The 57671-nt window shown below is 27.8% G+C and carries 54 protein-coding genes and 1 pseudogene (2 of these 55 running past the window's edge); 6 read left to right on the top strand and 49 right to left on the bottom strand.

Going from position 1 to position 57671, the window contains the following annotated elements; genetic code table 11:
- The 4 genes from Q0G30_RS02270 to dapF form a co-directional block, all read right to left on the bottom strand.
- Window positions 1-116: the beginning of a type II secretion system F family protein gene (locus tag Q0G30_RS02270; protein ID WP_294385945.1), read on the bottom strand. It extends 919 nt beyond the left edge of the window; 116 of the gene's 1035 nt are visible here — the first part of the coding sequence; its start codon is at window positions 114-116; its stop codon lies beyond the left edge, outside the window.
- Window positions 91-1473 (bottom strand): GspE/PulE family protein, encoded by a 1383-nt coding sequence (locus tag Q0G30_RS02265; RefSeq protein ID WP_294385941.1) that lies wholly within the window; start codon window positions 1471-1473, stop codon window positions 91-93. Before Q0G30_RS02265 ends, Q0G30_RS02270 begins: the two co-directional genes overlap by 26 nt.
- Before the next feature lie 138 nt (window positions 1474-1611).
- Window positions 1612-2607 (bottom strand): hypothetical protein, encoded by a 996-nt coding sequence (locus Q0G30_RS02260; RefSeq protein ID WP_294385938.1) that lies wholly within the window; start codon window positions 2605-2607, stop codon window positions 1612-1614.
- A 16-nt stretch (window positions 2608-2623) separates the two neighbouring features.
- Complete coding sequence (gene dapF / locus Q0G30_RS02255; RefSeq protein WP_294385935.1) at window positions 2624-3445, bottom strand: diaminopimelate epimerase; 822 nt, start codon at window positions 3443-3445, stop codon at window positions 2624-2626.
- An 89-nt stretch (window positions 3446-3534) separates the two neighbouring features.
- Here dapF and Q0G30_RS02250 point away from each other — a divergent pair, with 89 nt between their 5' ends.
- Window positions 3535-5274 carry an NFACT RNA binding domain-containing protein gene (locus Q0G30_RS02250; RefSeq protein ID WP_294385932.1) on the top strand — a complete coding sequence of 580 codons (1740 nt, stop codon included), beginning with the start codon at window positions 3535-3537 and terminating at the stop codon, window positions 5272-5274.
- A 53-nt stretch (window positions 5275-5327) separates the two neighbouring features.
- Here the strand turns inward: Q0G30_RS02250 and Q0G30_RS02245 are convergent, their stop codons facing one another.
- The 24 genes and pseudogenes from Q0G30_RS02245 to Q0G30_RS02130 form a co-directional block, all read right to left on the bottom strand.
- Entirely contained in the window at window positions 5328-6485 is a 1158-nt protein-coding gene (locus Q0G30_RS02245) for a class I SAM-dependent RNA methyltransferase (RefSeq protein ID WP_195468045.1), read from the bottom strand.
- A 16-nt stretch (window positions 6486-6501) separates the two neighbouring features.
- Window positions 6502-7038 carry a bifunctional pyr operon transcriptional regulator/uracil phosphoribosyltransferase PyrR gene (gene pyrR, locus Q0G30_RS02240; RefSeq protein WP_294385929.1) on the bottom strand — a complete coding sequence of 179 codons (537 nt, stop codon included), beginning with the start codon at window positions 7036-7038 and terminating at the stop codon, window positions 6502-6504.
- A gap of 12 nt (window positions 7039-7050) precedes the next feature.
- On the bottom strand, window positions 7051-7965 hold the full coding sequence (locus Q0G30_RS02235) for an RluA family pseudouridine synthase (protein ID WP_294385928.1): 915 nt from the start codon (window positions 7963-7965) through the stop codon (window positions 7051-7053).
- 248 nt (window positions 7966-8213) lie between these two features.
- On the bottom strand, window positions 8214-8816 hold the full coding sequence (locus tag Q0G30_RS02230; protein ID WP_294385927.1) for a DivIVA domain-containing protein: 603 nt from the start codon (window positions 8814-8816) through the stop codon (window positions 8214-8216).
- Window positions 8817-8830: 14 nt separating this feature from the next.
- Entirely contained in the window at window positions 8831-9598 is a 768-nt protein-coding gene (locus Q0G30_RS02225; RefSeq protein ID WP_294385924.1) for a YlmH/Sll1252 family protein, read from the bottom strand.
- A 1-nt stretch (window position 9599) separates the two neighbouring features.
- Window positions 9600-9860 (bottom strand): YggT family protein, encoded by a 261-nt coding sequence (locus Q0G30_RS02220; protein WP_294385922.1) that lies wholly within the window; start codon window positions 9858-9860, stop codon window positions 9600-9602.
- A gap of 3 nt (window positions 9861-9863) precedes the next feature.
- The gene (gene sepF / locus Q0G30_RS02215; RefSeq protein WP_294385920.1) at window positions 9864-10316 is read right to left on the bottom strand and encodes a cell division protein SepF; all 453 of its coding nucleotides are present in this window, start codon (window positions 10314-10316) and stop codon (window positions 9864-9866) included.
- Window positions 10317-10329: 13 nt separating this feature from the next.
- Complete coding sequence (locus Q0G30_RS02210; protein ID WP_294385917.1) at window positions 10330-10965, bottom strand: YggS family pyridoxal phosphate-dependent enzyme; 636 nt, start codon at window positions 10963-10965, stop codon at window positions 10330-10332.
- A 149-nt stretch (window positions 10966-11114) separates the two neighbouring features.
- Complete coding sequence (locus Q0G30_RS02205; protein WP_294385914.1) at window positions 11115-11852, bottom strand: DUF881 domain-containing protein; 738 nt, start codon at window positions 11850-11852, stop codon at window positions 11115-11117.
- Window positions 11853-12203 (bottom strand): small basic family protein, encoded by a 351-nt coding sequence (locus Q0G30_RS02200; protein ID WP_294385911.1) that lies wholly within the window; start codon window positions 12201-12203, stop codon window positions 11853-11855. It lies immediately after the preceding gene.
- A gap of 13 nt (window positions 12204-12216) precedes the next feature.
- Entirely contained in the window at window positions 12217-12936 is a 720-nt protein-coding gene (locus tag Q0G30_RS02195; RefSeq protein ID WP_294385910.1) for a DUF881 domain-containing protein, read from the bottom strand.
- A 10-nt stretch (window positions 12937-12946) separates the two neighbouring features.
- Complete coding sequence (locus Q0G30_RS02190; protein ID WP_294385907.1) at window positions 12947-13813, bottom strand: FtsQ-type POTRA domain-containing protein; 867 nt, start codon at window positions 13811-13813, stop codon at window positions 12947-12949.
- A gap of 143 nt (window positions 13814-13956) precedes the next feature.
- The gene (gene spoVE / locus Q0G30_RS02185; RefSeq protein ID WP_294385904.1) at window positions 13957-15081 is read right to left on the bottom strand and encodes a stage V sporulation protein E; all 1125 of its coding nucleotides are present in this window, start codon (window positions 15079-15081) and stop codon (window positions 13957-13959) included.
- Window positions 15082-15103: 22 nt separating this feature from the next.
- Window positions 15104-16090 carry a phospho-N-acetylmuramoyl-pentapeptide-transferase gene (gene mraY, locus Q0G30_RS02180; protein WP_294385901.1) on the bottom strand — a complete coding sequence of 329 codons (987 nt, stop codon included), beginning with the start codon at window positions 16088-16090 and terminating at the stop codon, window positions 15104-15106.
- A gap of 41 nt (window positions 16091-16131) precedes the next feature.
- A complete protein-coding gene (gene murF, locus Q0G30_RS02175; RefSeq protein ID WP_294385897.1) occupies window positions 16132-17490 on the bottom strand; it encodes a UDP-N-acetylmuramoyl-tripeptide--D-alanyl-D-alanine ligase in 1359 nt (452 codons plus the stop codon).
- Window positions 17491-17651: 161 nt separating this feature from the next.
- Window positions 17652-19847: a stage V sporulation protein D gene (locus Q0G30_RS02170; protein ID WP_294385893.1), complete on the bottom strand. Its 2196-nt coding sequence runs from the start codon at window positions 19845-19847 to the stop codon at window positions 17652-17654.
- A gap of 99 nt (window positions 19848-19946) precedes the next feature.
- Complete coding sequence (locus Q0G30_RS02165) at window positions 19947-20423, bottom strand: hypothetical protein (protein WP_294385890.1); 477 nt, start codon at window positions 20421-20423, stop codon at window positions 19947-19949.
- 39 nt (window positions 20424-20462) lie between these two features.
- Complete coding sequence (gene rsmH, locus Q0G30_RS02160; protein ID WP_294385889.1) at window positions 20463-21395, bottom strand: 16S rRNA (cytosine(1402)-N(4))-methyltransferase RsmH; 933 nt, start codon at window positions 21393-21395, stop codon at window positions 20463-20465.
- 84 nt (window positions 21396-21479) lie between these two features.
- Window positions 21480-21791, bottom strand: a pseudogene (locus Q0G30_RS02155) (cell division/cell wall cluster transcriptional repressor MraZ); the annotation flags it as partial.
- A gap of 342 nt (window positions 21792-22133) precedes the next feature.
- Complete coding sequence (gene ychF / locus Q0G30_RS02150) at window positions 22134-23231, bottom strand: redox-regulated ATPase YchF (protein WP_294385887.1); 1098 nt, start codon at window positions 23229-23231, stop codon at window positions 22134-22136.
- 161 nt (window positions 23232-23392) lie between these two features.
- Window positions 23393-23920, bottom strand: coding sequence for a GNAT family N-acetyltransferase (locus tag Q0G30_RS02145; RefSeq protein WP_294385884.1), 528 nt, complete (start codon window positions 23918-23920; stop codon window positions 23393-23395).
- A 39-nt stretch (window positions 23921-23959) separates the two neighbouring features.
- On the bottom strand, window positions 23960-25141 hold the full coding sequence (locus Q0G30_RS02140; RefSeq protein WP_294385882.1) for a GNAT family N-acetyltransferase: 1182 nt from the start codon (window positions 25139-25141) through the stop codon (window positions 23960-23962).
- A 98-nt stretch (window positions 25142-25239) separates the two neighbouring features.
- Window positions 25240-26991 carry an ABC transporter ATP-binding protein gene (locus Q0G30_RS02135; RefSeq protein ID WP_366013353.1) on the bottom strand — a complete coding sequence of 584 codons (1752 nt, stop codon included), beginning with the start codon at window positions 26989-26991 and terminating at the stop codon, window positions 25240-25242.
- A gap of 34 nt (window positions 26992-27025) precedes the next feature.
- The gene (locus Q0G30_RS02130; RefSeq protein ID WP_294385877.1) at window positions 27026-28756 is read right to left on the bottom strand and encodes an ABC transporter ATP-binding protein; all 1731 of its coding nucleotides are present in this window, start codon (window positions 28754-28756) and stop codon (window positions 27026-27028) included.
- Between the two features lie 488 nt (window positions 28757-29244).
- Here Q0G30_RS02130 and pdaA point away from each other — a divergent pair, with 488 nt between their 5' ends.
- Entirely contained in the window at window positions 29245-30045 is an 801-nt protein-coding gene (gene pdaA / locus Q0G30_RS02125) for a delta-lactam-biosynthetic de-N-acetylase (protein WP_294385874.1), read from the top strand.
- A gap of 91 nt (window positions 30046-30136) precedes the next feature.
- On the opposite strand, the gene Q0G30_RS02120 is transcribed toward pdaA, so the two are convergent.
- The 8 genes from Q0G30_RS02120 to Q0G30_RS02085 form a co-directional block, all read right to left on the bottom strand.
- On the bottom strand, window positions 30137-30769 hold the full coding sequence (locus Q0G30_RS02120) for a cyclodeaminase/cyclohydrolase family protein (RefSeq protein ID WP_294385871.1): 633 nt from the start codon (window positions 30767-30769) through the stop codon (window positions 30137-30139).
- A 12-nt stretch (window positions 30770-30781) separates the two neighbouring features.
- A complete protein-coding gene (locus Q0G30_RS02115; RefSeq protein ID WP_294385869.1) occupies window positions 30782-31927 on the bottom strand; it encodes a glycosyltransferase in 1146 nt (381 codons plus the stop codon).
- 5 nt (window positions 31928-31932) lie between these two features.
- Entirely contained in the window at window positions 31933-33213 is a 1281-nt protein-coding gene (locus Q0G30_RS02110; RefSeq protein ID WP_294385867.1) for a glycosyltransferase, read from the bottom strand.
- Between the two features lie 9 nt (window positions 33214-33222).
- Complete coding sequence (gene murJ / locus Q0G30_RS02105) at window positions 33223-34758, bottom strand: murein biosynthesis integral membrane protein MurJ (protein WP_294385864.1); 1536 nt, start codon at window positions 34756-34758, stop codon at window positions 33223-33225.
- Complete coding sequence (locus Q0G30_RS02100) at window positions 34758-35495, bottom strand: WecB/TagA/CpsF family glycosyltransferase (RefSeq protein WP_294385860.1); 738 nt, start codon at window positions 35493-35495, stop codon at window positions 34758-34760. Before Q0G30_RS02100 ends, murJ begins: the two co-directional genes overlap by 1 nt.
- A 15-nt stretch (window positions 35496-35510) precedes the next feature.
- Window positions 35511-36602, bottom strand: coding sequence for a hypothetical protein (locus Q0G30_RS02095; RefSeq protein WP_294385857.1), 1092 nt, complete (start codon window positions 36600-36602; stop codon window positions 35511-35513).
- Window positions 36603-36720: 118 nt separating this feature from the next.
- Window positions 36721-38448 carry a phospho-sugar mutase gene (locus Q0G30_RS02090; RefSeq protein ID WP_294385855.1) on the bottom strand — a complete coding sequence of 576 codons (1728 nt, stop codon included), beginning with the start codon at window positions 38446-38448 and terminating at the stop codon, window positions 36721-36723.
- Window positions 38449-38578: 130 nt separating this feature from the next.
- Complete coding sequence (locus tag Q0G30_RS02085; RefSeq protein ID WP_294385853.1) at window positions 38579-39184, bottom strand: 50S ribosomal protein L25; 606 nt, start codon at window positions 39182-39184, stop codon at window positions 38579-38581.
- Window positions 39185-40038: 854 nt separating this feature from the next.
- On the opposite strand from Q0G30_RS02085, the gene glmS reads away from it, so the two are divergent.
- On the top strand, window positions 40039-41862 hold the full coding sequence (gene glmS / locus Q0G30_RS02080; protein ID WP_294385850.1) for a glutamine--fructose-6-phosphate transaminase (isomerizing): 1824 nt from the start codon (window positions 40039-40041) through the stop codon (window positions 41860-41862).
- Window positions 41863-41903: 41 nt separating this feature from the next.
- Here the strand turns inward: glmS and Q0G30_RS02075 are convergent, their stop codons facing one another.
- Entirely contained in the window at window positions 41904-45146 is a 3243-nt protein-coding gene (locus Q0G30_RS02075; protein WP_294385848.1) for an SNF2 helicase associated domain-containing protein, read from the bottom strand.
- 190 nt (window positions 45147-45336) lie between these two features.
- Entirely contained in the window at window positions 45337-45690 is a 354-nt protein-coding gene (locus Q0G30_RS02070; RefSeq protein WP_294385846.1) for a Spx/MgsR family RNA polymerase-binding regulatory protein, read from the bottom strand.
- Window positions 45691-45875: 185 nt separating this feature from the next.
- On the opposite strand from Q0G30_RS02070, the gene Q0G30_RS02065 reads away from it, so the two are divergent.
- The 3 genes from Q0G30_RS02065 (at window position 45876) to Q0G30_RS02055 (ending at window position 48174) form a co-directional block, all read left to right on the top strand.
- Window positions 45876-46304 carry a molecular chaperone DnaJ gene (locus Q0G30_RS02065; protein ID WP_294385844.1) on the top strand — a complete coding sequence of 143 codons (429 nt, stop codon included), beginning with the start codon at window positions 45876-45878 and terminating at the stop codon, window positions 46302-46304.
- 92 nt (window positions 46305-46396) lie between these two features.
- A complete protein-coding gene (locus Q0G30_RS02060; RefSeq protein WP_294385841.1) occupies window positions 46397-47224 on the top strand; it encodes a J domain-containing protein in 828 nt (275 codons plus the stop codon).
- A gap of 41 nt (window positions 47225-47265) precedes the next feature.
- Window positions 47266-48174: a DUF5685 family protein gene (locus tag Q0G30_RS02055; RefSeq protein WP_294385839.1), complete on the top strand. Its 909-nt coding sequence runs from the start codon at window positions 47266-47268 to the stop codon at window positions 48172-48174.
- Between the two features lie 19 nt (window positions 48175-48193).
- Here Q0G30_RS02055 and Q0G30_RS02050 read toward each other — a convergent pair whose 3' ends face one another.
- The 11 genes from Q0G30_RS02050 to Q0G30_RS02000 form a co-directional block, all read right to left on the bottom strand.
- Window positions 48194-48985, bottom strand: coding sequence for a hypothetical protein (locus Q0G30_RS02050; RefSeq protein WP_294385837.1), 792 nt, complete (start codon window positions 48983-48985; stop codon window positions 48194-48196).
- A gap of 61 nt (window positions 48986-49046) precedes the next feature.
- Window positions 49047-49496: a DUF2383 domain-containing protein gene (locus Q0G30_RS02045; protein WP_294385832.1), complete on the bottom strand. Its 450-nt coding sequence runs from the start codon at window positions 49494-49496 to the stop codon at window positions 49047-49049.
- 100 nt (window positions 49497-49596) lie between these two features.
- Window positions 49597-49872, bottom strand: a complete 276-nt coding sequence (locus tag Q0G30_RS02040) for a hypothetical protein (protein ID WP_294385829.1) — start codon at window positions 49870-49872, stop codon at window positions 49597-49599.
- Window positions 49873-50014: 142 nt separating this feature from the next.
- A complete protein-coding gene (gene dapG, locus Q0G30_RS02035) occupies window positions 50015-51217 on the bottom strand; it encodes an aspartate kinase (protein ID WP_294385826.1) in 1203 nt (400 codons plus the stop codon).
- Between the two features lie 21 nt (window positions 51218-51238).
- Complete coding sequence (locus tag Q0G30_RS02030) at window positions 51239-51544, bottom strand: YlmC/YmxH family sporulation protein (protein ID WP_294385824.1); 306 nt, start codon at window positions 51542-51544, stop codon at window positions 51239-51241.
- A 125-nt stretch (window positions 51545-51669) separates the two neighbouring features.
- Entirely contained in the window at window positions 51670-52974 is a 1305-nt protein-coding gene (locus Q0G30_RS02025) for a pitrilysin family protein (protein WP_294385823.1), read from the bottom strand.
- Window positions 52975-53083: 109 nt separating this feature from the next.
- Window positions 53084-55183 (bottom strand): polyribonucleotide nucleotidyltransferase, encoded by a 2100-nt coding sequence (locus tag Q0G30_RS02020; protein WP_294385821.1) that lies wholly within the window; start codon window positions 55181-55183, stop codon window positions 53084-53086.
- An 84-nt stretch (window positions 55184-55267) separates the two neighbouring features.
- Entirely contained in the window at window positions 55268-55531 is a 264-nt protein-coding gene (rpsO, locus tag Q0G30_RS02015) for a 30S ribosomal protein S15 (protein WP_133014141.1), read from the bottom strand.
- A 165-nt stretch (window positions 55532-55696) separates the two neighbouring features.
- Window positions 55697-56635, bottom strand: a complete 939-nt coding sequence (locus Q0G30_RS02010) for a bifunctional riboflavin kinase/FAD synthetase (protein ID WP_294385818.1) — start codon at window positions 56633-56635, stop codon at window positions 55697-55699.
- Window positions 56636-56646: 11 nt separating this feature from the next.
- Entirely contained in the window at window positions 56647-57525 is an 879-nt protein-coding gene (truB, locus tag Q0G30_RS02005; protein ID WP_294385815.1) for a tRNA pseudouridine(55) synthase TruB, read from the bottom strand.
- A gap of 3 nt (window positions 57526-57528) precedes the next feature.
- Window positions 57529-57671 carry the 3' end of a bifunctional oligoribonuclease/PAP phosphatase NrnA gene (locus tag Q0G30_RS02000; protein ID WP_294385814.1) on the bottom strand. 829 nt of this gene lie beyond the right edge of the window, so only the last 143 of its 972 coding nucleotides appear in the window; its start codon lies beyond the right edge, outside the window; its stop codon occupies window positions 57529-57531.

The raw sequence follows: 57671 nt of genomic DNA, 5'->3' as shown, positions 1-57671 counted from the left end.
TCATCAATTAAACTTAATATATTTAACAAAGAAACTCCTTCATCATATAATTTGCCTATATTGCCTGCAATAATAGCTAAGTCGCTATAACTAGCTTTCCTCTTTGTAGATAGCATTAATTCCCTCCATTTCTATAAAATTTTCATAATCTTCTATAGATATATCTCCCTTTTTTAATAAATTATTTAAATTTTCCATCATTTCAATATTTGATAATATATCTGTATCGTTATAAATATTTTTAATTTTATTTTTCATCTTCTTATCAATTACATGTATAGCTGCTACTAAGGCTCTTCCAGAATATCCTGTATAATTACATTCTATACATCCACATCTTTTGAAAACATTTACCTTTTCCTTCTTTATAACCTTTTCTCCTATTTTATTTTTACATTTATTACACAACAATCTAATAAGTCTCTGAGATATTATTCCAACAAGAGAATCTCTTATTAAATATTTTTCTACTCCCATATCCTCTAATCTAAAATATACTTCTCTTGGATCACGAGTGTGAATAGTAGAGTAAACCTTGTGTCCCGTCAATGCTGCTCTTACTGACATCTCCGCCGTTTCTTCATCTCTAATTTCACCTAACATAACTATATCAGGATCTTGTCTTAGTAGACTTCTAAGTCCTTCTGCAAAACCAATATTAAGTGTCTTATTTAAGTTCATCTGATTTATTCCTGGAATTACTGCTTCAATTGGATCCTCCAAACTAGATATATTTACTTCATCTTTATTTAGCTCTTGTAACATACAATAAAGAGTTGTAGATTTACCTGATCCTGTTGGTCCATTTACTATTGTTAATCCAGTATTAACCTTCATAATATACTTCAATTTCTTTTTTTGGTTATCGGTTAAATCCAATTTATCTATAGAATAGTTAAATACATTTCCATATAGAATTCTTATAACAGCCTTTTCTCCATATACAATTGGTATTATAGATATCCGTAAATCATAATCTTTTTCCCCATATCTAAATGTCATTTTTCCATCCTGTGGTTTTCTTTTTTCAGTTATATCTAAATTTGAACTTATTTTCATTTTTGATAAAATAGATGTATACTCTTTATTATCAAATATAGACATACTTCTTAATAATCCATCAATTCTAAATCTAACTAATATGGAATCTTTATACGGTTCAAAATGTATATCAGAAGCTTTTAAATTTATAGCTTCTTTGAACACTTCATAATCAGCGTCTTTCCTATTTCCTAGATATACAATTTTAAGTAAGTATTCAAATTCCTCTTCAGTTACTGTTATTACTTCAACTTTTTTTCTAAATATAAACTCAAATTCATCTATCATAGATTGCTTATTACTACTTGTATAAATATAGATTTCTGTCTTATTTTCTTTAAAAGGAAAGGCTCTTATCTTCTTTGCTTTTTGTTCATTTATTTTTCTTACTACCGAAATATCTATACTCTTAATTAATTCACTTTTTACCATTTATAAATCACCCTTAATAAAACTGTCCATTCTCGTTTCTTTTATTCCTTTTTTTGTAAAATATATTATTTTTGTAACTTTTCCCAATTCAAAATTTATTTATAAAAAAAAGAATTTAGAAATTCTTCTAAATTCTTTTTAATTAATATTTATAAAGTTACAGTTTGTTATATCATTACTAACTAAAACTACACTTCCATCTGAATATTTATATACATTCTCTGACTGTCCACTAGAAGTGCTTCCTACAAATAATATCTCTCCTGCTTCATTAACTGATAATCCCTTTTCTGCATAAAGTATACTTGGAAAATCAAATAGTAATCTTTTTACTATACCATTATCAAGTTCATAAATTGAATAACTATTATTTTTTACTCGCCCTAATAAGTATAGTTTATTATTAATAGATTCTATATCATTAATATCTATAACCTCTCTTGAAATCTCAGTTACTTCACCATTTATATTAATGATATTAAGAACAGTATCTTCTTCATAGTGTTCTTCTACCAGAGCCAAGCCATTATCTATATGTTTTAAAAATTTTACATATCCATTACTTATTTTATAAAGATTTTCTTCCTTTTTTGTTTTTATATCATAAGTAAAAATTCCAGTAAATTTCTCTTCAGAATCAACTCCATAATAAGCTAGCTTAGTATCTGTTATCCAATCAATAAATTGCCCTGATATCACAGCATTATTTTCTAAAAGTATTTCTTTTTCACTTTTTAAATCCATAACTGCTGGCTCTAAATATTGATCATTTATAAAATAAAAGATATAATTTCCTTCTGGTGAAATCTTTAAATTTGCTATTTTATTATGCTCTATCTTTATATCTTTATTGTTGTAATTTACATAAAAACTATTATCTTTATAAAATGTGTATGTATTAGACTTCTCATTAAAGTTAGTTATTACTCTATCTCCTGTATCTATTTCTTCATATGTATTTTCTAAATTTAAATTAAAAGTTTCATAACTGGTGCTTTCATCTACAAAAGCACCTTTATTTAAGTTTATTTTACTTACTTCTTCTAAGGTTTCATTTTTACACCCTAAAAAAAATACAGTAGTAATCATAAGCTGAATCACAATAATTAATTTTTTTAATTTTATTTTTACCATTTACTTTTTCCTCTTTTTAATACGCCTTACCACTACAAATAAACTCTGCATCTCCAATCATATAAATAGAAGTCCCCTCTAACTCTATTCTTAATTGACCACCTGGAACTCTAACATTGACTTTATCTTTAGTTAAATTTAATTTATTACATATTACAACAGATGCTGAACATCCTGTTCCACATGAATAAGTGGCACCAGCGCCTCTTTCCCATGTTCTAACTAAAATATTTTCATCATCAATCACTTTAACAAAATTAACATTTGTACCTTCTTCAAAAAGCTCGTATTTTTCTATATATTTACCTTCTGTAACATCATAGTTGTCATCTTCTACAAAAATAACTGTGTGAGGAACACCTACTAATATAGAAGAAGCTTTGTATTTTTTACCATTAACAACTATATCTTCATCTATTAATTTATTTTTATTTTTTAATGGTATTAATGAACCATCAAAAGTTATTTCTCCCATATATACTTTTACAGTTTCAACTTTTTTATCACTATTTATCTTTAATTTTAATTCTTTTACCCCATCTCCAGTTTCAACAGTAATTATATCTTTGTTTATAATGTTATTTTCAAAAACATATTTTCCAAAGCATCTAATTGCATTTCCACACATATTTGCAGCTGAACCATCACTATTTACTATTACCATTTTTATATCTGCTATTTCTGATTTTCTAACTAAAACTAGGCCATCTGCTCCAATTCCAAATCTTCTATGACAAAGCTTTTTAGCTAATTCACTCTCTTGTCCAATGTATTTATTATCTAAATCTAATAAAAAAATAAAATCATTTCCTGTACCATGCATTTTTATAAATTCCATAATTTTCTCCTCCATTTTACAACCGTTTTACTAATACATAAATTAATGATATACTTACTTTAATTAATACTAAAGAAAGGATGACATTTATGGCAATAGACGGTATCTACTTATATAGTTTAGTGCAAGATTTAAAAAAATCAATATTAAATTCTAAAATTGATAAAATAAATCAACCTGAAAAGGATGAAATAATAATAACCTTAAGAAAAGAACGAAAAAACTTAAAACTTTTAATATCTGCATCACCAAAGTATCCTAGATTTAACTTAACTACAGTTGTTAAATCTAATCCACTTCAAGCACCAATGTTTACTATGGTTCTTAGAAAATATTTAATTGGTGGTAAAATTATAGATATTGTTCAACAGGAGGGTGATAGAATAGTTAAATTCTTAATTGAAGCTTCTGATGAACTAGGTTTCAATAGTATTTATACTTTAATTGTTGAAGTAATGGGAAGACATAGTAATATTACTCTTGTTAGAGAAAGAGATAATAAAATAATGGAATGTATAAAACATATAGCTCCTTCTATGAATAGTTATAGAGTTTTATATCCTGGGATAACTTATAAATATCCTCCTAAATCAACAAAAATTAATCCGTTCTCTTTTAATGATACCACTTTACAGGACTTTGTGGATAAAAATTCAATAATTTTTAACAAAAATTTCTTTGTTTCTTGTTTTACTGGTATAAGTAAACCATTATCTGAGCATTTATTCATTGAATACACTAAGAAATATACAGATTTCTCTGAAAAAAATATTTCTACTTTTATTAATAAATTTTTAGATACTCTTTTAGATAATGAAACATTCAAAATTTATAAAGATACAAATGGGGATTATGTAGACTTTTATGTCACACCACTAGTTCAATTAGAAGAAGAATTTTCTTCTGAAGTATTAGAAAGCATTCATGAGCTAATGGATAAATATTATTTAGAAAAAGATAAACAAGAACGTATTAAGGGCCGTTCTGTAAACCTACAAAAGCTTGTCACAACAAATATAGATAGATGTATAAAAAAAGAAACTAAATTAAATGATCTTCTAAAAAAATGTGAAGACAAAGATGACTTTAAAATCAAGGGTGATTTATTAACATCATATATATATAGTATAAAAAAAGGTGATAAAGATTTCACTACAATTAACTTTTTTAGTGAGAAAGGTGAGGAAATCACAATTCCTTTAGATGAAAATAAAACACCATCTGAAAATGTTCAAAGCTATTACAAAAAATATAACAAACTAAAAAAGTCTGAAGAATCGGCGATAGAACAACTTGAAAAAAATAATGAAGAATTACAATATCTATATTCTGTATTAACTAATATAGAAAATTGTGAAAGTTATACTGAAATTGATGATATAAAAGAAGAATTGATTTCTACTGGATATGTAAGAAAAAGAAAATCTAATGGAAAGAATTCAAAAAAATCTAAAGCTTCTAAGCCATTACATTATATTTCATCAGATGGCATAGATATTTTTGTTGGTAAAAATAATATTCAAAATGATTATCTTTCCTTAAAGTTTGCAAATAAAAACTTTATGTGGCTTCATACAAAAAATATTCCTGGTTCACATGTTATTATTTGTTCAAATGATGTTCCAGATAATACATTAGTAGAAGGTGCCACTTTAGCAGCATATTATAGTAAAGCTAAAGACTCTTCAAAAGTTCCAGTTGATTATACTTTAGTCAAAAATCTAAAAAAGCCAAACGGAGCAAATCCAGGAATGGTTATTTACCATACTAATTATACAATGTATGTAGAACCTTCTGACCTTAAAAATTTAAATATTGAAAAGAAATAGTTTTAAAATAAAGATGGTGAAATTTCTTAAGAATTTCACCATCTTTATTTATATTATATGTGGTTAACAACCATATCTCCATGATTCTTTATTTTTTCATTATCAAAATATTGATAATAATAACATTTTAACTTACCATTATATAATTTTCTGTTTTTAGTAGCTTTTCTTCCAAACGGTGTTTCAAACCCTTCATATGAAGTTAAAATATTGAAGTCCCAAGTATCTAATTTTCTCTTATTCATTCCTAAATACTTGTAAAGTTCTTCAACTTCTTTCTTTTCTCCTAATCTTTCTCCATATGGAGGATTAGTTATAATAAATGCATTTTTCTCACTGCTTGAAAATTGCTTAAAGTCTCTCTTTTGGAATTCAATATATTTAGCAACTCCAGCTTTTTGAGAATTACTTCTTGCAATTTTAAGCATTCTTCCATCTATATCATAACCTATAAGCTTTATATCTTTATTCTTTATTGATCTTTCTGCCCCTTCTTTAACTTGTTCATAAATATCTGAACCTATAGTTGGCCATGTTTCTGATACAAAGTTTCTAAAAAGTCCTGGAGCTATATTTTGCATTATCATAGCAGCTTCTATTAATATAGTTCCTGATCCGCAGAAAGGATCAACTAAAGTATAGTCTTCTTTCCATCTAGAAATTAAAACTAAAGCTGCTGCTAAAGTTTCTTTTAATGGTGCTATTCCAGCCTCTTCTCTATAGCCCCTTTTATGTAACCCTACACCACTAGTATCAATAGATAATGTTACTACATCCTTTAATATTGACACTTCTATTTTATAAACGGGACCATCTTCACTAAAGTGAGTTACTCCATAATCTTCGCTCATACTTGTTACTATTGCTTTTTTAACAATTGATTGACAATCTGGTACACTAAAAAGAGTTGATTTAACAGACTTACCTACCACATGCATAACTCCATCTTGTGGAATAATTTCACTCCATTTAACCTTTTTAGTACCTTGGAAAAGTTCTTCAAAGCTTCTTGCTTCAAACTCTGCCATTTTTATAAATACTCTATCTGCTGTTCTTAAATGTACATTTGCAATGGCAATATCCATTTCATCACCCTCAAAATGTACTTTTCCATTTTCAACTTTTAGATCTTCATATCCTAATGCTTTAAGCTCTTTTGCTGTAATTCCTTCTAATCCAAAAGTAGTTGTTGCTACTAAATTATATTCCATTGTTTATTGTCTCCTTTTATGATTCGTATATCTTAACTGAATCATTTCCGTCTATTTCATTTATTTCTACTGCTACTATTTCTGTCTTTGATGTTGGTATATTTTTACCTACGTAGTCAGCTCTAATTGGTAGTTCCTTATGTCCTCTATCAATAAGAACTGCAAGTTGAATTGATAACGGTCTTCCACTATCTATAATAGCTTCAATGGCTGCTCTAACTGTTCTACAAGTAAATAATACATCATCTACTAATATAACTTTTTTACCTTTTACTTCAACTCCTAAGTCAACAGAATTTAATTTAGGACTTTCCTTAATTTCTGTAATGTCATCTCTATAAAGGCTTATATCAACGTATCCAACCTCAACAGAAACACCTTCTATTTTCTCAATATTTTCAGCTATTCTTTTTGCTAATGGATAACCCCTTCTCTTTATTCCTATTAATACTATATCTTCTACACCTTTATTTTTTTCAATAATTTCATGAGAAATTCTAATTAAACTTCTTCTAATAGCATTATCATCTAATAAGTTAGCTTTTAACTTCATAAATATAACTCCTTACATTTTTCTTAATTTTTCTAGTAATTCTTTAAAGTAATTAGGTAATTCAGATGTAAACTCCATATACTCCTTAGTTCTAGGATGTATAAACCCTAAAGTTTTAGCATGCAGCGCTTGCCCTTCTATATTAAACTTTTGTCTTTTATATCCATACACTAAATCACCAACTAAAGGATGCCCGATAGAAGCCATATGAACTCTAATTTGGTGAGTCCTTCCAGTCTCTAAAGTACATTTAACAAGTGATACACCCTTATTGTACTGTTCTAATACCTCATAATGTGTTACTGCTCTTTTTCCATCAGAATTAATTGCCATTTTTATTCTTTCTTTTTTATCTCTACTAATAGGTTTATCAACAGTACCACTTACTTTGCTAAATTTTCCTTCTACTAATGCATAATATTCTCTCTTGATTGAATGCTCTTTAAATTGTGCTGCTAAATCATTATGTGCTTCATCATTCTTTGCAATTACAAGAATTCCAGAAGTATCTTTATCTATTCTATGTACAATTCCTGGTCTTATAACACCATTAATTCCTGATAAATCACTACAATGATGTAATATACCATTCACTAAAGTTCCAGTATAATTTCCTGGAGCAGGATGAACTACTATACCTTTTTCTTTATTAACAACTAATACATCTTCATCTTCATAAACAATATCTAAATTCATTTCTTCTGCAGAGACATTAAGCTCGATAGGTTCTGGAACTTCAACTTCAATAAAGTCACCCTTTTTAAGTTTATAATTACTCTTAATTACTTTATTATTAGCTTTAACCTTTTTTTCATCTATTAATCCTTGAACAAATGATCTTGATTTTCCTTCTATCATTATTGATAAATATTTATCTATTCTTTGTCCTTCTTCATCGCTATTAATATTAAAATTCAAATTTTCCATATATTTTACTCCATTTATTTATATTCTTTATAAGTTATATTGTAAACTTTCATTTATTTAATCAAAATTTTCTGAAGCTCCAAACTTCAGTTATAATTATAGTTTCTTTTCTATAATCATATATATTCTATAAGTATAAGTTTCTTTTGACATTATAATATATAAATAAATCATTCTCAATAGTAGCATTGATCATAAACTCAAATAAATTAACTAAAGGAGACCAAACTATCGGTCTCCTATATGTATTAGTTATTTGAATAGAATTTTTTTACAGCATCTATATCATCGTTTAGGTCTTCAATCTTAAACTCTTCTTTTTCTCCTGCATTATAAATTTCTGCTTCTTTTTCATGTAATTCATATTGGTCAACTGGTTGTGCCACATTGTAATTTTTCGTTAAATCCTTTTCTAATTCATCAAAAGTCTGAAGCTGAGTATTCATAAAGCCTCTAAACTTAGCTCTAAATTTTATAAACTCTTCCTTCACTCTCTCATATTCATCATTTATAGCTACAACATCACCGTGGGCCTTATCTAATATTCTTTGAGCAGTTTCATTAGCATTACCAATAATTAATTCTGCTTGCTTTTCTGAACTCTCTTTAGCTTGATCAGCAGCATTTTGTGCTAATAATAAGGTGTTTTGTATAGTTGCTTCTAATTTTTCATAATGCTCAAGCTTTTCATTTACTCTACTTAAACTTTCTTTTAATCTACTATTCTCTTTATAAACCTCTTCATAGCTTTCAACTACTTCATCTAGGAATTCATCTACTTCTTCAACAGAATATCCTCTTATTCCTCTTTTAAATTCCTTATTATTTATATCTGTAGGAGTTAATTTCATTCCATCCACCTCTTCTATATAAATTTGTTTATTTTAACTTTATATCTTCCACTTTTTGTATTCCCAACAATTTCCCCTATTATAAATTTTCCTACCCCAGAAATCGTTATTCTTTGGCCATCATTTATTTCTTTACTTTTATCTATAGATTTAGAATAATCTATAAGTACTTTGCCACTATTAATCATATCAACAGCTTTTCCCCTAGATATATTAGCTAATTTAGCAACTATATTATCTAATCTAAGTGAGGGAACTATTATTATTCCTTCTAAAAAATTAATCTTTGGTAAATTATCTTCTAACACTTCTTCTGTTGATACAGGTGCTCTACCTACACTATTTAGTTCATATAAAATATAGTCTGCTACCTCTTCATATATAGGAACTATTGCATAATCATCAATTACTCGTAAATCTCCAAGCTTTTCTCTTTCTATTCCTAAAGCCATAATAGCACCTAAGTAATCCTTATGCGAAAGATTACTAAATTTTGATTTATTAGTAATTTTAATAATTTTATATGGAAAAGGTGTAGAATAAATATTGTTAAATGCCAATATTCTTCTATCGCATTCTTCAAAAGCACCCTTTGCCTCTACTAAAAAATTATTAGCATTAAAATTCTTAATAAAATACATCCAAATATTAGGCTTGCAAAAAAACTTAGTGAATGTTGGTATACCTTTATTATAAGCTAATCTCATACATTGATAAACTTTTATAACATCTTCAGTATCTTCTTTTAAAAAATTTTTTAAAATATCTTCTTTTGATAACATTTTATAATAATATACCACTAATAAGATTTAATACTATGATAGCTAATAGTGGTGCAAAATCTATCATCATATTTCCAAATAATTTTTCTTGTAACATTCTAAATGGTGTTAAAATTGGATTGTTAAAAGATACTAAAATTTTATAAAAACTACTTTCTCTAATATTAGGTACGTAAGAAAGTATAACTTCTGCTAAAATACTTATGTCTAATAAAGTAAATAATAAATATAAAAAACCACTTATGATTCCTATTGGAACCACCTCCTATTTATTCCAGTTAAATAGTGCCTTTGAACTTATCTCACTTCTTAATTCATTACTAACTTCCACATTAGATGGTGAAAGTAAATAAACTCTTTGCTCAACTTCTTGAAGCTGTGCTCCTAACACACAACATGCTCCACTAATAAAGTCTACTAATCTTTGAGCTATTTTTGTTTCCATTGCAGTTGTATTAACTAGAACTATTTTTCTATTTTTTATAGCATCTGCAATTTCTCTTGCTTCATCATATGATCCTGGCTTAACAACCATAATCTTCGCACATGCTGAATTATGAATATTAACTACTTTATTACCTCTTTGTTTTGAAATTATAGGTTCCACTTCTTCAACCTCTTCTTCCTCTTCTTCAACCTCTTCTAAGTCCTCGAAATCTTCATCATCATATTCTCCAAGTCCTATTATTTCTTTAAACTTACCAAACATATTGCTCATTTATTACATCCTCCTATTTTTCCCTTAATCCAAATATACCGGAACCAATTCTAACTAAATTAGCTCCTTCTTGAATTGCAATTTTATAATCATTTGTCATTCCCATAGATAAAATCTCCATAGATATATTTTTAAATTTTCTTTCTTTTAATCTATCAAAGATTTGTTTTGTTTTACTAAAATAATATCTATTTTCTTCTTCATTACCTTTAGGTATTATAACCATAATTCCTTTAGCTTTTACATGCTTACATTTTTCAATAGCAGAAAGCATATCCTCTAATTCTTCTTCATATATTCCACTTTTGCTTTCTTCTCTACCTATATTTATTTGAATAAGTACATTAGCACATAAATTATTCTTACCAAATTCATTCTCTATCTTATCTAGTAATTTTATACTAGATAAAGAATGTATTAAGTATACATTATTCACCAAATACTTAACTTTATTAGTTTGAAGTTTACCTATAAAATGCCACCTTATATCATTTGGCAACATTTCTTTTTTAGAGATTAACTCTTGAACCTTATTCTCTCCAAAGTCTCTTTGTCCAATATTGTATGACTCAATTATCATTTCTACTGGCTTAGTCTTAGATACGGCTACTAAAGTAACATCATTAGGTATATCCTTTAAAATTTCCATTGTTTTTTCTGCAATACTAATATTGATCCCTCCTTTGAAAGAGTTAATTGTCTACATAAGATTATTATTCTTCAAAAGTATAAAATTCCCTTCTAAATCTCTTTTTAATTATAACATTTTTCTAGAAAATTTTTAATACTTTTTTTAATTTAATTATCTGCCCTCTCCATAAATTTTGGTTCTATTGATTTTTTTGCTTCTGGTAATATAATTTCATCGAATTTTTCTATAGTTATATTTAACTTTCTAATTATTAATCTATTTATATGGCTTCCCTCTGTTAATAATGAAGCTTCTAACTGATCTGGATCTCCTATGACATAAAATTTAAATGGACTACCTTCCATTTCATTTCCATTTTCCTCAAATCTTATAAATGCCCAGGCACATACAAGACCTGTAGTATTTAAAATTCTATAACTATTAATAGCTATAGCTTCTGCCCCTGCAGTTTTTAAATCATTAAGAACCATTGCCGCATCTACCGAATGTAAAGTTCTTCTATCAACCTCTAATTGATCATCTTTATTTATATCATATTCACCATCATAAATAGTTAAAATTATACCAGGCCCTCTTATTTCAGTTGTTCCAGAAAGATCTGAATAAGTAGATAATTGACTCTTCATATGCTCAATTACCCTTTCATTATTATCTTCATCATTAATGTCAAGACTTGAAATTTTTTTAGATAATTCATAATTATCATCACTTAATACGGTTATCTCCTCGTATAACTTATTTCTCTCTTCTATAGCCTCTCTGTATTCAACTGAATTTAAATTAAGAAAACCATTATTTTCATTTATCCCTATATTAGTTACAATTAAAAACCCAAGCAATATTGTAGCAATTAAAATAAAAAACTTATTTCTATAGTTTTTCACCTAATCACCTCTTTGCCTATTTTTATATTTTTCTAATAATATTCTTCTAATTGAACCAAAATTATCAAATATTCTTCCACCAAATACAATTACAGCCGCAATATATATAGGAATTCCTAATTTATCACCTAAATAAGCAAGAGCAGCTGCAAGTAATGCATTTCCAAAAAAACCTGATATAAATATATCTGATTTGAAATTTTTATTAAGCGTTGCCCTAAAGGCACCAAATACAGAATCCAAACATGCCAGTATTGCCACAGACATATAAGGAGAAAATTTTTCTGGTATATTTATATCAAATATTAACCCTAAAAGAACTCCTAATAATAAACCGATAAATGCTATCACACTTCTTCCTCCTTTATTGAACTGGCTTTATATATTCATATCTTAATGATTGTGTTGTTTTAACTATTGTTATATCATCCATTTGCTTAACATCGCTGCTATAACTTTTTAAAGCACCATAATCTAATACTCCTGGAAAGTTTACTGCAAGATTTAATTTATTTTTATCTCCTATAGCCTTTATAACAATTTCACTATTAGGGTCTACTCTTCCTGCTGAACCAATAGAAATTGAACTTCCTGCCATTTTTATTCCTGTTTGAGGCGTAATTCTCATATCATTTATTGATATTGCTTCTGCTCCAGCATACCATAAAGAGTTTATTAAATTTATAATTTCTTCTTCACTTACAGTATTTAAAGTTTGAGTACCATTTGTACCAAAAACTGAATTTTTAAGTGATAACGTTATTACAACACCAGGCCCCTTAACATCTAAAAGACCTATTTGCATTCTTGCATTATCAAGTTGCTTTTTTACTTCTCCTTCAATTTCCCCTTCTTTTGCCGCTGCATCTTCAAGTTTTTTCAATTCTTCAGATAATATTTCATTATTTTTTTGAAGGTCTTCTTTTTCTTTTTTTAAGTTTTCTATTTCTGATAATATATCAGTACTATCATAATCTATATCCCCACTATTTGCTACATTTAATTGTTTGAACTGATATGTTAATAAAAACCCTAAAAATGCACATACTAGTGCTACAACTAATTGAGATAATATTTTTTTCATATTTGACCTCCTATTCCATTGGTTCTATATCTACATCCATATCAGATTCCAGGGCATCTTCACTTGTAATATCATCTCCTATTACTTCTTCTATTATGCCTTCTTCTTCATTAGATTCTTCTTTTACTTCTTCAATCTTTACTACAGGAGAACCATTAAAACTAACATTTATATATCCTTTCCCAATATTTACATTATCAGCTAACATAATTCTATAGACATTTTCCATTTTATTATACAAATCACTATCATCGCCAAATAATATTTCTACATTTCCAATATAGCCAATAATATTAACTATATTGCTTATGTCTAAACTTGAAAGATATATAGATTCTCTATTTTTAGAAATAAAGGGATAAAAATTTGATAAAATACTTTTATAAGAGTTAAATTCATCAATTCTATTTTCATCATCTTTTGCACTAAGATCAATTCCTTTAACTTCAACTAAATTTCTTCCCTGGATATTATCTACTTCTTCTAACACTTCTAAATCATTATTGATAATTAATAGTTCAATCCCATTATCAATATAGTATACAGGTGCTTCCTCTGTAATATTAATTTCTAAGGTATTTATACCTTTTCTTTTAATATCAACAGTACTTACATATCTATTTTTTAAAACCTCCTCTTTTATCTGTCTTTGATTCACTGTAAATATATTTAATCCTATTCTATCGCTTACTTCACTTAAAATAACTTCATCTGCAATTGTAACATTTCCCTTTAAAGCAATAGATTTAATATTAAAAATTGGAGCTCTTGTAATAAAAATAAATCCTCCAACAACAATAACAATTGTCATTAATATCATTTTTTTTATTAACTTTTTTCTTTTTTTTGCTTTTATAAATTTTTTTATCTCTTTCATTAGTTACCTTATTCCTTTTTAATTTCTATCTTTTACTATAATTTTACCATAAAACTTGTAATTTTTTATAATTATTTTACATTATTCTTTTTATATTATACACAAAAACTAAGAGCCTCTTATATAAGAAGCTCTTAAAATTTTTAAATTATTTTCTTTTCAACTTGTCTTGATATATTTAATAATATTCCCATAGCCGTTAGATTTATTACAAGTGAGGTTCCACCATAACTAATAAAAGGCATTGGCACTCCTGTAACTGGCATAGATCCAGTAACAACAGCTATATTAATAATAGCTTGAACTGCTATTATAGATGTAATACCCATAGCTAAAAGTTTGCCATAAGTATCCTTAGCATTCATAGCAACTCTAACACCTCTCCATATAAATATTAAAAATAGAGTTATAATAACCAAACATCCAATTAACCCCACTTCTTCTCCTATTATAGAAAAAATAAAGTCATTATGAGGTTCGGGCATATATAAAGTCTTTTGCCTTGATTGACCAAGTCCCAATCCTGTAAGTCCACCGGACCCTAATGCTAAGAAGGATTGTATTAATTGATACCCAGCATCAGCTGCATCCTTCCATGGATCTATAAAGTTTAACATTCTTTCCCTTCTATAGTCAGAACTAAAAATAAAGAATATTGCTAATGTTAGCATAGCAGGCATAATTATTCCAAACAAGTGCTTAATTTTACCTCCTGCTACAAAAAGCATTATAAAAGTAACTATCATAATAATAGAAGCTATACTCATATTATGTTCTGCTAAAATAAGAGCTGCAAAAAAACCTGCCACACACAAATATGGTACTAATCCATGCCAAAAATCTTTAATCTTATCTCCCTTAATATCTATACTAAGTGCTAAAAACATTACAACTGCGTACTTTGTTAATTCTGACGGTTGAAAAGATAATGGACCTAATGAAATCCATCTTTTAGCACCATTAATTGCCGGAAAGAAAAATACAGCAATCAACAGTGGTATTGTTAATAAAAGTAACTTTGGTGTTATCTTCTTCAACTTATGATAATCTACAGACATCATTACAGTCATTGATATTACACCTATTATTGCCCAAATTAGTTGTCTTTTAAAGAAATACATACTATCGTTATTATGAAACATAGCATAAAAAGAACTTGTTGAATATACCATAACAACTCCTATTGATAATAGTATACATAAGGTATAAAATATACCATAATCAATTTGCCCCATTTCTTTTTTTTCTTTGGGCTTATAAAAACTCATAGACATTCCTCCAATTTAATTACTAAATTGCAAAAAACCCTATTATACATAAAATTACTGTTATTATTGAAAATACTGTAACTACTTTCACTTCATTCCATCCGCACTGTTCAAAGTGATGATGAATTGGAGCCATTTTAAATACTCTTTTTCCAGTTAATTTAAAAGAAGTAACTTGTATTATTACTGATAAAGCTTCTAAAACATAAATTCCTCCAACTATTACTATTAATAGAGGATAACCACTTATTATTGCTATTGTAGTAATAGCTCCACCAATGGCTAATGATCCAGTATCTCCCATAAACACTTTTGCAGGATATGCATTAAATTTTAAGAAACCAATTAATCCCGCTATTAACGCTACTGAAAATATAGTTAGTGAGTAATCTTTAATTAAAAATGTTAAGACTCCAAAAAATGTTAAAACTAAGACTGATACTGTTGATGCTAATCCATCTAATCCATCTGTTAAGTTAACAGCATTTGTCATAGCTGCATAAACAAATATAACAAATGGAACATATAACATACCTAAAGGAAGCTTAAAGCTAGTAAATGGTATTACAATATCATGTGGTAAATTAACATAGCTATAATAGCCAAAGGCTCCTGAAATAATTAATAATAGAAGCATTTTTTGCCACGCTGTTAATCCTTCACTTTGCTTTTTTAATATTTTTAAAAGGTCATCTAAAAATCCAATAAATCCAAATGCAATAAGCGAGTATAGCGCTACCATTCCTTTTTCAGTAAAACTATCGCTCATAATAAACATTACTATTGTTGTTGAAAGAATAAACATTACTCCTCCCATTGTAGGCGTACCTGCTTTCTTTAAATGACTCTTAGGACCTTCCTCTCTAATGTTTTGACCAAACTTTAATCTTCTTAAAAGTGGTATTGTAATCGGGCCAAGTATTAAAGCTATAATAACCCCTATTACAAAAGTTAATATTAATATTTTTGTTATCTCTCCTGGTAATATGTTCATAGTACTATCCCCCATCTTTATACTGCTATAATTAGCAGTTCACCTCCTTCGTTGAATTACATCTCTTCTAATTTTTTAACAACATCTTCTAGCTTAACACCTCTAGATGCCTTAATTAATACTACGTCATCTAGCTTTACAATATTTTTCAATTCTTTTATGCATTCCTCTTTAGTGTTATACATGATTATATTATCATTATTAAATCCATCTTTAAAGTTTTTAATGTATCTACCTATAACTATTAAGATATCAACTTTATCTTTTGCATATTCTCCTACTTCAAAGTGAGCTCTTTCTGATTCATCTCCTAACTCATACATATCACCTAAGATTGCAATTCTTCTACAATTTTTATAAGCTGAAAGTACATCTAAAGAAGATCTCATAGAATCAGGACTTGCATTATAGCAATCATTTATTATTGTAAGCCCTTCTTTTTTTATAACTTGTAATCTCATTGAAGTAGCTTCTAAATTTTCAAGTCCTTTAAGCATTTGTTTAAAAGAAACATTTAAACATTTTGCAACTTCAATTGCAAGCATTGTATTTAATACATTATGCTTACCTGCCATTGGTAGATTAAATACAGCTTCCTCACCAAAAGCATGAGCTAAAAACTCTGTTTCCTCTTCTCTTAATATAATATTAGATGCATAAACATCATATTCATGATTATAACCAATTTTTTTAACTTTAAATACATTTGATGAAATATTTTGTAATAGTTTATCTTCAGCATTAATAATTAATGTATTTTCCTTATTAAAGAAAGTGCAAATTTCCATTTTTGCTTTTAAGATATTTTCTTGTGTCTTTAAGTTTTCTATATGTGATAATCCAATATTAGTTATAACAGCTATATTAGGTCTAGCAACACTTGCAAGTAATTCTATCTCTCCTAGAGAACTCATTCCCATTTCTAGTACAGCTACATCAAATTCTGAAGTTAGCTCTAATATCATAAGTGGTAGTCCTATGTCATTATTGAAATTTCCTTTTGTTTTAAACACTTTATACTTGTCACTTAGAAGAGCTGCTATTAAATCCTTAGTTGATGTTTTCCCTGTTGAACCAGTAACTCCAACAACCTTAAGACCTAATTTTTCTCTATAAAATTTAGCTAAATTTAATAATGCTTCTCTTGTATCTCTTACTTTTATTACAGTCCCTTTATTTTCAACTTCCTTTAAGTTAAACTTAACTTCATCTATTATTACAATAGACGCTCCCTGTTCTAAAGCCTTTACTGCAAAATCATTTCCATTGAAATTAGATCCTTTAATTGCTAAAAAGACATTATTTTTTTCTATTTTTCTTGTATCTATACACAACTTATTAAAATTAATCTCTTCTTTTTTTACAATAACTTCTCCGTCTATCGCATTTAGCATTTCTTTAAAAGTCATTTCCATAATAATCACTCTACCTTCATCTTTCAAATATTATTTTCTATTTGCTAAATATGCTTCTTTTAATTATAGACACTCTCATATCTTCTCATACACAAAGAAAATATTTTATCTATACATAAATTTAGCATGTGAATCTACCACATGCTAAAAAAATAAAAACTTTAATCTCCATACTCAGCACTTAATGTTAACTTTACAGTAGTACCTTCTGAAATTAGTTCCCCACTAGGAATATTTTGATTTATTACTACTCCATCTCCTTGAAGTATATATTTTATTCCTAAACTATCTAAAAGCTCTATAGCTGATTCTTTTGAGTAACCTCTTACATCTGGCATAGCAACATCTTTATTATAAGTTGCATTTTCATCTGTGTAAAGATTTATTGTAGAACCTTCCTTTATAGTATATCCTGGATAAGGTTGCATATTTGTTATTGTTTCTCCATCACCTTCTACAGTACACTCTAAATTATATTCTTTTAGTAACTTTTTGGCTTCTGAAATTGATAATCCTCTTAATTCTGGAATAACTATATCCTTTGATATCAAATTTTCATCTTTTGAAAAATCACTATCTAAATAATTAAATATATCTTCTAATAATACTTTGCCCAAAGGAGCTGTTACTACACCAGCATAGTATGCACCATTACTTGGTTCATCTATACTTAAAAATACAGTTATTTGAGGATTTTCCACTGTTGCAAATCCTGCCATAGATGATATATACTTTCCTGATTCATAAGAACCTGTTAAAGGATTAACTTTTTGAGCAGTACCTGTTTTTGCTCCAATATGATATCCTTCTATATAAACCTTATTAGATCCACCTTGATTTACCGTTCTTTCAAGATAATCTCTTAAAGTAGCAGCTGTCTCTTCTGAAATTACATTTTCTGTAGTCTTTGGTTCAAAAACTTCATCAACCACTGTATTTCCAGTACTATCTACATGACTAATATATTTCATAACATGAGGTTGTATTAATGTTCCACCATTAACTATTGCATTATATGCTGTCATATATTGAACAGCATTAACTGTATTTGTTTGACCAAATGATATTGTTGCAAGATCCGCATCGTTCATATTCTCTGCTGATTTTATTATTCCTCTTGCTTCCCCTGGTAAATCTACTCCTGAAACTTGTCCGAATCCAAACTTTTTAATATATTCAACAAGCTTTTCTGCCCCAATTTTTTCTCCCAGCTTCATAAAACCAACGTTACATGAATTTTGAAGAATCTCTGGCAATATTTGAGTTCCATGTCCTGATCTTTTCCAGCAGTGGATAGTATGCGGACCTACTTGTAAACTACCTCCACACTCAAATGTATCAGATTCCGAAACTAACCCTTCTTCTATAGCTGTTGACATAGTAATTACCTTAAATATTGATCCTGGTTCAAAAGTATCATTGACTAAACTATTTCTCCACATCTTTTGAAGTTTTTCAGCATCAGTTTCACCTATAAAGTCTTCATATCCTTCAAATGGATTATTAGGATCAAAATCTGGTTTATTAACCATAGCTAATATTTCTCCATTTTGTGGATTCATTATAAGTATAGAAACTCTTTTTGCTTTATTCTCAACAAGCCCCTTTTCAGCTACTTTTTGCGCTATAGCTTGTAAGTTTTTATCTATAGTTAATGTTACATCCTTACCGTCAATAGGTGCAGTAAAGTTTGATATTGTGTAATCTAATGATTCACTATTTCTATCTAATTCAGTAACTCTTATTCCTGGAACCCCGGAAAGATACTCATTATATTGAAGTTCTACACCTGTTAATCCTTGTCCATCACTATTTGTACTTCCTAATACATGTGATAAGAATTGTCCTTCAGGGTAATATCTTTGGGTATCTGGTGATACTATAACCCCTTGAATATTTAACTCATTAACTTTATCAGCTACATCCTTATCTATTCTTCTTACTAAAGTAGCTGAACCTGCATCACTACCATTAGCAAGCTTGGTTTCAAGTTTGTCTTTAACCGTACTAGTATCCATATCTACTGCTTCTGCAATTAAAGGTGCAATATCATCAGTATTCTTTTCATTTTTCTTTAGATATTGTCTAATAGAATTTAAATCAAAATCCACTCTATAAACATTAGCTGACACAGCTAATTCATTTCCATTCCTATCTAAAATTCTCCCTCTTCTTGCATCTATTCTAACTTCACTTGTCCATTGTTCTTCAGCTCTACTAGAATAATCATCTCTTTTAACAAGCATAATATAAGATAACCTAATAATTAGTAAGACAAACACAGCAGTAATAAACCATAGAGCCAATACCATCCTTTTACGCATGACTGCCCTATCTTTAAACCCTTTCTTATTCATACTAAATTCCTCCAAAGGAACACTTAATTAATGAATAATTAGAGCTTAAAATACTACTACTGAGATATATCTTGCCTATAAATTTCTACAAATTATCCATTAATTAAATGCTGCTATAATTTTTTGTAGTAACCCACTCTTCTTGCTTTCCTCATTTTTTAAATGTGAAAAGTATTCTTTTGACATATCAATACTTATAGTACTTTGAGAACTTGGATAAACCATTCCTAATTCATTTTCTGCTGTGCTTTTTATTTTATCGAATGATGCAAACTTTAGCATCTCTACATTAATTGCTGCATTTACATCCTCTTCTTCTCTCATATTTCCTTCTAAAATTAATAATTGTTTTTGAAGATCATGTATCTTTCCATCTAAATATAAAGTTGTGACACCTAATGTAAACATAACTGTAGCAATTGTTAGACCACTAACTAAAATATTTTTTCTCTTTTGATAAGCTTGTCGTTGTTTTTCTTTTCTGTGTATATCTCTTTTTTTATCTTGTTCCTTAACTTTTCTCTCTGGTGCTAAAGCTGTATTTCCTCTTATATAATCATATTCCCTAACTCCCATTTTATTCACATCCCTGTCAATTTTCATAATATTTATATCTTATATCTTTTCTACTACTCTTAATTTTGCACTTCTACTTCTTGGATTTGCTTCAACTTCTTCTTTTGAAGGATCTATTGCTTTCCTTGTTATAACTTTTACTTTTGCTTTTTCTCCACATACGCAAATTGGAAATTCTTTTGGACATCTACACGATACGGCTAAATCTCTAAATTTATTTTTCACTATTCTATCCTCTAAGGAATGGAAAGTAATTATAGCCATTCTTCCACCTTTATTTAGTTTATTAACACCATCTTCTATTGCTTTATTTAGGATTGATAATTCACTATTCACTTCAATTCTAATAGCTTGAAAAGTTCTTTTTGCTGGGTGAGGTCCTTCTCTTCTTGCCTTTGCCGGAATTGCATCTTTTATTATGTCAACTAACTCTAGTGTAGTTTCTATATTTTTTTCACTTCTTCTAGTTACAATAAAATTAGCGATTCTCTTAGCAAATTTTTCTTCACCATAATCTCTTATGATTCTATATAGCTCTTCTTCACTATAGTTATTAACTACTTCATAGGCAGAAAAACTATTTTCTCTATTCATTCTCATATCCAAAGGGGCATCTTTCATATAACTAAAGCCTCTTTCACCCTCATCTAATTGATAAGAAGAAACTCCTAAATCCATTAGAATACCATCTACTTTTTCAATTCCAAGCTCATCTAAGATTGCTCCTATATTATGAAAATTGTTATGTACAAAAGTAACATTTGAATAATTCTCTAACCTTTTACCTGCTGCTTTTAATGCATCTTTATCTTGGTCTATACCTATAAGTCTTCCTTCAGTTGATAATCTTTTTAAAATCTCAGAAGAATGACCTGCTCCTCCTAATGTACCGTCAACATAAATTCCATTTTCTTTAATATTAAGTGCTTCTAAACATTCATTCAGTAAAACTGATACGTGATTAAATTCCATTTTTCTAACTCCTTATATTCCTAAATCGCCTGTTTTTTAGCAATTGAATTAAAAGTTAATATTTAATTCATTATACTCTTGCTATTTTTCATTACTCCATATCTCTACTCTAGTTAAGGCTTCTATACTTACTATATCCTTTTCTATCCCTGCATATTCTTTTAGGTTTAATGGAATTAATCCTCTTCTTTGTCTATCGGTTTCCACTTTACATGCAACTGAAAAGATAAATCTTACAGACACTTATTCATCTTTATAGTAAGTGGTAACTTTTTAAGTTTCTCTTAAAGCATTTTCCATTTGTTTCCAGATAAGTGTAAAGGTATCTGTCAAGTTCGTTAGTAATTACGAACCTTTCTACTAGTTCATTTCTTAATTTTACATTGGCATAATCATTCTATTGTTGCATCCAAACTATGTGAGCATTAATTCCTAAGCATCTTGCTCATCTATTAAGTAATGTTAAATACTCTAACCACTTTACACCACTATATATATATTCTATAAAATTATTCTATTTCCTTCAAGATATATTTACTTAAAATAGTATTTTTTTCTTATGTAAAACATAAAAAATCAATACTTTTTCTTACATTTAAAATATAAGTAATAGTATTTTTATCTTTATTACATTTTATAGTAAAAACTTAGCGATATTAGTATTTTCCTTTTTATTCTTTATATATTTTTTCATAAAAATAGGAACTGTCAAAACAGTTCCTATTCTATAAATATTTATTATACATTAAATCTGAAGTTTACTACATCTCCATCTTTCATTACGTATTCTTTACCTTCAAGTCTGTATAATCCCTTTTCTTTAGCTGCTGCTTCTGAACCACATTCAACTAAATCATCATAAGCTACAACTTCCGCTCTTATAAATCCTCTTTCTATGTCAGAGTGAATTTTGCCTGCTGCTGCTGGAGCCTTAGTTCCTTGTTTTATAGTCCAAGCTCTAACCTCTTGAACACCAGCTGTTAAATAACTTATTAATCCTAATAACTTATAAGATTCTCTTATTAACTTATCTAACCCTGATTCTTCTATTCCATACTCTTCTAGCATTTCAGCTTTTTCTTCTTCATCTAACCCTGATAACTCTTCTTCAAGTTTAGCACATACAACAACTACTCCTGAATTCTCATTTGCTGCATATTCTTTAACCATCTTAACATATTTATTTTCAAGATTTCCACTCATCATATCATCTTCTGATATATTACAAGAATATAATACTGGCTTAGAAGTAATCATAAATAAAGACTTAACAAAAGCTTCTTCATCTTCATTTAATTCTAATGTTCTAATTGGCTTATTAGCTTCTAAATGAGCTTTAACCTTTTCCATTATTTCATATTCAGCTTTAGCCTTTTTATCACCAGATCTAGCAAGTTTCACTCCTTTTTCCATTCTTCTTTCTAAAACTTCTAAATCTGCAAATATAAGTTCTAAGTTTATAGTTTCTATATCTCTAATTGGATCTACTGAACCTTCAACGTGAACTACATTTTCATCTTCAAAACATCTAACTGCATGTACTATGGCTTCAACTTCTCTGATATGTGATAAGAACTTATTTCCTAATCCTTCACCTTTTGAAGCTCCTTTAACTAATCCAGCTATATCATAGAATTCTACAGCAGTATAAACTTTTCTCTTTGTACCATACATTTTTTCTAATACGTCTAATCTCTTATCTGGTACACTAACAACACCTACGTTTGGTTCTATTGTACAGAATGGGTAGTTTGCTGATTCTGCTCCTGCCTTTGTTATAGCATTAAACAATGTACTTTTCCCTACGTTTGGTAGTCCTACAATCCCTAATCTCATCTATATAACATCCTTTCGACCTTACTAATACTTCTAAGATTATACTCTAGAACTAATTTAATTTCAACGATAAAATATTCTTTTATTCTCCACACTTTTCAAATTCACTTGGAAATATTTAAACACAATTCTTTTAATCTCTATATATTTTTTCATTTTTCTTAAACTTTGCATTCCAATTGACAATCAAAAGGTTCTCTATCTATGTGCTTTTGGCTATATTCCTCAGCTTCAACACATCCCATTGCTTTATAAAAGGCTTGAGTCTCTACTGATGAATGTGCTGATATATATAATTTCTTTGCACCATGTTCTTTTGCCCATTTTTTTGATAATCTAAAAAGTTCTTTTCCAATTCCATTTCCTCGCATATCTAAGGAAACATGTATACTAGACAAATCTAAGTACTCTTTATTCTCTCCAAACAACCCGGCTTCAACAGATACAAATCCCTTTAAAATTCCATCTGAAAAAGCTCCCATTACCATTCCACCTGTTTCCACTGTATTTTTCAAGCATGATGATAATATCTTATACTCCTCAATTCCCCACTCTTCTGTAAAAGCAATATCTTTTATAACCCATTGTCCTTCAATTTTTCTCCAGCATTTTGTTACCTTTTGATATCTTTTAAAGTTTGAAAACAATTCTACCTTTATATTATCAGCCTCAATATTTATAAACTCCATATCAATCTCCTTAATTTATAACTTTTTAAATTTATTCTATTAATTCCACTGCCCCGGAAATCTTAATTTACTCATAAGAGGAAATTTCTTATTATACTCTTCTACCTCTTCTTGTGGTAAATTTTCAAAGACCTTTGATTCATAAAACTTTCCTTTTATATCTCTCATACTATCTTTATCTAGTTCATAGCACATAAACGCATCAAAGTTTTTACCATCTGCAGTTGTAATATTAAAATTGTCACAAGTTTTAAATCCTATCCTAGGGTAATAATCTGGCTCACCAAATATTACAATTCCTTTATATCCTTCATTTTTAGCAATTTCTATAGTTTCAGTTAAAAGAATTTCACCAACTCCACATCTTTGCCATTCCGGCTTAACACAAAGTGGTCCAAAAGTAATAATCTCATGTATATTTTCTCCATCTTTTATCTGAGATTTTGAATACATTATACTTCCTATTATTTCTCCATCTTTTACTGCTATTCTACTTAACTCTGGAAGGTAATCTTTATCTTCACGTAGCTTATGAACAAGATAATGCTCACAACATCCTACACCATGTCTATTCCAAAAAGCCCTTTGAGTTATTAATTCAACATCATAATAATCTTCTGCTTTTTCTTTTCTTATAACTAAATCTTCTCTTTTTAACTTTTTATGTTTCTTTGGAAACCAACCGAACTCAAGTCTAACTTCTTTTCTTTCTAGATCATTATTTTTATAACAACATGAATCAAATCCTATTAAAGTAAAACCTTCGTGCTGATAAAAGTCTATTGCGTTAACATTAGAAGATTGTGTTTCCAATATAATAGCACGACGACCTTCTAATAATGCTTGTTCCTTTGCTACTTCTATTAATGCATGACCTATACCTTTTTTCTGATAATCTTTAGCTACCCAAAGTTCAGTAATTCTTAACCGATTAGACCATACTTCCACATTAGTTTCAATAGCCGCAACTAGATTGTCATTATCTAAAATACCCCAAGCATAAGCATTTTCCCAATACTCTTCATATAATTTATCTTGAAAATTACATTCTTCTGGCGTATGAGTTACAGCTTCTACAAAATCTTTCTTTTCTATATTAACACTAAACCCATTTTCTTTTTTATCCACAACAACATCATAGTATTGTTTTGTTGTATATTTTATTGGAATAATATGTCCCTTCCATTTTTCTTTAGCTAAATGTACTATTTCATATTCCATAATTAATTTTCTCCTCTTCTATTAATTACATTATCTTATCAACTTTAAATCCCATACCCTCATATACATGTAAGAATAATTATTAACTCTTAACTTGCCTAAGCTCCTTCACTTAAGAAGTTATATTGTGCCATATAAAGCTCATAATAACTTCCTTTTTTCTTTAGAAGTTCTTCATGATTTCCAACCTCTTCAATTTCACCATCATTTATAACCATAATCTTATCACAATCCCTAATAGTAGAAAGTCTATGGGCTACTACAAATGAAGTTCTTCCATGGAGAATCTTTTCTATTCCTTCCTGAACTAGCTTTTCTGTTTGAGTATCAATATTAGAAGTTGCTTCATCTAAAATTAATATTCTTGGATTTGCAAGAAGTGCCCTTGCAAAAGATATCAGTTGCCTTTGTCCTAAAGAAAGCCTTGAACCTCTTTCATTAACTTCAGTATCGTACCCCTTTTCTAATTCCATGATAAATTTATGAGCATTTACAGCTTTAGCTGCATTAATAACCTCTTCATCAGTGGCATCAAGTCTTCCATACCTGATATTTTCCATAATTGATTCTGAAAATAAAAATGTATCCTGAAGCATAATTCCCATTTGACTCCTCAAACTTTCTAAGTCCACATTTTTAATATCTTTTCCATCCACCAAAATTTTCCCCTTAGTTGGATCATAAAATCTACTTAATAATGAAACTATTGTGCTTTTACCAGCACCTGTCGCTCCTACTAAAGCAATCTTTTCCCCCTTTGAAACTTTAAAGCTTACATTTTTCAATACTTCAGTTTCATCATCATAAGAAAAAGTAACATTTTTAAATTCTACATTTCCTTTAATTATTCCAATTGGTTTTGCATTTAAAGAATTTTTTATAACAGGCTCTATATCTAAAATATCGAAAATCCTATCTGCTGCTGAAAAGTTTGTAATTAGAGTATTATAAAAACTTGAAAGATTCATAATAGGTCTCCAAAACATACCAACATACATTGAAAATGCTATTAAAGTACCTATTTCTATCTCATCATTTTTTATTAAAAAATATCCTACAGCAAAAACTACAAGAGTTCCTACACCCCAAGATAATTCTACTAATGGCCAAAAGCAATCATTTAGTTTTACAGCGTTTATAAAAGAATCACTTAATTCTCCCACCATATTTTTAAAGTTATTTTCTGTTCCTTTTTCTTTAGCAAACCCTTGTACAACTTTTATTCCTGAAAAATCTTCGTGGGTAAATCCATTTAAATTTGAACGCTTATTTCTATAAGTTTCCCATCTTCTTCTTGAATAAATCTCTATCCAAAACATTGCAAATCCTAACAAAGGAAGCAATGCTATTGATGCTAAAGCTAATTTAATATTAAGCATAAACATTATTATCGCAACACAAAACAAATTAATTATTTGTGGAATAAAAGACTGTATTGCTTGAGAAAATAAATTTTTCAAAGCATTAACATCTCCAACAACTCTTGCAAGTATTTTACCTACTGGTCTACTATCAAAAAAGTCAAAGGATAAATATTGAATATGACTATATAACTCATGTCTTATATTAACTAAAATACTATTAGTTATACTAGTTATCATATTCCATCTTATTTTTGACAATCCCCAAGCTAATAAATTTAATGATAATAACGAAACTCCTATTACTATTAAACCATTAACATTTTTACTACCTACATAGTCATCTATAGCAATCTTTAATAATAATGGATTTACTATTTCGCATACCATTACAAATATCATCAATAATACAACAAAAAAAGATTTTAATTTATACGGCTTAAGATACGTTAATAACTTCATAGTTATTTCGCTTTTGCTACGTGTCATAATTTCTTCATCTTTATTTATATTATTTTGCATATTATATAACCTCCTTTTCTAAAAGATTAAAATCCTTAAATTGCTCATAGTAAATATCGTAGTAAGCACCTTTTAATTTTAATAATTCTTCATGAGTTCCCTTTTCTTTTATTTCACCATTTTCTAAATAAACTATTAGATCTGCATTTTTAACAGCTGAAATTCTATGTGCAACTATAAAAGTTGTACTTTGCTTTTCCATTTGTGATAAATTTCTCAATAGCTGTTGCTCTGTTTCCATATCTAAAGCTGAAGTTGAATCATCTAAAATCAAAATAGAAGAATTCCTTATTAAAGCTCTAGAGATAGATATTCTTTGCTTTTGCCCCCCAGAAAGTCCTATCCCTCTTTCTCCTATTTCAGTATTAAATCCTTCATCTAAAGCTTCTATAAAATCTAAAGAACATGCTAATTTAGAATATTTTTTCACATCATCTATATCTGCATTTTCATTACTAAACTTTATATTATTTAAAATTGAATCAGAAAATAAAAAGGTATCTTGTGGCACAATTGCCATACTACTTCTTAAAACTTCTAAGTCATAATTTTTAACATCTACATTATCAACCTTTATACTACCTTCTTTTACATCATAGTATCTTCCTATAAGATTTAATAAAGTTGATTTTCCTGAACCTGTAGTTCCCATTATAGCTACTGTACTTCCTGCCTTAATATCTAAATTAATATTTTTTAATACTAGTTCATCATTATATCTAAAACTAACATTTTCAAATTTAATATCACCCTTAATCTTTTTATTATTTAATAAACCACTTTTTATTTCAGGTTCTCTTTCTATAATTGCAAATATCTTTTTAGCCGAAGCTAAATTCCTTGAAATTAAATCTGTAAGCTCTCCAAGCATTCTCATGGGCCATATAATATTCCATATATATCCGCTAAAAGCTACTAAAACTCCAATAGTCATCTCTTCATTCATAACTAAATATCCACCTAAAACTATCATTATTACTAATGAAATGTTAGTTAAGAACTCTATTTTAGGAAAGTAATTTCCTATTACTTTTGCTTGATTCATATTTAAGTCATAGTAAGACTTATTTAATTTTAAAAATTTGTTTATCTCATACTTTTCTCTTGAAAAAGCTTTAACAAGTCTTATTCCTGCTATATCTTCTTGTGCAGTAGTATTTATTTCTGCCGTCTTATCGCTTATTTCTTCATAGCATTTACCAAATTTCTTTTCAAGTTGAACTGCAATAAATCCTATTGGAATCATAACTATAAAACATGCTAAAGCTAATTTCCAATTTAGAGAAAATAAAATTATTGTTGATATAATAAAATAAATTATATTTTCAACAAAAAGCCTCAATCCATAACCGATAGTTTGCCATATATTTTCTGCATCTTCTCCAATTCTTGACATTAACTCTCCAGTATTCATTCCATCAAAATATTTAAATTCTAATTTTTGAATACTAGTAAAAAGATCATTTTTAATATCTTGATGAACCCAAGTACTCAATAGATCATATTTAAATTCTTTATTATAACCAAATATTGCTTTAATTGCTGAAATAACTAATATAGCCCCTAGAACAAAAAATATAATTTTTTCATTTCCAGCAATAATTCCATAATCTATAAATATTTGTTGCATATATGGAATTAACAAATCAACCCCAATAACAATAAGCATGGATATAGTTCCAAATATCAACGTTCTCCTATACTTTAATACGTACTTAAATACTTTAGTCATTACTGACTCCCCCTTTAGTTTAAAATTTAATTGTTAGCCAACTTTTAGATCTCCACTCTTCATAATTTTACCTCCCTTTACAATAAAAAAAGTCATGGTATCGCCATGACTTTTTATTACAATAATATAATTAAATATATTTCTATAAAAATATATAAAAAGGCCATGGGTAATAACCACGACCTCTATTTATTAAAAAAAAATTTTTATTTAATTTTATACAAACATTTTAGTTATATAAAACCATAGAGATAGGGTTATTTTTATTTATTCTCTTTTCTTTACAATTATTTAATTTAATGTTTAACATACTCCTACCTCCTAAACAACTTATTCTTTTTCCATTATATTCCTGTTAATGCTGTTAGTCAATATTTTCTTTTTTTATTTTTATTTAACGTCTTATATGAATTCCCTGTTTTTCCCACGTGTAATATCTCTCTATATACAAAACATATTAATATAACTTATGAAAGGGAGGATTTATAATGAGAAAAAATAAGTTATTTGTTTTTATTCTAGCTTTTATTTTATCAATAAGCTGTTTTGCTACAATGGCCTTTAGCCACGCTATCACTTTAGCCTCAGATGATTCAGAATTAAATTGGTATTTTGTAAACAGAGGTAAAGACACTTTACCAGAATGTCCTAAAGAAGCTACAGGGCTTTTATCTAAATATGATGCTTATTATCTAGGTGACACTAATGAAAAAGTTATTTATTTAACTTTTGATGAAGGATATGAAAATGGTTATACACCAAAAATATTGGATGTTTTAAAAGAAGAAAATGTTCCAGCAGCATTTTTTGTAGTTAAACCTTACATAACTCAAAATCCAGAAATTATAAAAAGGATGGCGGATGAAGGTCATTTAGTATGTAACCACTCAAATCATCATCCATCAATGGCAACTATAACTGATCCTGAAAAATTTAAACTTGAATTTACAGATGTTGAATCAGCTTATAAAGAAATAGTTGGTAGTGATATGCCTAAATTTTTTAGACCTCCTATGGGAAAATACTCAGTAAACTCTCTAAAGAAAACCAAAGATCTTGGTTATAAAACAATTTTTTGGAGCTTCGCATATAAAGATTGGATTATTGATAATCAGCCTAGTGAAGAAGAAGCAATTAAAAAAATTACAAATGGTGTTCATCCTGGATGTATAATGCTTATACATGCTGTCTCTAAGACTAATACTGCTGTTTTAAAAACTGTAATACAACAAATTAAAGCTGATGGTTATGAATTTAAATCACTTAATGAACTTCCAGAATATCAATAATATACTTTAACCTATATTTTCCTAAGTATTTCAATTAAAAAAGTCATAATAAGTAAGTTTTTTAAACCTTATTTATTATGACTTTTATATTTTATATTCCGAAAGCTTTCACTATCTCTGTTTTTTTAATAAGTGATGCTTCTATTATTTCTTTACAATCAGAAGGTATATTTTCATATCCCTCCTTATTTCCTAAGCTATTAAAATTAACAAATACATTTACTATAGAACTTTCTATAGAACTATGTAAAAGGATTGCTGCAACTATAGCATCTGAAGTTAAATTTTTATTTCCATACTCAACTGCAAATTCTATATTTTTATAAAACTCTAAAGAATCCTTAGCTAGATTTAATGGTGATTCCATTGCTGCTATTGTTTTTTCTCTAATCATTTGTGATCTATATTTTTTTTCTTCATCAGTATCTTTTGGCAATTTAAATGTATCCATTAAAGCTGTAAAAGTATCTCTATCGGCTTCCATATAAGCAATACTTTTTCTTATAAACTCTTCACAACTTGTTTTTAGTTTTATCATTTTTTCTTTTTTATTATTATCTAGCTTTTCAAAAGCTTTCTTATCTACTGTAAATGAATATACCATAGAATTCAATGCTCCTGACAAAGCAGAAACTAATGCTGCGGTACTCCCACCACCTGGCGATGGTAAATCCGTCTTTAGTTCATATAAAAATTTTTCTATTGAATAGTCTTTAAAATCCATTCTAACACCCCTTTATTTTATTACTTCATTATAAACATTTATTATTTTTTTTATTATGACATTAGCACTAAACTTTTCAGTACAATAATTTCTTAATTTCTCTGGATTATACTCTTTATTATTTTTTCTTATATACTCCATAGCATCACTTAGTTCTCTTTCATTATCTATTTCAACTAATATTCCAATCTCTTGATTTACTATATCTTCTGCTCCACCATTAAAAGTCCCTATTACAGGCTTACCACTAGCCAATGCTTCAATATAGACTACTCCAAAAGTTTCGTATCTTGAAGGTAAAACAAAAGCATCACACTTATTCATCCACCCAGCTACCTCTTCTCTAGATAAGGCTCCTGTAAACGTCACCTGATTTTCTATACCTTCATTTTTAGCTATACCTTCTAGCCATTCTCTTTGGCTTCCATCTCCACCAATAACTAATCTTGCTCTTTCATTTTTAAATTTCTTTGAGAATGCTTTAATTAAAGTATCAAATCCTTTTTCGCCCTCTAAAAAAGCAACACTAAAGAATATAAATTCATCACTTTCTTTTTTAATATTTCTTATATCAAAAAGAGATAAATCAACTAAGTTACCTATAACTTTTATATCTTTTCTATTTGTTAATTCTTCTATTTCTTTTTTAAGTCCATTTCCAACTGCTATTATAGCATCTGCACTTTTATAAGAATTAACTATTCTCTTATAATAACTTTCTCTAACATATTGGCCTCTTTTTACAGAAGAATGTTCCGTAATAACTAAAGGAATATTATATTTTTTTGCTACATAAGCCGCACTTATTCCACCCCAAAGTGATGATTGTGCATGTATAACATCAACTTTTCCTTCCTTTTTTACAACTTCCTTATATAATTTTTCCATTCTTTTATCAAAAATATTAAACATTAATGGATGTTTAGGTACAAAATTATAATTTTTATATCTATAAGTTCTTAGTCCTTTTTCAATATTAAAATATAAACCACTTTTCTCTTTTACTTTCCCCATTAACGTCAATGGCCAAATTTCATTATATGCAACTGTAACCTTTACTCCACTTTCTTGAAGTTTTGTTGCTTGCTCTCTAAAAAAACTACCATGAACTTTATTTCTGTTATTATCATACCAAGAAGGTATAAACATTACATGCATAATAATTACCCCTTTAAAATATCGTTAAGCTTTTTAGAAATATATTGCCATTTATATTCTTCAATAGGTCCATACTTTTCATTATTTTCAAGCATAGAAACTATTTTATTAATTCCATTTATAATCTCATCAGTATTATTATTTACAACAATACATTTTTTCTTGTTTTCTACTACATCCCTTATAGGATCATTTTCATCTCCAAGAATAACAAAAATAAGACCATCTGCTCCAAAATAATCATAAATTTTAGCTGGAATTTGTTTTGAGTTTTTATTTCCAAATAACAACAACACTTCACTGTTAAGCATGTATCCTAACGCTTCATCATAAGGAATTCTAGGTGAAACATTAACATTGTCTACTTCTATTAATTTGTTTTTAATTCCCTCATCATCAATATTTCCAAAGAACATAACATTTAATTTATTATATAACTCAATATTATTTTCTTTAATATTATTTAATGCTCCTATAAATGGATTAACATCTCTAAGTTTAGAGAAAATCTCTCCTGCATAAACAAAATTAACTTTATCTTTATTTATAAACTTAGGTTTAGCGCTTTTTTTAATTTCATTATATTGCTTTTCATCATAGCCTCTTGTTACTATGAAAGTTTTTTCCACAGGAATATTATATGAACTTACATAATCATCCCTATTAGCCTTAGTTACAAAAATAAATCTATCACTAAGCTCAACAATTTTCTTTTCAAATGAACCTTCGAACTTTCTTCTTGCCTTACTTATATTAGCTCTAGTTGAATCTTTAAGCCATGGATCACTCCAATAAGTAACCCATGGTAAATCTCTAAACTCTTCTTTAATCTTAAGAGCACAAATATGGCTTGATGGTGGCTCATGCATTGAAAACATAACATCAAAATTTTCTCTTTTTACTAATTCAATACCATATTTACTTGCAGACTTAGCCCAATTGAAATACATATCCGGTATAGCTACAATAGATTTACCCTTTTTAAGTAAGGTTTTTACGAAACTTTTGTTACCTTTAGCTACATTAGTTACTTGTGTATTAAGAGATTTCTTAGGCATTATTTTCTCAAATATTTTTCCACCAGAAATTATATGCATTTTAACTTTTTTATCTAACATACTTAATATATACTCATCATAATAAATTGAATTTTTAGGAAAATTTACAGTTAAAAGATGAACTTCATTTCCATCAATCTTAGCTAAATTATTTAAGTATTGTAAAGTTTCAATAGATGCTGAATTATTAATTAATGGCGAATAGCATGCTATAAATAGTATTTTCATATTTTCCTCCTAAATCTCTTTTTTAGATAATTTACTTTTTATCATATCTATTGCTTCATTAAATTCTTCAATTCTTAATATTTTACATGCTACAAAATAAATAATAGCTCCTACTATCCCATTAAGTAAAATAGTTAATATTGAATTATTTAAACTAATCATATTATTTAACAATATAAGTACAAGTAGCATTGACATTGCTGATAATGATATTTTTAATAATTTTATTATCATAGGAATAACATTAAAACTTCCAACAAATTTTCTAGTAGAGATAAATAGTAATACTGCTGTTATTATCGATGCTATTGTAGAAGCTATCGCTACACCAAATATTCCAAATACTTTTGCTAAACTAATACTTAAAATAATATTTATAACTACTCCAATTACTCCATTAATTGTTGTCACCTTAGTTTTTTGCATCGAAAATAATGACGAGTTTAAAATATCTCTAACTCCTGTAAATGGTAATACTAAAGAATAACCTAAAAATGCACTTGCTGTGATTCCCACGGCTACATCATTAAATTTACCCCTTTCATAAAAAACACTTATAATTTCTTTATTTAATAATATAAATCCAATAGAAATAGGTACTAACAACAAAGCAATTGTAGAAATTGACTTTGTTAAGTACATAGCAAACCCTTCATTATCTCCTTCATTTAATTTATTTGCCATAAGGGGATACATAACAGATACAATAGATGTTGTTATTGCAGTATTGGCAAAAACTATTATTTTTTGAGCAAAATCTAAAGCACTAACAGCTCCATCTCCTAAAGATGATGCAACTTTCATATCAACTACCATATTTAATGAATTTGCACCTGAACCAATTATTACAGGTATAATTAATATTAATATTTTCTTTATTCTATCATCTTTAAGATTAATAAATAATTTAAATCTATATCCATGCTTATATAAAACAGGAATCTGAACCGCAACCCTTAAAAAGTTTCCAATAACATTTGCAATAGTTAATCCAATAATACTAATATCATTAAAGCATAATAAATAAATTATCATTGGTGCATTAAAGAACATCCCTAAAATTGAAGGAACAATAAAATCCTCGCATACTTGTAGCATTGCAGTATAGCATGCATTTATTGATAAAAATAAAAGATTAAATAAAGTTATTCTTGTTAAAAAAACTGTAAGAGTAAACTTTTCTTCATTAAATCCATTAAACATAAAAGCAACTATTTTGTCTGTAAATATAAATCCTAAAGCAAATGTAATTATTGAAACAACTAATAATATAGAAATAATATTATTAGAAAACTTAAACATTTCATCTTTATTCTTTTCATATTTAACTTTACTAAGCATTGGAATAAATACTGTGGATATCGCAAGACCTACAATAGTAAAAACAGTTTCTGGTACAGATACCGCTGCTTTATATGCATCAGTATAAATACTTACACCAAACTGATATCCAACTAGCATATCTCTAAACAATCCTAAAAATCTGCTTAAGATGCTAATTATCATAACTAAAAAGGCTGCTTTAAATATCTTATTGCCCTTCATTATTTATTACCTCTACTCTTTGCAACAGTCCATATAAACTTAGGAATACTTCCAAGTCTTTTAATTCTCCACGGCTCTTTCGCAACCCTATAAGCCCATTCCATCCCTATATTAATCATCCACTTTGGAGCTCTATTTACTTTTTCAGCAATTACATCAAAGCTTCCTCCAACACCCATATATATCTTACATGGAAGCTGATCCATATACTTTATAATAAATCTTTCTTGTCTTGGACATCCCATTGCAACAAATAATGCTAGTGGTTTTTTACTTTTTATATCTTCTAATATTTCTTTTGGATTATCTAAATCAAAAAATCCATTATGATATCCAACAATATTAATTTTAGGATAGTCTCTCATTATATTAGCAGCACAATCCTTTAAATTCTCTTCACTTGCTCCTAATAAATAAATTCCTTCCCCTTTCTTTTCACACTCAGCAATTATTTTTTTCATAAGTTCAATTCCAGCAATTTTCTCTTGTACAGGAGTTTTTAAAATTTTACCACTAATTTGTGTTCCAACACCATCAGGTATTATTAAAGAAGTTTCAGACGTAAAATTATCAAATAACTCTTTATTATTTAATCCTGTATATAGAACTTCTGGATTGCCAGATACTATATGAACTTTATCGTAAGAAAATACTGTGCTTAAACACTTTTCTATATCTTCAGAGAAAATTTTATATCCTAATATATTTATACTTTTAAAGTTATCTTTTTTCTCCATATAACTCATCCTTCATTATCCCTTATTTATCATAGTATCTAATTGTTTAACTATTTCATCTTCTGGATTTAGATTTTTTGCTATATCTAAATGCAATTTAGCATTTTCTAAATCATTAAGATTTAAATAACACATTATAATATTAGTGCATATCTCAACATCCCTTGATGCTTCAAAGGCTTTCTTGAAGTATTTAATTGCTTCTTCAAATTCACCAATACATGCATAATTTAATCCAAGCTCAACTATAACTTCAAGTATTCCACTTTCTCTTTTTACACTTTCTTTTAAATAATAAATAGCTTTATGATAATTCTCTAATTTTCTAAAAGCAATTCCTAAATAATAATAAATAAGTGGATTCTCTTCAAACTCTTCACCTAGCCTAAGTAATATTTCTATACTTTTAGCTGGATCTTCAGCTAATAATTCTATAGCCTTTTCATAATCTGATATATTATTTATATCATTATTTATTATTTCAATTTCTGGCGTTACTTTTCCACCATTGTTAAAATACTCATTTATAGCAACCTTAGCGCCTTTAAAATCTCCTTCATCTTTTAATACAATAGCCTTATATAAATATGGTTCAGCTATTTTTAACTTATTTGATATACAATAATCTATATCTTCAAGTAATATATCTTTAAAACTACTTTCCTCTTCCTTAATAGTTTCTCCCACAAGTAGTATTTTTTTCATAACCTCTAGGTCTTTAGAATATGTATAATATCCTTTTAATAAAAGATATGCATCTAAATATCTTTTTTCTTCTATTCTCTTACTTATAAGTGATTTAATACATGTTTCAGTATCTTTTATATAATCTAATATAAGTTCATAATCATCATTAAACCTTAAATTTTCATCACTTCCAATAGCAATAAACATACCTTCTATAAAATAATATATTGGAAGGTTCTTAATTTTTATTTCATCATTTATATTAGAACTAATATATTCAGAACTTATTGGTAAATATAAATCTTTATTTTTAAAAGTCACATATGATGGTATTCCTATATTTTCTTTAAAACCATCCTTATTCATTTCTAAAAATAATAACTTACCTAATCTTTCTTTAATTTTTACCTTATAATCCATAAGTTACACTCCTTTAGTAAATTATTTCATTATTCATAATACAGTATTAACATAAAACTTTCAAATTAAATGCTAAAATAATAAAAAGCTATCGGTATCCCGATAGCTTTTTATTGTATTATGCTAATTTTTCATTAATTATTTCCATAACTTTTTCATTGAATTTTGCTAGTTTTTCTTCAGCATCTACTAAACTTTCACCCTTAACAGCTGAGTAAATTTTCATTTTTGGTTCAGTACCTGAAGGTCTAACAACAAATGAAGATCCATCTTCTAATATATATTTTAATACATTAGACTTAGGTAAGTTAATAATACTTTCTGTATTGTTAATTAAGTTTTCTTCTTTGCTTAACTTATAATCAAGCTTTGTTGCAATCTTAACTCCATCAACTTCTGTTAACGCAGTGCTTCTTAAAGAATCTAAACAATTACCTATCTTTTCTTGTCCTTCTTTTCCTTGTAATTCAATTGAAATTAAGTCTTCCTTAAAGAATCCAATTCTATTGTAAAGTTCGATTAATGCTTCATAAAGGCTCTTACCTTGTTCTTTATAGTAAAGAGTCATTTCAGCTATTAACATTGAAGCTATTACAGCATCTTTATCTCTAACAAATTCACCTGCTAAATAACCATAACTTTCTTCAAATCCAAATAAATATTTCTTATCTCCATTTTCTTGGAATTGTCTAATTTTTTCACCAATGTATTTAAATCCTGTTAATACATCCATTATTTCTACACCATAGTAATTAGCTATTGCTCTAGCACCCTCTGTTGTTACTATAGTCTTAATTACAACTCCATTTGAAGGTAATTTTCCTTCTTCTTTAAGTGAAGATAATATATAATCTGTTAATAAAAGTCCTGTTTGGTTACCAGTTAAAACTTTATATTCTCCACTATTTTCTTTTACTACAACACCAATTCTATCGCAGTCTGGGTCTGTCCCAAAAATAATATCTGGATTGCTTGTCTTAGCCATATCAAGAGCTAACTCAAAAACTTGTGGATTTTCTGGGTTTGGATAAGAAGCTGTTGGGAAGTTACCATCTGGCATTTCTTGTTCTTTAACTACTTCTACATTTTCATATCCTAATTCAGCTAATACTCTTCTTACTGGCATATTTCCACTTCCATGTATTGGAGTATATATAACCTTTAAGTCTTTAGCCTTTTCTTTTACTAATTCAGTTCTTATTGTAAGCCCTTTAACTTCTTCAATATAAGCTTTATCTACTTCTTCTCCAATATACTCTAAAAGATTGTCTTTTAAAGCATCTTCTAATGAAATAGTTTTTATATCTTCATAGTTTACTATACTATTAACTTCTCCTATGATGATGCCTGCTTTTTCATCTGTAACTTGACCACCAAATTCATCATAAACCTTATATCCATTATATATCTTTGGATTATGTGAAGCAGTTATTACTATTCCACCTTGACAATTTAAATATCTAGATGTAAATGAAAGCATTGGAGTTGGTCTTAAGCTTTCAAATAAAAATACTTTTATATTATTTGCACAAAGAGTTAACGCTGCAGCTTCTGCAAATTCCTTTGACATATTTCTTGAATCATAGGCAATAGCTACCTTTGGTGATTCAAAAGATTTATTTAAATAATTTGCAAACCCTTGTGTTGCTTTTGAAACTGTATATACATTCATTCTGTTAGTTCCAGCACCAATTACTCCTCTTAGTCCACCAGTACCAAAATCTAATTCTTTATAGAATCTATCTTCTATTTCCTTTTCATCACTAATACTTCTTAATTCATCTTTTATTGTTTCTGATATTACCTTTGAGTTTAACCACTCATTGTATTTCTCTTTATAATCCATATTATCCCTCCTAAAAATTTTCAATAGTCTATACCTTAGTTATTATATACCAAACTTAAAAAAATTTAAATAAAAAAATAATAGATATAGGTAAATTTATCTATATCTATTATTTTTAGTTTATTTTTTATTATTTTGCTACTTCTTCTGAATCTTCTTCTTGAGCTAATTCATTATTTTCTTCAACAGTTTTACGTTCATAGCTTACTGAAGCAATAACAGAATTTAAATCATCTAAGACCGATATTTCAGATGCAACCTCTAAATCACCAAATTTATAAACTGATCCAACATTTCCTGTTCCAATATTAAATTCAATATATTTAGGCAATGCTTCTACTGAGCATTCTACCTTTACACTATCTTTCTCCTTTTGTAATACAATTCCTTTTTTATTTAGATACTCTTCTCCTATATAATGAATAGGAACTGATGAAACTATCTTATTCTTTCCTTTTAATTCTTCTAAATCTAAGTGAATTATTTTATTAGTAACAGGATCCCTTTGTACTTCCTTTATTAATCCCTTATGTGTTTCTCCATCTAAATTAAATTCTAATACACCATGTTCTCCATTAATACCTATTTCATGGCATAACTCTAATTCTCCGACTTCAAATAATAAGTTATTAATTTTTTTACCATATAATACCCCTGGAACCTTTCCATTTCTTCTTGCTTTTTTTGCACTATTTGGAACATCTATAGGTCTTTTATTCATTTCTAAATTTGACACTTCACATTACCTCCTATGATTTTAAAATTCTCTTAAGTATTTTTGACAGATATTACTGAATTTATACACTTCATTTACACCTTATCCATAAAAATATTATTTTTTCAAAAAATTCTTATATTTGTAGCTCTATACAAAATTCATACTTTTATTCTTTTTATCTACTTTATTTTATTTTTGCATATAATAATATTACCTTATATTACAATTTAAGTATTAAATACCATTTATATGTTTAGATATAGACAAATTCTATTTTTATGATAAAATGATATAGTGGTATACTAAATAATCAGTAAAGGAAGTGATTTTTATAGTAAAATACCATATAATAATTTCATAAAAGCGCCAGAACTTAAGTAAAATAAAACTCTTACTAGGCGTAGGAGTAAGTTTACCTAGCCAAATCAAAGATTATTGGTAAAAAGGAAACTCCTACTAGACGTAGGAGTAAGTTCGACCAACCAAATCAAAGATTACTGGTAAAAAGGAAACTCCTACTAGACGTAGGAGTAAGTTCGACCAACCAAATCAAAGATTATTGGTAAAAAGGAAACTCCTACTAGACGTAGGAGTAAGTTCGACCAACCAAATCAAAGATTTGGGGTCTCACTTAAGTTGACGAGGATGGGGAGAATCGAATTCTTCGGCGGGTGCCCCACGGTATCGCACTACCGTTAACGACTAGTAAAACTATAAAGTGATTTATAGGACAATCCTAGTCTGGTGTTAAAACCTTCATTGTGTTTTGATGTCCTAGTATTAGTATACCTTTTTTAAATGCTAGAATCTCTTATCACAATAGATAAAAATAAAACAAAAAAATAATTTAAAATTTGGAAGGAAGATTTATTATGTGCGGAATAGTTGGTTATGTTGGAAAAAGACAAGCGTCTAATTTATTAGTAGAAGGTTTATCAAAATTAGAATATAGAGGTTATGATTCTGCTGGTGTTGCAATTCTTAACAACGGAATTAATGTTAGAAAATTTAAAGGTCGTTTAAATAATTTAGCTAATAGCTTAAAAGAAAATCCTATTGAAGGTCATATAGGAATTGGACACACTAGATGGGCTACTCACGGTGAACCATCTGATGTTAATTCACATCCTCATACTACAGAAAATGCTACTATTAGCGTTGTTCATAATGGTATTATAGAAAACTATATGAAATTAAGAGAATGGTTAACTGCAAAGGGCTATACATTTTTCTCTGAAACTGATACTGAAGTTATACCTAACTTAGTTGACTTTTATTATGAAGGAAATTTATTTGAAGCTGTAGTTAAAGCAACTTCTAAACTTGAAGGAAGCTTTGCTATTGGTGTTATTGCTAAAAATGAACCTGACAAAATAGTTGCTGTTAGAAAGGATAGTCCTCTTATTGTTGGACTTGGAAAAGATGAAAGTTTTATAGCGTCAGACATTCCTGCCGTTCTAAACCACACTAGAGAAGTTTATCTTTTAGAAGATAAGGAATTTGCAATTCTTACTGAAAATGGTGTTGAACTTAGAAATGAAGAAGGCGAAAAAATAGAAAAAGAAATTTATCATGTCACTTGGAATATAGATGCAGCAGAAAAAGGTGGATTTGAAGATTTCATGTTAAAAGAAATTCATGAACAACCAAAAGCTGTTAAAGATACTCTAGCTGGTAAAATAGCATTAAATAAAGAAATAACAATTGATAATATTTCATTTACTAAGGAGCAATTGGAAAACTTTGATAAAATATATATAGTAGCTTGTGGTACTGCTTATCATGCCGGAGTTGTTGGTAAAACAGTAATTGAAAAGTTTGCTAAAATTCCTGTTGAAATTGATATAGCATCTGAATTTAGATATAGAGATCCTATGATAACAAATAAAACTTTATTAATAGTTGTGTCTCAATCTGGAGAAACTGCTGATACTTTAGCTGTTCTTAGAGATGCTAAGAAACAAGGTGCTAGAGTTTTAGCTATTACTAATGTTGTTGGTTCTTCCGTTTCAAGAGAAGCTGATGATGTATTTTACACTTTAGCTGGTCCTGAAATTGCAGTTGCTTCAACTAAAGCATATGTTACTCAATTAGCTGCATTTTATATTTTAGGATTATATTTTGCTTCATTAAAAGGCACTATGTCAAAAGATGAAATTGAAGAAATTAAAGGTGAATTATTAGAAATACCAAACAAAATTGAAAAAGCTCTAGGAATGAAGGACGAACTTCAAAAGTTTGCTTCTTCTCATTATAATCATAAAGATATGTACTTTTTAGGAAGAGGACTTGATTATGCAGTAGCTATGGAAGGTTCTTTAAAGCTTAAAGAAATCTCTTATATCCATTGTGATGCTTATGCTGGTGGAGAATTAAAACATGGACCTATTGCTTTAATAGAAAAGAATACAGCTGTAATTACTCTTTTAACTCAAGAAGCTTTAAAAGATAAAATGATTAGTAACGTAAGAGAAGTTTCTACAAGAGGTGGAAATATATTTGCAGTTGTAAATGAAGGTGATACTACTTCAAAGGAAGTTGTTGATTCATTAGTTTATATTCCAAAAACTATTGATATACTAACTCCACTTATAAGTGTTGTTCCTCTTCAATTAATTTCTTACTATATTGCAAAACAAAAAGGTTGCGATGTTGATAAGCCAAGAAATCTTGCAAAATCAGTAACAGTTGAATAAAAGAAATAGGATATACCATTATGGTATATCCTATTTTTAATCTAATTAAATAAATCCCTAATCTCATCCGCACTTAGTGAACTTAAGAATCCACCATTAGTATAATTTCCACTCATTATTTCATTTATTATTTCCTTCTTACTTTCTTGAAGTTTTATTATTTTTTCTTCTATACTACCTTTTGCAATAAGTTTAATTACCTCTACAACATTCTTTTGCCCAAATCTATGAGCTCTATCTGTAGCTTGATCTTCAATTGCAGGGTTCCACCATGGGTCAAAATGAATTACTACATCAGCAGATGTTAAATTAAGACCTGTTCCTCCAGCTTTTAATGAAATTAAGAATATTTTCACCTTATTAGATTCATTAAACTCATTAACTAATTGCACTCTTTCAGATGCTTTAGTTGAACCATCTAAATAGAAATACTCTATTCCTTCTGCTTCTAATACCTTCTTTATACTATCAAGCACTGATGTAAATTGTGAAAATAAAAGTATTTTATGCTTTTCTTTAATAAAATCTTGTATAAGTTCTACAGTAACATCTATCTTACCACTACCACCAGTATATCCTTCTATAAGAATAGATGGATCTAGTGTAAGTTGTCTTAATTTTGTTAGATAAGAAAAAATAGTTATCTTGTCAGTTGTAAAGTCTTTTTCCTTCATTTTTACATTAACATCATCTACATATGCCTTATATACCTTTTTCTGTTCCTCTGTCATTTCAATTAGAAATCTCTTTTCAATTTTATCTGGTAATTCACTCATTACATCACTTTTTAATCTTCTTAATATAAATGGTCTAATAAGTTTCTTCAACTCTTCAGAACCGTTCTCACCCTTCATAAATTTATCTTGGAACTTTCTCTTCGAATATAAGTATCCTGGTAAAATATAATCAAACAATGACCATAGTTCAATTAAATTATTTTCTATTGGTGTACCTGTTAATGCAAACTTTACTTTTGCTTTTAACTCTTTAACTACCTCACTACTTTGAGATAATGGATTTTTAATATTTTGCCCTTCATCTATTATACAAAAGTCAAAAGTTATATCATCATATAAATCATGATCATTTCTCAATGTTCCATAAGTTGTTATTAACACATCTATATCTTTTATTTCATCTTTAGTAAATTCTCTATTCTCTTTATTTCCATGAACAACTTTTATATTCATAGTAGGTGCAAATTTTTCAAATTCACTTCTCCAATTATATATTAATGATGTTGGGGTAATTATAATACTTTTTTTATTTTTTTCCGATAATAAAAATGCAATAGTTTGTATTGTCTTTCCCAATCCCATTTCATCAGCTAATATACCCCCAAATTCATAATGACTTAGTGTTTTAAACCATTTAAATCCAGTTAATTGATAATCTCTTAAAGTTGCTTTTAATTCTTCAGGAACCTTATAATCTATTTTCTCTAAATTTTCTATCTTATTTGAAATATGTTTAACAATATCTCTTCCTTCAATAAATAGTAAATTATTATCTTTTAAACATTCATTTAAAAATATTGATTTACTCTTATGAACTTTTATTTCATTAGATTTTATATCAGTATCATCACTTAAACTATCAATAAGATTAAATAAATTTTTAACCTCTTCTTCTCTAAAATCAATAAAACTTTCATCTTTTAACTTGAAAAACTTCCTATTTTCTTTAAAAGCTTCAATTATCTTTTTATACTCATCTTCATTTACATTTTCAATATTAAAAGTAAACTCTAAGTAATTTCCACTTCCTTCTGAAATTTTTGCATTAATAGATGTAGCTCCATAAATTCTTCTTTCCTTGAACCTATCTGAGTAAAATATAGTTGCTTCCTCTTTTAAAACTGTTAAATCCTCAGAAAGCAATTCAAAAAGCTTTTCATCATTACCATTAAAAATAAACTTATCATTATTTCTATAAAAAGATAAATTATTTAATAATTGTTCTATTTTTTCTTCTTCATTTATATTTCTAATTACATATTCATCATCTTTAGGCCCCTTTAATATATTAAAGCTTATCTCTCCATAAATAGCTTTAACTTCTGCCCAAGTTTTATTTCTTTCTCTATCAAAATAAACTTCTAGTTTTAAATCCTCTTTAACTATATTTTTATTTAAATTTTCATCAATACATATATTATCACTTATAAGCTCTAATAATGGTATTACCTTATTTATTACCTTTTGTTTATTTTTATTTTTAAATGAAATACTACTTTCTTTATTCAAAATATCATTTATTGTTTTATAGTATTTTATTTGCTTAAAATTAGGAAGATATAATTTACTATTATATAAATAAACATCCCCTTTATAAGTCATAGGTTTTGGTAGCTCTGCAGTAGATGATAGTTTTATCTCATTATTCTCTTCCTTTATACTAAATTTTATAGGTAAGTCTTCTCTTAATATTTCAACCTCTTCACTTAATTCATCTTCAGTTAATGAAATACTTTCATTTTTAATATTATTTAAAAACCTTCTTAATGCGCTCTGTGGAATAAACAATGTTTTATTACTTCCAAAAACATTATTAGTAATTCTTTGTACTGAATACTCTTTTTCAAAGGCTTCATTTAAAGATACATATTCTTCAATAAAATTTAAAACTCTTTCATCATCATCAGAAAAATAATGAATTGTAGGATCATATTTAAATTCTTTTCCATAAGATAGTATTTTATTATTTTTTTTAGCATTTATTAAATCTATTATGTTCTTTACAACATAATATCTTTTTACTCCTATCTTTAAGTCTAATTCATAATAAAAACTATTTCTACTTACACTTTTTTTACTTATATTTATTTTTAGATTAACCCTTTCCCTTTTATTTTTAATAACTTTATCTATTTCATTTAAAATAACTTCAGAATAATCTACTTCCTCATTTTTATTCGTATTTCTTAATGAATCATTTTTTAATTTCTTTTTTTCTTCTACAGCTTCAGCAAATTTATAAAATGTAGCAGCAATATGTTTACATATATATGTAGAGTTAAAATCACAGTTATTTTCAAAATCCCTACAATTACATTCTGTATAAATTAAATCACCTTTTTTTATGTCAAAAGATAAATTTGTATTATAAACACTAATATCACTTTCAGACATTATTTTTCCATAAATATCTAAAGATCCATATTCTCTATCTGCCATAGACTTAACATCTAATACTAATCCTTCCTTATAACATCTCATCCCTTTATGTAGGCGATTATTTATATCCTTTTTTATTATTAAAGTATTTAACTGTGTTACGTCCAATTTTTCCACCTCATTAAATGAAACTATTTATTTTATAAATATCTTTATTAGCTTTTTATAACTATATTTAAGCTATTATCAAAAGCCACTAATAGATATTTTACCACACTATTCTACTCTTCTTAAAACAAAAAATAATCTATTGAATTAATATTACCCAATAGATTATTTTTATCTATACTTTTTTAATTTATAATATTTCCTTATATTGTTCTTCCTTAAATCCTACTAATACTTTATCTTCACATATTAAAAGTGGCCTTTTAACAAGTTTTCCATCTGTAGCAAGTAGTTTTATCATTTCTTCTCTAGACATATCCTTAATCTTATCTTTTAACTTCATTTCTTTATATAAAACACCTGAAGTATTAAAGAACCTTTTAATTTCTAATCCACTTAAATCTATCCATTTTTCTAATTCTTCTACTGTAGGATTTTCTATAGTTATATCTCTATCATTAAAAGTTACATTATTTTCTTGTAAAAACTTTTTAGCTTTTTTACAAGTTGTACATTTAGGATATTGTAAAAATAATTTTTCCATAATTATCTCCTTTTAAATTATTTTTTATCATTCTATCATAATTATTATGTAATAGTAAATATTATCTTATAAATTTTTATTTATCTTTCTGCATAATGATTTATTTTTTAATATTGTATATAATAAATACAATATTACTTTTATTGTAATATATTTATATACTATAGTTTAAGGGAGTGATTATTATGAATAATTCATATTCTATTGACAATAATTCATTTACTACTATTAACAATCTAATAAATAAAAGAGAGTTTTCGTCAGCTGAGAGTTTATTAAATTCTTATATAGATAAAAATGCTGATTATCACTATCTTTATAGTCTTCTATTAGAGAAAAAAGCTTGGTTTGAAGAATCCTTAAATCATTTAAAAAAAGCTATTTATCTTTCTCCTAATAATGCTTTATACAAAGAAAGTTTAATTAATTTACTAAGTAGACATAGACATTACTCTGATGACTACTATAATAATGGTTACAGAAAGCGTAGCCGCGGTTGTGCTTGTTGTTGTTGCGATGATTGTTGCGATTGTGGTAACTTTAGCTGTTGTGATTTAATATGCCTAGATCAATGCTGTGAATGTATGGGTGGAGATTTAATCGATTGTATTTAATATTTATTTCTATTATTTTATATGAATCACTTATTTAGATTAAGTTGAATATATTATAATAATTCAATAATCTTTTCTAAGGAGATTTATTTATGAACCCTTATAAAGTGCTTGGTATAAGACCAAATGCTTCATTAGACGAAATTAAAGATGCTTATGAATCATTAGCAAACACCTATAGTATAAATAATTTTAATGGTTCTCCTGAAGAACCTCTTGCAGAGGATAAAATTTCAGAAATAAACGAAGCTTATTCAACTCTAACTAATAATTTTAAGTATAAGAATATAAGAAATTTAATTGAAAATAAACAGTTTTTATCAGCAGAAACAGAACTTAATCTAATATCAGACAAAGCCTCACCTGAGTGGAATTATCTACAAGGTTTTGTATTATTAAAAAAAGGTTGGTTTAAAGCTGGCGTAAATCATTTAAAAACAGCTGCTGAATTAAATCCTAATAATGAAGAGTATCAAGAAGCTTTAATGATACTTGTTAAAAAGGTTAGAAAGATGAAGGCAAATTACGCTCGATCAATGCAATATAATAGTGCTAATAATAACAATAATATGTGCGGTGGCAATGGTGGCGGTCAAACAAACAACATGTGTGGTGGTTCTGGTAATGGTGGTGGAATAGATCCTAATATTTTAAATATGTTTATGAACGCTAATGGTGGTAACCCTATGGGTGGAGCTAATCCTATGAACGGTGCTAACCCTATGAGTGGTGCTAATCCTACTAATGGAATGAATTCTACTAACAATACTAACCCTATGGGAAATATAGCTAATATGATGAACGGTATGGGTGGCATGGGCGGAGGCAATCCTATGCAAAACATGCTTATGCAAAGCTTAATGAGTGGCGGAAATGGAATGAATATGTGTGGAAACTCTGGTGGCGGTGGAATGTGCTAACATTTCTTTAAATACTTTAATCTTAATAAAGGAGAAGTTTAATGTTTGGCTATGTTACACCTCTTAAAGGCGAACTAAAGTTTAAAGAATTTGAATACTTTAGAAGCTATTATTGTGGATTGTGTAATGAAATTAAACGAGAATATGGTAATATTCCTAGATTTTGTTTAAGCTACGATTTAACCTTTATAGGATTCTTATTAGATGGGCTTTATAGCACTCCACTAATCTTCGATTCCATTAAATGTTTAAGACACCCCAACAGAAAAATTATAATAACTAAACAAACAGATGCATTAAATTATTGTGCTAATTTAAGTATACTTCTTTTTGATTATAAACTGAAAGATAACATAAAGGATGACAAAAGTGTAAAAAGTAAGCTTTTTAAATTTCTTCTTTCTTCATCTTCAAAAAAAAGCTTACTTGAATTAGATACTCTTTCTGATAAAATATCAAATAATATAGACATGTTATCAAATTTAGAAAAATCAAAACAACTCTCTTCTTTAGACGAAATAACACATCCTTTTAGTGATATAATGGGAAGTATTTTAAGTAACTTTCCATATAAATTTGAAGATGATTCTCATATATTACGGGAAAATCTATATAGTCTTGGATATTTTATTGGAAAATGGATTTATTTAATAGATGCTCTTGATGATTTGAAAGACGATATTAATAGCAATAACTTCAATCCTTATAATGTATTATTTAACTCAAATTCATTGAACTTTGACGAATTAATTTTATCATGCATTAACGAAATTGATTTTTATATTTCAAATTGTCTTGTAAATTGCAGTGATTTTCTTAAAACAATTCCTTTTAAAAAACATTATAGTATTATAGACAATATAATAAATTTAGGAATGATAAATAAATATTATGAAATTTTAAAAAAAATACCTGCAATAGAAAATAATAAAATAAATACCAATAGCTAAAAAGCTACTGGTATTTATTTTATTTACTGTATGCTGTTATATCTCTCTTTGTATCTAAAATTGCATTTCCATCTTTATCAAGATCAAATAATGATGTTACTGTAACTTTTGTTATATCACCCTTTAAATTTTCTATCTTCGCTATGAAATAGTTTCTCGCTTTTTTCTCTATCTTTTGTGGTTCTTCTACTACACTTGTAAATGTGCCTTCTGTTGTCTCAACTACAATTTCAGTTTTTTCATCTGTTGTACCGAAAACATAGGAATTACTAGTAGCATTATATAAATTAACTCTTATTAGTGCTCCATCAAATTGAACTGCCTCTTTAACTAAATTTAAATTTAATTCCTTTTCATTATTCATTGGAACATCAAAGTCTATACATTCTATAATACCATCTGGTGAAACTGACCATCCATCATCTTCTTTTATTAATGCATATACATAATCTTCTATAGTTTCTTCCTCATCCACTACCGCTGAAATAGTCACTACTGCTTTTTTTAAATTTTCATTTACATCTTCTATGCTTTTTACTATTGAAGATTTTATATTTAGCTCTTTTCTATTCTTTTTCATTACTTTTATTATTTGATTTACATCATATCCAATATAATCTATATATTCATTTGAATATAACTTAACCATTTCTTCTATATTATTCTCTAAATTATATGTATTAAATAAATTAATTGCCTCTTCAGCTGTATTTGCTCTAACCATTTCAACCTTCTTAGTACATCCAAAAGATAAAAAAACAAAAACCGATAAAATACTTAATATTCCAGATATTTTTAATGTTTTTTTCATAAAGTTTCCTCACAATCTATAATTTCTCTTAATAAGTATATATCATATTTTGAAAATTTCATCAATATTTACACAACTTAGTTTTCAAATTATTTAAAACTTCTAAGTGATTATCATAGTCTTTTATTACTCCCTTTATATCATTCATTATACTTTGTTCAATATTTTTATTATCTTCCATAAATTTATTAGCATTCTTTATTCCCATATTCATAGCTTTTATTGCATGTTCGCATACTTCAGCATCTGTATCAACTGGTATAAGCTTTATTTTCTCAAATGTTTCTGCTATATTTCCTCTTATACCTAATGAATCACTTGCATTCCCCCCCATTTCTTTTATTCTATGAGTTATAGCTTCTTCATGCCTTTTAAATGATTCTATAATTTCTTTTAATGTGCTTTTAAGTTCTAGATTTTGAGCTTTATCTAAATAATCTTTAAAGGTAGCTCCTCCCATATGGATCCCTGTAAGGAACTTATTTAATTCTTTAACTATTTTTTCACTCATTTTATCACCTCTAACCTTTTTACATTATTTTCTCCATTTTTCAAAATAATATTTATCAAAATTTAAAAGCCATACAAAAATACTCTGCATGGCTTTTAAATTAATCTAAATCTTTAATATAGAATCCTTTATTATAAACTTTTTTATCATACTTAATCTCAATGTTATTGCAAGCTCTAACATCTTTTTTATTTACAATAAATTTAATTCCTTCTATTACTTCTTCAATATCTTCATTAGTCTTAAAGTCACAATATAGTTCATAAGCAGGCCTACCACAACCATAGAAAACCTTTATTCTTATATAATTTTCTGAACTTTCATTTATTAAAGTTTCTAGAGCTTCTCTTGCCTTATTATCAAATTTTAATTTCATAATATTACTCCTTCTCTCGTAAAATAGATATATTTTATATTATATATAAAATTATCCTATATTAAAATACAGATTATATAAAAATAAAAACTCCTTAGTAAAATAATATATTGTACTTTACTACAGAGTTTTTTATTATTAACTATTTACCTAAACCAAATTCACTATGAAGTAATCTTATTGCCTCAGGAACCCTTTTGCTATCAATTAAACACCAAATAGTCATATTTGAGTCTGTTGTTTGTAATACTTCAATATTATTACTTGTTAGAGTATTTATTATTCTTGCCATAACTCCTGGAACTCCATTCATTCCAGCGCCAACAATAGCTATAGTACTACACCCTTCAATAATTGTATACTTAATTTCAGCTTTACTCATTATTTCTGAAAGTTTATCTTTTTCACTTGCATCAATAGTAAACATTTGATGCTCTGGGAAAATGTTTATTAAATCTAAACTTATATGATTTTTAGCTAATAATTCTAAAAGATTTCTATAAGATCCTTTATCTCTATTATCCGATAATCTTACTCTTACCTGAATTCTATTATTTAAATGAGTTATTCCTGAAATCAATCTTTTTTCTTCTTCTGAAATATTACTCTTAATCATAGTACCCTTTGAATCATTCATAGTATTCTTAATAGCTAATGGTACATTACCTTTTTTAGCTAAAGCAACAGCTTTTGGATGAATAACCTTTGCCCCTTGATCCGCTAGTTGGAATCCTTCATTATATGTCATTTCATTTATAAGAGATGCATCTGCTACCATTCTTGGATCTGCTGTCATTATACCATCAACATCAGTATATATATCTATCTCTTTAGCATCTAATGCAACTCCTAATATACACGCTGAAGTATCACTTCCACCTCTTCCTAAAGTTGTGAAAAATCCATCTTTAGTAACTCCTTGAAAACCTGTTACTACTGGTACTTTTCCTTCTTTTAGGATTTTCATTATATTACGAGTATCAACATCAATAGCTTGTGCATCAGTGTGGACATCATTTGTTATAATTCCTGCTTGCCCTCCAGTTAATGGAACTGCAGTTATTCCATGTTTATATAAATCATTACATAATACTACTGAACTTATTATTTCTCCACAACACATTAATAAATCTTGAGCACTTTTATTATTATTTTTAAAATTATCATCTACAAGTGATAATAGGGTATCTGTGGCATACGGTTCTCCTATTCTTCCCATAGCCGAAACTACTACTACTGGTTTTAATCCACTTTCAATTGCTTTCCCTATTTTCTTTATTACTTGTTTTCTTCTTTCCTCTGTAGATACAGATGTTCCTCCGAACTTTTGCACTATTATATCCAAGGAATCTCCCCCTTAAGTTTTTTAAGCTTTCGCTCTTTTTATCTTTCCTTCCTCAGCAGAGATTACTATGACATTAGTTCCAACTTTTGTTACACATTCCCATGGTATTTCAACATATTCTTTGCTACCAAAGAAGCTAAACTTACTTGCACTAATACCAACAACCAGGAATTTAAGATATCCTTCTTCGTCAATTATAAAATCAATATTTTGAGCACTGTCATACTTTTCTGCACTTTCTAAGTTGAAAATCTCATATCTTTCCAACTCACTTAAGTTTCTAAGTTGACTCTCTGGCTTTTTTTCATAATATTCAAAATCCTTCATAATAATTACCTCCTTGTTATACATAATATTATGCATACAATAAGTAATATATTACATTACATATACTATAAAAATCCAATCAGTACTTTACTCTACTTAAATAATATATCAACTATACGTCAAACTTACAATAGAAATTTTTCATCAGCACAATTCTTATATGCAACTTTAGAGCTATTTACAATTGAATTTAATTTATCAGCCTCTATTCCTTGCCCAACAAACGCAGTACTTATTATTCCCGGTTTAAAACATCTCTCCAATACATAGTTTATGTCATCATTATCTATTTTGTTAATTCTCTTAATTACATCTTCTTGTGTTTTAATTTTATTTTGTAATAAGAAGCATTTTGCATTAGCAAACATTCTAGATGAAGTACTTTCTAAACCTAATATATAACTTGCTTTAATTTTTTCTTTATTAATTTCTAGTAATTCTTTACTTATTCCTTTACTTGCAAAATCATATAAATGTTCATTTATAACACTTATTGCTTTATCGCAATACTTATTACTTAACCCAGTATATATATTCATTGTTCCAACACCTAAATAAGGTTGCATGTAGGAATAAACGCTATAACATAATCCTAATTCTTCTCTAACCTTTTGGAAAAGTATTGATGATGCACCACCACCAAATATATTATTTAGCAATACTAAAGAGTAAGATTTATCATCAGCGTATGGTAATCCATTTAAACCTAAATTTATATGAACTTGCTCTATTTGCTTTTCTGTATATTTACTATCATGCTTTAATGTAATAGATTCATATGTTGGATTATATATATCATCCTTACTCCATTTTCCAAAGTACTCTTCAATAAGCTTTCTTAATTCCTTCTCATCAAATTTTCCACAAATACTAAGCACAGAATTATAAGGAGTATAATGTGTTCTAATATAATCTTTAATCTTCTTTCTAGTAAATGATTTTATTTTATCAGGTGTCCCTAAAATAGGATATGCTAAAGAATTATCTCCAAATATAGCTTCTGAATGTATCTCATCTAATACATCTTCCGGGTTATCTTGACTCATATTTATTTCCTCAATAACTACACCCTTTTCTTTTTCTATTTCTTCTTCATCAAATTTTGAATTTAATATCATATCAGAAATTACATCTAGACATAAATCAACATGAGTATTTAATGCTTTTATATAATAACAAGTAGTTTCTTTACTTGTATAAGCATTAATTTGTCCACCTATATTCTCTATTTCTTGTACTATTTCTTTTGCACTTCTTTTATCAGTACCTTTAAAAAACATATGCTCTATAAAATGAGAAATACCATTAACATCTTTACTTTCATTTCTTGAACCATTTTGAACCATTATTCCTACACTTATAGAATTAACATGCTCAATATATTCTGTTACAACTCTTAAGCCATTATCTAATGTATATAAATTAAACATATTTACCTCCATTTTTATCGATTTGCTTTTAGTTTATTTTAATCTTATCATATTTATTCTATATAGTAAAAAAAAGAGAATTTAAAATAATTCTCTTTTAACATTTTTATTATTCAGTTGCCTCATCTTGTGGAAGAGCATCTTTTCTTGAAAGGTTAATTCTTCCTTGAGAGTCTATTTCAGTTACCTTAACTAAGATTTCATCTCCAACTGATACAACATCTTCAACCTTTTCTACTCTCTTCTTATCTAATTTAGAAATATGACAAAGTCCTTCTTTATTAGGTAAGATTTCAATAAATGCACCAAATGCAGCTATTTTAGTTACTTTTCCTAAGTAAACTTCACCTGCTTGAACTTCCTTAGTTAATCCTTCAATAATTCTAATAGCTTCATTTACTCCATCATGATCTGGTGAAGAAACAAATACTGTACCATCTTCTTTAATATCAATCTTAACACCTGTATCAGCTATTATCTTATTAATAACCTTACCACCTGCTCCAATAACATCTCTTATTTTTTCTGGATCGATAGAAATAGTTGATGTTTTTGGCGCAAATTTAGATACTTCTGATTTTGGTTCTGGAATACACTCGTTAATCTTATCTAAAATGTGTAATCTAGCCTTTCTTGCATTTTTAATTGCTGTTTCAATTACATTAAAGCTTAATCCCTTAATTTTAGTATCAACCTGAATTGAAGTTATACCTTCAGTTGTACCAGCTACTTTAAAGTCCATATCTCCAAAGAAATCTTCAATTCCTTGTATATCAGTTAAAACTTCTTCTTCACTTAAATCTTCTGATGTTATAAGACCCATTGCAATACCTGCTGCTGGTCTCTTAATTGGAACACCTGCATCTAGTAATGCTAATGTAGATCCACAAACTGAAGCTTGAGAAGTCGAACCATTTGAGCTTAATACTTCTGAAACTAATCTAATTGTATATGGGAATTCTTCTTCTGAAGGAATAAGTGGTTCTAAAGCTCTTTCAGCTAAAGCTCCATGACCTATTTCTCTTCTACCTGGACCTCTTAATGGTTTTACTTCACCAACAGAGTAAGCAGGGAAATTATAGTGGTGCATATATCTTTTAGATTCTGTTTCACCTATACCATCTATAATTTGAATATCTCCAACAGCTCCTAAAGTAGCTACAGTCATAACTTGAGTTAATCCTCTTGTAAATAAACCTGTTCCATGAGTTCTTGGAAGTAAATCTACTTCACATGAAATCTTTCTTATCTCGTCAAAAGCTCTTCCATCTGGTCTTCTAGAATGGTTTAAAAGCATATCTCTAACTACTTCTTTTTGCATGTTATAAACTATTTCTTTAGAATCTGCAAATGTATCTGGATACTTTTCTGCAAATTCTTCAGTTATTTTATCGTTTACTGCATCCATTGCTGCATTTCTCTCATCTTTATCAGTAATCCACATAGCTTCTTTTATCATTTCGCCAGCGAATTCTTGAATATCTTTTGTAAGCTCTGCATCTGGCTTATAAAGAACAGGTTCATCCTTTTTCTTTCCGAATTTAGCCATAGCTTCTTCTTGGAATGCAACTATATCTTGACACTTTTCAAAACCATATTCAATTGCTTTAATCATTGTATCTTCTGGTATTTCATTTCCACCAGCTTCAATCATCATAACTCTTTCTTTAGTTGCACAAACAGTTAATTGAAGAATACTTTCTTCTCTTTCTTTTGAAGTAGGATTTAAAACAAAATTTCCATCGATTAATCCAACTTGCACTGCTGCAACTGGAGTTGTAAAAGGAATACTTGATAGAGATAATGCCATTGATGCTGCATTAATTGCTAGAATTTCTGGTAAGTTATCTTGTTCTACAGATACAACTGTACAAACCACTTGAACATCATTTCTATATCCCTTAGGGAATAATGGTCTTAATGGTCTATCTACAGCTCTTCCGAAAAGAATTGCATTTTCTGAAGGTCTACCTTCTCTTTTTATAAATCCGCCTGGTATTTTACCAACTGCGTATAATCTTTCTTCATATTCAACACTTAATGGGAAGAAATCTATTCCTTCTCTTGGTTTTTCTGAAGCATTAACATTTGTTAATATTACTGTATCTCCATAGCTCATAAAAATAGCTGCATTTGATAACATTCCAACTCTACCAAATTCAACTTTCATATTTCTACCAGCTATATTTCTTTCTAGTATATTAGTCATTTAATAACCTCCCTTCAGGTTTTACGGTTCTACTAATTTAATTTTTTTAAAATAATAGAGCGGATAAAACCCGCTCTATAAAGACTATCTTCTTAAGCCTAATTGTGCTATTATAGCTCTGTATCTTTCGATATCTTGTTCAGCTAAGTAATTTAAAAGACCTCTTCTTTGTCCAACCATCATTAAAAGACCTCTTCTTGAGTGGTGGTCTTTCTTGTGAACTTTTAAGTGTCCAGTTAATGAGTTGATTCTTTCAGTTAAAAGAGCGATTTGAACTTCTGGTGAACCAGTGTCTCCTTCGTGTCTTCCGTATTGTTTGATTAATTCTTGCTTTCTTATTGCGTCCATAATGACACCTCCAGTTAATTTATCCCCTATTTCCAGGAAAAGAGAAATCACCCTCAAATCTTAGAAGTAGGTTCTTCATGAAATATTATAGCAAAGTAAGTCTATCTTGTAAACATAATTTATAATTTTAAATTTATTTAGCTTTTATTATCTAATAATAAAAAATTATATATTATTTTGGCTCACAACTTCTCTACTTTTCTCTGCAAATTTTTTGTCTTTTTTTAATTGTTCAATCAATTCATTAAGATTATTAAATTTTATTTCATCTCTTATTCTATCAATAAAATAAATATTAATTTCTTTTCCATATATATCATTACTAAAGTCTAATATATAAGTCTCTACAGTTAATTCTTGCCCATTTACAGTAGGATTATTCCCTACTGAAGTAATTCCTTTAAAAATTTTTTCATTAATTTTTACATTGGTGTAGTAAACACCTTTTTTAGGAATAACCTTTTCCTTATTAATTTCTAAATTAGCTGTTGGGAATCCTATAGTTCTTCCTAACTTTTTACCATCTACTACTTTTCCTGAAAGCATATATGGTCTAGATAACATATTAAATGCTTTTCTTACATTTCCCTCTATTAACTCTTTTCTAATAGATGTAGAACTTATTATTTCATCATGAATTTTATAAGGTTCCATTACATATAATTTATAATTATATTCTTCCTGAAACTTTTTTAAAAGCTCAACATTACCTAAATTTTTATAACCAAATTTAAAATTAAATCCTACAACAATTCCTTTTACATTGTAGCTTCTACATAACCATTGTATAAATTCCTCAGGCATCATCTTCATAATTTTTTCATCAAAATCTTTAAATGCCAGTATATCTATTCCTTCATTTTGTAAAAGCTTAACTTTCTCTTCATTGGTCATAATTAACTCTAATTTATTATTAATATTTAAAAATCTTCTAGGATGATTTTTAAAAGTAAAAACAACTGATTTACCACTATTTTCTATAGCTAAACTTTTGACTTTTCTTACTAATGATAAATGTCCTAAGTGTAATCCATCAAAGCTACCAAGAGCTATATAATTGTTTCTACTTTCTTCATCAAAAGCCTTGTTATCATATATTAGCATTATTTTTTCTCCTATGTGATTAGTAACTTCTCTATTTTAAAGCCAGCATCATTTCTTTCACCTAGGCCTATAAAATTATTATTTTCATCATATACTCTATATAATGTATTATTAATAACCTTATCTTTAGTAAATCTACTATCAGCAACCCTTACTCCATTTACAAGAAGTTTTACATACTTTCCATGGACTGTAATTGCTTCATATTTGTTTAGTGCTTCTTCCATTGTTACAATATAATTGTCTATATTTTCTTCTGTTAAATCATTAATATTAATTGAATTTTCTTGTGAAAATACAGAAGTTTTTGCTCTATTTAATTCTGTCATAGTTGCAAATACGCCTAACTTTTCTCCTATATCATAACATAGACTTCTTATATAAGTACCTTTAGAACATGTAACTTTCATAGAAATATAAGGATTATTTATCTTAATATCTTCTATATTATAGATTTTTATTAATCTACCTTGTCTTTCTACTTCTATTCCTTTTCTAGCTAGCTCATAAAGTCTAACTCCATTTTGCTTTAAAGCCGAATACATAGGTGGAACTTGAGAATACTCTCCTATAAAATCTTTAATTACGCCTAATATATCCTCATCTCTTAAATTAGAAGTATCTCTCTTTTCTAAAACTTCTCCTTCTAAATCATAAGTAGTTGTCCTAATTCCCAACTTAAAAGTAACTTCATATATCTTCTCTGAATCCATAATATAATCTATTATTTTAGTTGCTCTTCCAATACATATAGGTAATACCCCTGTTGCTTCTGGATCTAATGTTCCAGTATGTCCAACCTTTCCTGTTTTAGCTACTTTTTTCACTACTCTAACAACATCAAAAGATGACATCCCTTTTGGTTTAAAGATATTTAAAACTCCATTCATATCTTACAACTCTTTCTGTATTTCATTTAATATTTCATATTTAGCTTCTTCCATTGACATATTTCTTATTTTTATACCTGAAGCTCTTATATGACCACCACCGCCAAAAACTTCTGCTATTTTCCTTACATCAACATAACTCTTAG

It is taken from the genome of uncultured Clostridium sp. (assembly GCF_934754925.1).
GTDB lineage: Bacteria > Bacillota > Clostridia > Clostridiales > Clostridiaceae > Clostridium.
This window is presented reverse-complemented; position numbering and strand designations above follow the sequence as displayed.

Bases quoted from the DNA above. Each gene is read 5' to 3' on its own strand.
- Q0G30_RS02265 (WP_294385941.1), bottom strand. From the start codon at position 1,473: ATGGTAAAAAGTGAATTAATTAAGAGTATAGATATTTCGGTAGTAAGA.
- Q0G30_RS02260 (WP_294385938.1), bottom strand. From the start codon at position 2,607: ATGGTAAAAATAAAATTAAAAAAATTAATTATTGTGATTCAGCTTATG.
- dapF (WP_294385935.1), bottom strand. From the start codon at position 3,445: ATGGAATTTATAAAAATGCATGGTACAGGAAATGATTTTATTTTTTTA.
- Q0G30_RS02250 (WP_294385932.1), top strand. From the start codon at position 3,535: ATGGCAATAGACGGTATCTACTTATATAGTTTAGTGCAAGATTTAAAA.
- Q0G30_RS02245 (WP_195468045.1), bottom strand. From the start codon at position 6,485: ATGGAATATAATTTAGTAGCAACAACTACTTTTGGATTAGAAGGAATT.
- pyrR (WP_294385929.1), bottom strand. From the start codon at position 7,038: ATGAAGTTAAAAGCTAACTTATTAGATGATAATGCTATTAGAAGAAGT.
- Q0G30_RS02235 (WP_294385928.1), bottom strand. From the start codon at position 7,965: ATGGAAAATTTGAATTTTAATATTAATAGCGATGAAGAAGGACAAAGA.
- Q0G30_RS02230 (WP_294385927.1), bottom strand. From the start codon at position 8,816: ATGAAATTAACTCCTACAGATATAAATAATAAGGAATTTAAAAGAGGA.
- Q0G30_RS02225 (WP_294385924.1), bottom strand. From the start codon at position 9,598: ATGTTATCAAAAGAAGATATTTTAAAAAATTTTTTAAAAGAAGATACT.
- sepF (WP_294385920.1), bottom strand. From the start codon at position 10,316: ATGAGCAATATGTTTGGTAAGTTTAAAGAAATAATAGGACTTGGAGAA.
- Q0G30_RS02210 (WP_294385917.1), bottom strand. From the start codon at position 10,965: ATGGAAATTTTAAAGGATATACCTAATGATGTTACTTTAGTAGCCGTA.
- Q0G30_RS02195 (WP_294385910.1), bottom strand. From the start codon at position 12,936: ATGAAAAAAATATTATCTCAATTAGTTGTAGCACTAGTATGTGCATTT.
- Q0G30_RS02190 (WP_294385907.1), bottom strand. From the start codon at position 13,813: ATGAAAGAGATAAAAAAATTTATAAAAGCAAAAAAAAGAAAAAAGTTA.
- spoVE (WP_294385904.1), bottom strand. From the start codon at position 15,081: ATGAGTTTTTATAAGCCCAAAGAAAAAAAAGAAATGGGGCAAATTGAT.
- mraY (WP_294385901.1), bottom strand. From the start codon at position 16,090: ATGGGGGATAGTACTATGAACATATTACCAGGAGAGATAACAAAAATA.
- murF (WP_294385897.1), bottom strand. From the start codon at position 17,490: ATGGAAATGACTTTTAAAGAAATGCTAAATGCGATAGACGGAGAAGTT.
- Q0G30_RS02170 (WP_294385893.1), bottom strand. From the start codon at position 19,847: ATGAATAAGAAAGGGTTTAAAGATAGGGCAGTCATGCGTAAAAGGATG.
- Q0G30_RS02165 (WP_294385890.1), bottom strand. From the start codon at position 20,423: ATGGGAGTTAGGGAATATGATTATATAAGAGGAAATACAGCTTTAGCA.
- rsmH (WP_294385889.1), bottom strand. From the start codon at position 21,395: ATGGAATTTAATCACGTATCAGTTTTACTGAATGAATGTTTAGAAGCA.
- ychF (WP_294385887.1), bottom strand. From the start codon at position 23,231: ATGAGATTAGGGATTGTAGGACTACCAAACGTAGGGAAAAGTACATTG.
- Q0G30_RS02145 (WP_294385884.1), bottom strand. From the start codon at position 23,920: ATGGAGTTTATAAATATTGAGGCTGATAATATAAAGGTAGAATTGTTT.
- Q0G30_RS02140 (WP_294385882.1), bottom strand. From the start codon at position 25,141: ATGGAATATGAAATAGTACATTTAGCTAAAGAAAAATGGAAGGGACAT.
- Q0G30_RS02135 (WP_366013353.1), bottom strand. From the start codon at position 26,991: ATGACACGTAGCAAAAGCGAAATAACTATGAAGTTATTAACGTATCTT.
- Q0G30_RS02130 (WP_294385877.1), bottom strand. From the start codon at position 28,756: ATGACTAAAGTATTTAAGTACGTATTAAAGTATAGGAGAACGTTGATA.
- pdaA (WP_294385874.1), top strand. From the start codon at position 29,245: ATGAGAAAAAATAAGTTATTTGTTTTTATTCTAGCTTTTATTTTATCA.
- Q0G30_RS02120 (WP_294385871.1), bottom strand. From the start codon at position 30,769: ATGGATTTTAAAGACTATTCAATAGAAAAATTTTTATATGAACTAAAG.
- Q0G30_RS02115 (WP_294385869.1), bottom strand. From the start codon at position 31,927: ATGCATGTAATGTTTATACCTTCTTGGTATGATAATAACAGAAATAAA.
- Q0G30_RS02110 (WP_294385867.1), bottom strand. From the start codon at position 33,213: ATGAAAATACTATTTATAGCATGCTATTCGCCATTAATTAATAATTCA.
- murJ (WP_294385864.1), bottom strand. From the start codon at position 34,758: ATGAAGGGCAATAAGATATTTAAAGCAGCCTTTTTAGTTATGATAATT.
- Q0G30_RS02100 (WP_294385860.1), bottom strand. From the start codon at position 35,495: ATGGAGAAAAAAGATAACTTTAAAAGTATAAATATATTAGGATATAAA.
- Q0G30_RS02095 (WP_294385857.1), bottom strand. From the start codon at position 36,602: ATGGATTATAAGGTAAAAATTAAAGAAAGATTAGGTAAGTTATTATTT.
- Q0G30_RS02090 (WP_294385855.1), bottom strand. From the start codon at position 38,448: ATGGATTATAAAGAGAAATACAATGAGTGGTTAAACTCAAAGGTAATA.
- glmS (WP_294385850.1), top strand. From the start codon at position 40,039: ATGTGCGGAATAGTTGGTTATGTTGGAAAAAGACAAGCGTCTAATTTA.
- Q0G30_RS02070 (WP_294385846.1), bottom strand. From the start codon at position 45,690: ATGGAAAAATTATTTTTACAATATCCTAAATGTACAACTTGTAAAAAA.
- Q0G30_RS02065 (WP_294385844.1), top strand. From the start codon at position 45,876: ATGAATAATTCATATTCTATTGACAATAATTCATTTACTACTATTAAC.
- Q0G30_RS02060 (WP_294385841.1), top strand. From the start codon at position 46,397: ATGAACCCTTATAAAGTGCTTGGTATAAGACCAAATGCTTCATTAGAC.
- Q0G30_RS02055 (WP_294385839.1), top strand. From the start codon at position 47,266: ATGTTTGGCTATGTTACACCTCTTAAAGGCGAACTAAAGTTTAAAGAA.
- Q0G30_RS02050 (WP_294385837.1), bottom strand. From the start codon at position 48,985: ATGAAAAAAACATTAAAAATATCTGGAATATTAAGTATTTTATCGGTT.
- Q0G30_RS02045 (WP_294385832.1), bottom strand. From the start codon at position 49,496: ATGAGTGAAAAAATAGTTAAAGAATTAAATAAGTTCCTTACAGGGATC.
- Q0G30_RS02040 (WP_294385829.1), bottom strand. From the start codon at position 49,872: ATGAAATTAAAATTTGATAATAAGGCAAGAGAAGCTCTAGAAACTTTA.
- Q0G30_RS02030 (WP_294385824.1), bottom strand. From the start codon at position 51,544: ATGAAGGATTTTGAATATTATGAAAAAAAGCCAGAGAGTCAACTTAGA.
- Q0G30_RS02025 (WP_294385823.1), bottom strand. From the start codon at position 52,974: ATGTTTAATTTATATACATTAGATAATGGCTTAAGAGTTGTAACAGAA.
- Q0G30_RS02020 (WP_294385821.1), bottom strand. From the start codon at position 55,183: ATGACTAATATACTAGAAAGAAATATAGCTGGTAGAAATATGAAAGTT.
- rpsO (WP_133014141.1), bottom strand. From the start codon at position 55,531: ATGGACGCAATAAGAAAGCAAGAATTAATCAAACAATACGGAAGACAC.
- Q0G30_RS02010 (WP_294385818.1), bottom strand. From the start codon at position 56,635: ATGCTAATATATGATAACAAGGCTTTTGATGAAGAAAGTAGAAACAAT.
- truB (WP_294385815.1), bottom strand. From the start codon at position 57,525: ATGAATGGAGTTTTAAATATCTTTAAACCAAAAGGGATGTCATCTTTT.